Annotated in this window: 48 protein-coding genes, 9 tRNA genes, 2 pseudogenes and 1 CRISPR repeat array (2 of these 60 cut by a window edge); of the genes and pseudogenes, 40 read left to right on the plus strand and 19 right to left on the minus strand. The window is 62.0% G+C overall.

Features of this window, described 5'->3' with window-relative positions; all coding sequences use genetic code 11:
* Nucleotides 1–431, plus strand: partial view of a putative bifunctional diguanylate cyclase/phosphodiesterase gene (locus ACDK93_RS08485; protein WP_458072158.1) — the final stretch only. 2,275 nt of this gene lie to the left of the window's left edge; only the last 431 of its 2,706 coding nucleotides appear in the window; the start codon falls outside the window, past its left edge; it ends in the stop codon at nt 429–431.
* An 8-nt stretch (nt 432–439) separates the two neighbouring features.
* On the opposite strand, the gene ACDK93_RS08490 is transcribed toward ACDK93_RS08485, so the two are convergent.
* Nucleotides 440–2,284: an aminopeptidase P family protein gene (locus ACDK93_RS08490; protein ID WP_458072159.1), complete on the minus strand. Its 1,845-nt coding sequence runs from the start codon at nt 2,282–2,284 to the stop codon at nt 440–442.
* A 144-nt stretch (nt 2,285–2,428) separates the two neighbouring features.
* Between ACDK93_RS08490 and ACDK93_RS08495 the strand changes: the two genes are divergently transcribed.
* The 14 genes from ACDK93_RS08495 (at nt 2,429) to cas2 (ending at nt 16,717) form a co-directional block, all read left to right on the plus strand.
* A complete protein-coding gene (locus tag ACDK93_RS08495) occupies nt 2,429–4,102 on the plus strand; it encodes a CTP synthase (protein WP_458072160.1) in 1,674 nt (557 codons plus the stop codon).
* Entirely contained in the window at nt 4,099–4,932 is an 834-nt protein-coding gene (gene kdsA, locus ACDK93_RS08500) for a 3-deoxy-8-phosphooctulonate synthase (protein ID WP_458072161.1), read from the plus strand. Before ACDK93_RS08495 ends, kdsA begins: the two co-directional genes overlap by 4 nt.
* 63 nt (nt 4,933–4,995) lie before the next feature.
* Nucleotides 4,996–6,294 (plus strand): phosphopyruvate hydratase, encoded by a 1,299-nt coding sequence (gene eno / locus ACDK93_RS08505; protein WP_458072162.1) that lies wholly within the window; start codon nt 4,996–4,998, stop codon nt 6,292–6,294.
* Between the two features lie 19 nt (nt 6,295–6,313).
* Nucleotides 6,314–6,652 carry a cell division protein FtsB gene (gene ftsB, locus ACDK93_RS08510; RefSeq protein ID WP_458072163.1) on the plus strand — a complete coding sequence of 113 codons (339 nt, stop codon included), beginning with the start codon at nt 6,314–6,316 and terminating at the stop codon, nt 6,650–6,652.
* Nucleotides 6,653–6,657: 5 nt separating this feature from the next.
* Nucleotides 6,658–7,359 (plus strand): 2-C-methyl-D-erythritol 4-phosphate cytidylyltransferase, encoded by a 702-nt coding sequence (ispD, locus tag ACDK93_RS08515; RefSeq protein WP_458072164.1) that lies wholly within the window; start codon nt 6,658–6,660, stop codon nt 7,357–7,359.
* Complete coding sequence (gene ispF, locus ACDK93_RS08520) at nt 7,359–7,832, plus strand: 2-C-methyl-D-erythritol 2,4-cyclodiphosphate synthase (RefSeq protein ID WP_458072392.1); 474 nt, start codon at nt 7,359–7,361, stop codon at nt 7,830–7,832. Before ispD ends, ispF begins: the two co-directional genes overlap by 1 nt.
* A 78-nt stretch (nt 7,833–7,910) precedes the next feature.
* Nucleotides 7,911–8,951, plus strand: coding sequence for a tRNA pseudouridine(13) synthase TruD (gene truD / locus ACDK93_RS08525; RefSeq protein WP_458072393.1), 1,041 nt, complete (start codon nt 7,911–7,913; stop codon nt 8,949–8,951).
* A gap of 92 nt (nt 8,952–9,043) precedes the next feature.
* Nucleotides 9,044–11,329 carry a CRISPR-associated endonuclease Cas3'' gene (locus tag ACDK93_RS08530; protein ID WP_458072165.1) on the plus strand — a complete coding sequence of 762 codons (2,286 nt, stop codon included), beginning with the start codon at nt 9,044–9,046 and terminating at the stop codon, nt 11,327–11,329.
* A gap of 57 nt (nt 11,330–11,386) precedes the next feature.
* The gene (gene cas5c, locus ACDK93_RS08535; RefSeq protein ID WP_458072166.1) at nt 11,387–12,058 is read left to right on the plus strand and encodes a type I-C CRISPR-associated protein Cas5c; all 672 of its coding nucleotides are present in this window, start codon (nt 11,387–11,389) and stop codon (nt 12,056–12,058) included.
* On the plus strand, nt 12,055–13,851 hold the full coding sequence (gene cas8c / locus ACDK93_RS08540) for a type I-C CRISPR-associated protein Cas8c/Csd1 (RefSeq protein ID WP_458072167.1): 1,797 nt from the start codon (nt 12,055–12,057) through the stop codon (nt 13,849–13,851). The genes cas5c and cas8c overlap by 4 nt, the downstream gene beginning before the upstream one ends.
* The gene (gene cas7c, locus ACDK93_RS08545; RefSeq protein ID WP_458072168.1) at nt 13,848–14,729 is read left to right on the plus strand and encodes a type I-C CRISPR-associated protein Cas7/Csd2; all 882 of its coding nucleotides are present in this window, start codon (nt 13,848–13,850) and stop codon (nt 14,727–14,729) included. Before cas8c ends, cas7c begins: the two co-directional genes overlap by 4 nt.
* Before the next feature lie 14 nt (nt 14,730–14,743).
* Nucleotides 14,744–15,373, plus strand: a complete 630-nt coding sequence (gene cas4, locus ACDK93_RS08550; RefSeq protein WP_458072169.1) for a CRISPR-associated protein Cas4 — start codon at nt 14,744–14,746, stop codon at nt 15,371–15,373.
* 6 nt (nt 15,374–15,379) lie between these two features.
* On the plus strand, nt 15,380–16,420 hold the full coding sequence (cas1c, locus tag ACDK93_RS08555; protein ID WP_458072170.1) for a type I-C CRISPR-associated endonuclease Cas1c: 1,041 nt from the start codon (nt 15,380–15,382) through the stop codon (nt 16,418–16,420).
* Between the two features lie 6 nt (nt 16,421–16,426).
* Nucleotides 16,427–16,717, plus strand: coding sequence for a CRISPR-associated endonuclease Cas2 (cas2, locus tag ACDK93_RS08560; RefSeq protein ID WP_458072171.1), 291 nt, complete (start codon nt 16,427–16,429; stop codon nt 16,715–16,717).
* 183 nt (nt 16,718–16,900) lie between these two features.
* Nucleotides 16,901–20,563: direct repeats of the CRISPR family, unit length 32 nt; unit sequence GTCGCGCCTCACGCAGGCGCGTGGATAGAAAC.
* A 57-nt stretch (nt 20,564–20,620) separates the two neighbouring features.
* Here cas2 and ACDK93_RS08565 read toward each other — a convergent pair.
* Complete coding sequence (locus tag ACDK93_RS08565) at nt 20,621–21,166, minus strand: Smr/MutS family protein (RefSeq protein WP_458072172.1); 546 nt, start codon at nt 21,164–21,166, stop codon at nt 20,621–20,623.
* A 153-nt stretch (nt 21,167–21,319) separates the two neighbouring features.
* Between ACDK93_RS08565 and surE the strand changes: the two genes are divergently transcribed.
* The 4 genes from surE to ACDK93_RS08585 all read left to right on the plus strand — a co-directional run bounded on the left by surE (nt 21,320) and on the right by ACDK93_RS08585 (nt 24,541).
* The gene (gene surE / locus ACDK93_RS08570) at nt 21,320–22,117 is read left to right on the plus strand and encodes a 5'/3'-nucleotidase SurE (protein ID WP_458072173.1); all 798 of its coding nucleotides are present in this window, start codon (nt 21,320–21,322) and stop codon (nt 22,115–22,117) included.
* A gap of 3 nt (nt 22,118–22,120) precedes the next feature.
* Nucleotides 22,121–22,816, plus strand: coding sequence for a protein-L-isoaspartate(D-aspartate) O-methyltransferase (locus ACDK93_RS08575; protein WP_458072174.1), 696 nt, complete (start codon nt 22,121–22,123; stop codon nt 22,814–22,816).
* Complete coding sequence (locus tag ACDK93_RS08580; protein ID WP_458072175.1) at nt 22,816–23,424, plus strand: YqaA family protein; 609 nt, start codon at nt 22,816–22,818, stop codon at nt 23,422–23,424. The genes ACDK93_RS08575 and ACDK93_RS08580 overlap by 1 nt, the downstream gene beginning before the upstream one ends.
* A gap of 139 nt (nt 23,425–23,563) precedes the next feature.
* Nucleotides 23,564–24,541, plus strand: a complete 978-nt coding sequence (locus tag ACDK93_RS08585; RefSeq protein ID WP_458072395.1) for a peptidoglycan DD-metalloendopeptidase family protein — start codon at nt 23,564–23,566, stop codon at nt 24,539–24,541.
* A gap of 9 nt (nt 24,542–24,550) precedes the next feature.
* Here ACDK93_RS08585 and ACDK93_RS08590 read toward each other — a convergent pair whose 3' ends face one another.
* On the minus strand, nt 24,551–24,952 hold the full coding sequence (locus ACDK93_RS08590) for an Mth938-like domain-containing protein (RefSeq protein ID WP_458072176.1): 402 nt from the start codon (nt 24,950–24,952) through the stop codon (nt 24,551–24,553).
* A complete protein-coding gene (gene yhbY, locus ACDK93_RS08595) occupies nt 24,952–25,248 on the minus strand; it encodes a ribosome assembly RNA-binding protein YhbY (RefSeq protein ID WP_458072397.1) in 297 nt (98 codons plus the stop codon). The genes ACDK93_RS08590 and yhbY overlap by 1 nt, the downstream gene beginning before the upstream one ends.
* Before the next feature lie 177 nt (nt 25,249–25,425).
* Here yhbY and rlmE point away from each other — a divergent pair, with 177 nt between their 5' ends.
* The 16 genes from rlmE (at nt 25,426) to ACDK93_RS08675 (ending at nt 38,329) form a co-directional block, all read left to right on the plus strand.
* The gene (gene rlmE, locus ACDK93_RS08600; RefSeq protein ID WP_458072177.1) at nt 25,426–26,076 is read left to right on the plus strand and encodes a 23S rRNA (uridine(2552)-2'-O)-methyltransferase RlmE; all 651 of its coding nucleotides are present in this window, start codon (nt 25,426–25,428) and stop codon (nt 26,074–26,076) included.
* Nucleotides 26,073–28,031 (plus strand): ATP-dependent zinc metalloprotease FtsH, encoded by a 1,959-nt coding sequence (gene ftsH / locus ACDK93_RS08605; RefSeq protein ID WP_458072178.1) that lies wholly within the window; start codon nt 26,073–26,075, stop codon nt 28,029–28,031. Before rlmE ends, ftsH begins: the two co-directional genes overlap by 4 nt.
* A 294-nt stretch (nt 28,032–28,325) precedes the next feature.
* Nucleotides 28,326–28,402 (plus strand) — tRNA-Arg (locus ACDK93_RS08610).
* Between the two features lie 176 nt (nt 28,403–28,578).
* Nucleotides 28,579–28,655, plus strand: a tRNA-Pro gene (locus tag ACDK93_RS08615).
* A 25-nt stretch (nt 28,656–28,680) separates the two neighbouring features.
* A tRNA-Arg gene (locus tag ACDK93_RS08620) sits at nt 28,681–28,757 on the plus strand.
* Between the two features lie 15 nt (nt 28,758–28,772).
* Nucleotides 28,773–28,849: transfer RNA gene (locus ACDK93_RS08625), tRNA-His, on the plus strand.
* 21 nt (nt 28,850–28,870) lie between these two features.
* A tRNA-Lys gene (locus ACDK93_RS08630) sits at nt 28,871–28,946 on the plus strand.
* 268 nt (nt 28,947–29,214) lie between these two features.
* Nucleotides 29,215–29,300, plus strand: a tRNA-Leu gene (locus ACDK93_RS08635).
* Between the two features lie 90 nt (nt 29,301–29,390).
* Nucleotides 29,391–30,683 carry a trigger factor gene (tig, locus tag ACDK93_RS08640; RefSeq protein WP_458072179.1) on the plus strand — a complete coding sequence of 431 codons (1,293 nt, stop codon included), beginning with the start codon at nt 29,391–29,393 and terminating at the stop codon, nt 30,681–30,683.
* A 35-nt stretch (nt 30,684–30,718) separates the two neighbouring features.
* Complete coding sequence (gene clpP, locus ACDK93_RS08645; RefSeq protein WP_458072180.1) at nt 30,719–31,348, plus strand: ATP-dependent Clp endopeptidase proteolytic subunit ClpP; 630 nt, start codon at nt 30,719–30,721, stop codon at nt 31,346–31,348.
* Nucleotides 31,349–31,457: 109 nt separating this feature from the next.
* Nucleotides 31,458–32,750 (plus strand): ATP-dependent Clp protease ATP-binding subunit ClpX, encoded by a 1,293-nt coding sequence (clpX, locus tag ACDK93_RS08650; RefSeq protein ID WP_458072181.1) that lies wholly within the window; start codon nt 31,458–31,460, stop codon nt 32,748–32,750.
* Nucleotides 32,751–32,941: 191 nt separating this feature from the next.
* Complete coding sequence (lon, locus tag ACDK93_RS08655; protein ID WP_458072182.1) at nt 32,942–35,419, plus strand: endopeptidase La; 2,478 nt, start codon at nt 32,942–32,944, stop codon at nt 35,417–35,419.
* A 373-nt stretch (nt 35,420–35,792) separates the two neighbouring features.
* Nucleotides 35,793–36,065: an HU family DNA-binding protein gene (locus ACDK93_RS08660; RefSeq protein WP_179476897.1), complete on the plus strand. Its 273-nt coding sequence runs from the start codon at nt 35,793–35,795 to the stop codon at nt 36,063–36,065.
* A gap of 16 nt (nt 36,066–36,081) precedes the next feature.
* Nucleotides 36,082–36,156: transfer RNA gene (locus tag ACDK93_RS08665), tRNA-Val, on the plus strand.
* A 9-nt stretch (nt 36,157–36,165) separates the two neighbouring features.
* Nucleotides 36,166–36,242, plus strand: a tRNA-Asp gene (locus tag ACDK93_RS08670).
* Between the two features lie 155 nt (nt 36,243–36,397).
* On the plus strand, nt 36,398–38,329 hold the full coding sequence (locus ACDK93_RS08675) for a SurA N-terminal domain-containing protein (RefSeq protein ID WP_458072183.1): 1,932 nt from the start codon (nt 36,398–36,400) through the stop codon (nt 38,327–38,329).
* A gap of 81 nt (nt 38,330–38,410) precedes the next feature.
* Here the strand turns inward: ACDK93_RS08675 and ACDK93_RS08680 are convergent, their stop codons facing one another.
* Both ACDK93_RS08680 and gloB read right to left on the minus strand, forming a co-directional pair.
* On the minus strand, nt 38,411–39,622 hold the full coding sequence (locus ACDK93_RS08680) for a LysM peptidoglycan-binding domain-containing protein (RefSeq protein ID WP_458072184.1): 1,212 nt from the start codon (nt 39,620–39,622) through the stop codon (nt 38,411–38,413).
* Entirely contained in the window at nt 39,619–40,383 is a 765-nt protein-coding gene (gloB, locus tag ACDK93_RS08685; protein WP_458072398.1) for a hydroxyacylglutathione hydrolase, read from the minus strand. Before gloB ends, ACDK93_RS08680 begins: the two co-directional genes overlap by 4 nt.
* Before the next feature lie 333 nt (nt 40,384–40,716).
* Between gloB and ACDK93_RS08690 the strand changes: the two genes are divergently transcribed.
* Genes ACDK93_RS08690 through dnaQ form a run of 3 tightly spaced genes read left to right on the plus strand, consistent with a single transcriptional unit; the run spans nt 40,717 to nt 42,629 of the window.
* Nucleotides 40,717–41,406 carry a methyltransferase domain-containing protein gene (locus tag ACDK93_RS08690; RefSeq protein ID WP_458072185.1) on the plus strand — a complete coding sequence of 230 codons (690 nt, stop codon included), beginning with the start codon at nt 40,717–40,719 and terminating at the stop codon, nt 41,404–41,406.
* A 24-nt stretch (nt 41,407–41,430) separates the two neighbouring features.
* Complete coding sequence (gene rnhA, locus ACDK93_RS08695) at nt 41,431–41,925, plus strand: ribonuclease HI (protein ID WP_458072186.1); 495 nt, start codon at nt 41,431–41,433, stop codon at nt 41,923–41,925.
* On the plus strand, nt 41,922–42,629 hold the full coding sequence (dnaQ, locus tag ACDK93_RS08700; protein ID WP_458072187.1) for a DNA polymerase III subunit epsilon: 708 nt from the start codon (nt 41,922–41,924) through the stop codon (nt 42,627–42,629). The genes rnhA and dnaQ overlap by 4 nt, the downstream gene beginning before the upstream one ends.
* A 15-nt stretch (nt 42,630–42,644) precedes the next feature.
* Here the strand turns inward: dnaQ and ACDK93_RS08705 are convergent, their stop codons facing one another.
* Nucleotides 42,645–43,346 carry a PP2C family protein-serine/threonine phosphatase gene (locus tag ACDK93_RS08705; RefSeq protein ID WP_458072188.1) on the minus strand — a complete coding sequence of 234 codons (702 nt, stop codon included), beginning with the start codon at nt 43,344–43,346 and terminating at the stop codon, nt 42,645–42,647.
* A gap of 112 nt (nt 43,347–43,458) precedes the next feature.
* Between ACDK93_RS08705 and ACDK93_RS08710 the strand changes: the two genes are divergently transcribed.
* Both ACDK93_RS08710 and ACDK93_RS08715 read left to right on the plus strand, forming a co-directional pair.
* Nucleotides 43,459–43,548: transfer RNA gene (locus tag ACDK93_RS08710), tRNA-Ser, on the plus strand.
* Nucleotides 43,549–44,389: 841 nt separating this feature from the next.
* The gene (locus ACDK93_RS08715) at nt 44,390–44,992 is read left to right on the plus strand and encodes a hypothetical protein (protein WP_458072189.1); all 603 of its coding nucleotides are present in this window, start codon (nt 44,390–44,392) and stop codon (nt 44,990–44,992) included.
* Between the two features lie 105 nt (nt 44,993–45,097).
* Here the strand turns inward: ACDK93_RS08715 and ACDK93_RS08720 are convergent, their stop codons facing one another.
* The 12 genes and pseudogenes from ACDK93_RS08720 to ACDK93_RS08775 all read right to left on the minus strand — a co-directional run.
* A complete protein-coding gene (locus ACDK93_RS08720; RefSeq protein ID WP_458072190.1) occupies nt 45,098–47,488 on the minus strand; it encodes a glucose/quinate/shikimate family membrane-bound PQQ-dependent dehydrogenase in 2,391 nt (796 codons plus the stop codon).
* A gap of 745 nt (nt 47,489–48,233) precedes the next feature.
* Nucleotides 48,234–48,608, minus strand: coding sequence for a DUF1475 family protein (locus tag ACDK93_RS08725; RefSeq protein WP_458072191.1), 375 nt, complete (start codon nt 48,606–48,608; stop codon nt 48,234–48,236).
* A gap of 139 nt (nt 48,609–48,747) precedes the next feature.
* On the minus strand, nt 48,748–49,527 hold the full coding sequence (locus ACDK93_RS08730) for a DUF1295 domain-containing protein (protein WP_458072192.1): 780 nt from the start codon (nt 49,525–49,527) through the stop codon (nt 48,748–48,750).
* A gap of 405 nt (nt 49,528–49,932) precedes the next feature.
* Nucleotides 49,933–50,217, minus strand: coding sequence for a hypothetical protein (locus tag ACDK93_RS08735; protein ID WP_458072193.1), 285 nt, complete (start codon nt 50,215–50,217; stop codon nt 49,933–49,935).
* 21 nt (nt 50,218–50,238) lie between these two features.
* Nucleotides 50,239–50,628, minus strand: a pseudogene (locus ACDK93_RS08740) (efflux RND transporter permease subunit); the annotation flags it as partial.
* Between the two features lie 100 nt (nt 50,629–50,728).
* Nucleotides 50,729–51,700, minus strand: coding sequence for an IS481 family transposase (locus tag ACDK93_RS08745; protein ID WP_458072194.1), 972 nt, complete (start codon nt 51,698–51,700; stop codon nt 50,729–50,731).
* 31 nt (nt 51,701–51,731) lie between these two features.
* Nucleotides 51,732–52,247 (minus strand): cation-transporting P-type ATPase, encoded by a 516-nt coding sequence (locus ACDK93_RS08750; RefSeq protein WP_458072195.1) that lies wholly within the window; start codon nt 52,245–52,247, stop codon nt 51,732–51,734.
* Nucleotides 52,248–52,259: 12 nt separating this feature from the next.
* Complete coding sequence (gene cydX, locus ACDK93_RS08755) at nt 52,260–52,400, minus strand: cytochrome bd-I oxidase subunit CydX (protein ID WP_458072196.1); 141 nt, start codon at nt 52,398–52,400, stop codon at nt 52,260–52,262.
* 50 nt (nt 52,401–52,450) lie between these two features.
* Nucleotides 52,451–53,588: pseudogene (gene cydB / locus ACDK93_RS08760) on the minus strand (cytochrome d ubiquinol oxidase subunit II).
* A gap of 10 nt (nt 53,589–53,598) precedes the next feature.
* Nucleotides 53,599–55,161 (minus strand): cytochrome ubiquinol oxidase subunit I, encoded by a 1,563-nt coding sequence (locus tag ACDK93_RS08765; RefSeq protein ID WP_458072400.1) that lies wholly within the window; start codon nt 55,159–55,161, stop codon nt 53,599–53,601.
* Entirely contained in the window at nt 55,161–55,361 is a 201-nt protein-coding gene (gene cydP, locus ACDK93_RS08770) for a cytochrome oxidase putative small subunit CydP (protein WP_458072197.1), read from the minus strand. Before cydP ends, ACDK93_RS08765 begins: the two co-directional genes overlap by 1 nt.
* A gap of 286 nt (nt 55,362–55,647) precedes the next feature.
* A protein-coding gene (locus tag ACDK93_RS08775; protein WP_458072198.1) for a L,D-transpeptidase family protein crosses the window boundary here: on the minus strand, nt 55,648–56,543 show its 3' portion. It continues 817 nt past the right edge of the window; only the last 896 of its 1,713 coding nucleotides appear in the window; its start codon lies off the right edge, out of view; its stop codon occupies nt 55,648–55,650.

Raw genomic sequence — 56,543 nt, forward strand, 5'->3', positions numbered from 1 at the left:
TCACCGAGAGCGCGATGCTGCGCCTTGGTGAAGATACCGAGCGCACGATGCACATGTTGCATACCTTGGGCATCGACGTGGCGATCGACGATTTCGGCACCGGCTATTCCTCGATGTCCTACCTGAAGCTGCCCGCGGTTGCATTTCTGAAAATCGATCGCTCCTTTGTCACCGGTTTGCCGGACAACGCCGGTGACGTCGCGATTGCCGAAGCGATGCTGGCCATGTCGAAAGCCTTGGGCCTCACGACGATTGCCGAAGGCATCGAAACCGAGGCGCAGCATGATTTTCTGGTGCGCGCCGGATGCCTGGAAGGGCAGGGTTACCTGTATTCCTATCCCGTTGGCCCAAACAAGATCGAGCGCCTGTTGCGCCCGAGCGCGACGCTGGGAACCACCAAGCTTCGGCTCGTACCGCCGAAGCGAACGTAAATACAGTTTTACGCTGCAGCCGCGGCTTCCCGCGATGAAACCTGCAGCGGCGCACAGTGCCGGTTGAGCCATTCCAGATCGGCGTCTTCCAGCAGCGGGCTGAGCGCGGCGCGCACCTTGGCGTGATAGTCGTCGAGCCAGGCGCGCTCCTCCGGATTGAGGAGGGAAATTTCCAGCGCGTTGCGATCGAACGGGCACAGCGTCAGCGTTTCGAACGCATAGAACTCACCGAATTCGGTGGTATCCGCTTCGATCACCACGGCCAGGTTTTCGTGGCGTATGCCGTGGCGGCCGGGCTTGTACAAGCCTGGTTCGATCGAGCTGATCATGCCCGGCTCCAGCGCCACCAGCGCGCTGCCGGAAACCGGCGGACGGATGCCGTGCGGGCCCTCATGCACGTTGAGGAAGTAGCCCACGCCGTGGCCGGTGCCGTGGCCGTAATCCATGCCCGAGGCCCACAGCGGCGCCCGCGCCAGCGCATCGAGCTGCGGGCCGCTGGCGCCTTTGGGAAAGCGCGCGCGGCTCAGCGCGATCATGCCCTTCATCACCAGCGTCGCGTCGCGTCGCTGTTCGTCGGTGGTCGAGCCCAGCGCCAGCACGCGGGTGATATCGGTGGTACCGCCCTGGTACTGGCCGCCGGAGTCGATCAGCAGCAGGCCTTTGGCCTGCAGGCCGCTGTGCTGCTCGGGCGTGGCGCGATAGTGCGGCAGGGCGCCGTTGGCCTGATAGCCGGCGATGGTGTCGAAACTCTTGCCGACGTAGCCGGGCTGGATCGAGCGCTCCTCATATAAAAGCGTGTCGACATCCAGCTCGGTCAGCGCCATGCCGGCGGCGAGACGCTGTTCCAGCCGGCGGAAGGCGCAAACCAGCGCGGCGCCGTCGCGGCGCATCACTTCGCGCACGTGGTCGAGCTCGGCGCTGCTCTTGCGCGCCTTCATGGCGGTGCTGGGGTTGGCGGCCTCGATGCGCTTGACCGCCGCCGGAATGGCGGCGTCGATGGTGCTGACGATGCGGCCGCTGTCCAGCAAGAGACTGTCCTGCGCGCCCAGATCGGCGAGCGCGGAGGTGATCGTGGCGTAATCGGCGATCGCAATACCGTCGGCGGCCAGCGCGCCGACGAGTGCATCGCTGAGCTTGCCGCGGGCGACAAACAGGGTGCCGCGGCCGCTCGCATCGATCAGCATATGGGCCAGAAAGACCGGGTTGCACTCGACGTCGCTGCCGCGCAGGTTGGTCAGCCAGGCGATATCGTCGAGGCTGGATATCAGGTGATGCGTGGCGCCAAGCTTGCGCATGCTTTCGCGCACGCGGGCGAACTTTTCCGCGCGAGGGATCACCGCAAAGGCCGGGTCGTGAGCCACCACCGGTGCGGTGGGCAAGGCCGGGCGGTCGCTCCAGATCGCGCCCGGCAGATCCAGATCCGTGCGCAGGCTGGCGCCGCTTTCCTTCAACTTTTTCTCGATCTGTCGCTGCGTGCTCACGGCCACGCTGTCGCCGGCAATCGCCAGCACGTCGCCCTCGTGCAGATTTTTCTGCAGCCAGACGAGATGTTCGGCCGCGTGCGGCACCTGCAGCTTCATCAGCGAAATGCCGGTACCGGCCAGCTGCTGCTCGGCCTGCGAAAAATAGCGGGAGTCGGTCCACAGGCCGGCGTGGTCGGCCGTAACGATCAGCGTGCCTGCCGAACCGGTGAAACCGGACAGCCACGCGCGTGCCTGCCAGTGATCGGGCAGGTACTCGGAAAGATGCGGGTCGGCGCTGGGCACGAGCACGGCGGCCACACCGTGCTGCTGCATGGCGGCGCGCAGGGCGGCCAGACGGTCGGGAATCGAGGGGGAGGGTGGATTGGTCATCAGGTCATGCTAGCAGGCGATATGCCGCCTTTTCACGCGCGGCGACAGCGCCGTGGATGAATTAAATCGGTCGATTGTTGAATGCTCTCTCGCAGCGGGACGGTTCTGCCGCTAAAATGCCTATTTCCAGCACGGCTACTTTCCATGACCCCCCTGATTTTTGTCACCGGCGGTGTGGTGTCCTCGCTTGGCAAGGGCATTGCTGCGGCTTCACTGGCCTCGATTCTGGAAGCCCGCGGGCTTTCGGTCACCATGATGAAGCTCGACCCCTATATCAACGTGGACCCGGGCACCATGAGCCCGTTCCAGCACGGTGAGGTCTACGTCACCGACGACGGCGCCGAAACCGACCTCGACCTTGGCCACTACGAGCGTTTCGTCAACACCCGCCTCGCCGGCAAGAACTCCATCACCACCGGCAAGATCTACGAAAGCGTGATCCGCAAGGAGCGCCGCGGCGATTACCTTGGCGCCACCGTGCAGGTGATTCCGCACATCACCGACGAGATCAAGCACTGCATCCACGAGGCCACGCGCGGCTATGACGTGGCGCTGGTGGAAATCGGCGGCACCGTTGGCGATATCGAGTCGCTGCCGTTCCTCGAAGCCATTCGTCAGCTGCGCATCGAACACGGCCCGGAAAAGGTGGTGTTCATGCATCTCACCCTGGTGCCATATATCAAGGCCGCCGGCGAGATTAAGACCAAGCCGACGCAGCATTCGGTGAAGGAGCTGCGCTCGATCGGTATTCAGCCAGACATCCTGCTGTGCCGCAGCGAGCAGGCGCTGCCCGAGGGCGAGCGCCGCAAGATCGCCCTGTTCACCAACGTGCCGGAGCAGGCGGTGATCAGCGCCGTCGACGTCGACGTGATCTACAAGACGCCGCTGTGGCTGCACAGCCAGGGCCTGGACGACATCGTGGTGAAGCGCCTCGGCCTGAACGCCAAGCCGGCGGATCTGTCCGCGTGGCAGCGCACGGTCGACGCGGTGGTGAATCCGAAAGACGAGATCACCGTCGCCATTTGCGGCAAGTACGTCGAGCACAAGGATGCCTACAAATCGCTCGGCGAAGCCCTGCGCCACGGCGGCATCAAGCAGCAGACGCGGGTCAATCTGAAATGGATCGATTCGGAGCAGATCGAGGCCGACGGTGCCGCGGCGGTGCTTTCCGATGTCGATGCCATTCTGGTGCCGGGCGGCTTCGGCAAGCGCGGCTTCGAGGGCAAGATTCTGGCCGCCCGCTACGCGCGTGAGCACGGCGTGCCGTACTTCGGCATCTGCTACGGCATGCACGCGGCGGTGATCGACTTTGCCCGCCATGTGGCGAATCTGCCCGAGGCCGATTCCAGCGAGAACGACCGCAATACGCCCGATCCGGTGATCGCGTTGATCACCGAATGGACCACCGCCACGGGCGAAATCGAACAGCGCAGCGATCGCTCCGACCTCGGCGGCACCATGCGCCTGGGCTCGCAGGCGTGCCGCCTCAAGGCCGGCACGCTGGCACGCGAGCTTTACGGCCAGGATGTGATCGCCGAGCGCCATCGCCATCGTTACGAGTTCAACAACCGCTACCGCCAGGCGTTCGAGGACCTGGGTCTGGTGATTTCCGGCAAGTCGATGGACGACCTGCTGGTGGAAATCGTCGAGCTGTCGCCGCAGGCGCACCCGTGGTTCCTCGGCTGCCAGGCGCATCCGGAGTTCACCTCCACGCCGCGCGACGGCCATCCGCTGTTTATCGGTTTTGTCCGCGCCGCGCGTGAGTACAAGGCCGTGCGCGACGGTCATCGTCTGGCCCAGCAGGAGTCCGTGGCATGAAATTATGCGGTTTCGAGATCGGCCTGAACCATCCGCTGTTTTTGATCGCCGGCCCGTGCGTGGTCGAGTCCGAACAGCTGCAGCTGGACGTGGCGGGCAAGCTGAAGGAGATCACCGGTAAGCTCGGCGTCAACTTCATCTTCAAGTCCAGCTTCGACAAGGCGAACCGTTCGTCCAGCGAGAGCTTTCGCGGCCCGGGGCTGGAAGAAGGCCTGCGCATTCTCGGCGAAGTGCGCCGCCAGATCGGCGTGCCGGTACTCACCGACGTGCACGAGTACACGCCGATGGACGAGGTCGCCTCGGTCGTCGACGTGCTGCAGACGCCGGCCTTTCTGTGCCGCCAGACCGACTTCATCCAGAAGGTGGCGCGCGCCGGCAAGCCGGTGAATATCAAGAAGGGCCAGTTTCTGGCGCCGTGGGACATGAAGCATGTAGTCGCCAAGGCCAAGGCCGTGGGCAACGACGACATCATGGTGTGCGAGCGCGGCGCGAGCTTCGGTTACAACAACCTGGTGTCGGACATGCGCTCGCTCAGCGTGATGCGCGAAACCCAGTGCCCGGTGGTTTTCGATGCGACCCACTCGGTGCAGCTGCCGGGCGGCCAGGGCGCCAGCTCCGGCGGTCAGCGCGAGTTCGTGCCGGTACTGGCGCGCGCGGCGGTGGCAGTCGGCATTGCCGGGCTGTTCGCCGAGACGCATCCAGATCCGAGCAAGGCGCTTTCCGACGGTCCGAACGCCTGGCCGCTGGGCAAGATGGAAGCGCTGCTGGAAACGCTGATGGCGCTCGATGCCGTCACCAAGCGGCACGCCTTTCTCGAAGATTCGCTCTAAGCGCTGTCGCAAGTTTTTTGCGCGCGCGACACCTTTCGTTAGCACCGTCCAGATAGGAACTCCATGACTACCGATATCACCCGCATTCACGCCCGCGAAATCCTCGATTCACGCGGCAATCCCACGCTGGAAGCCGAAGTCACCCTGAGCGACGGCAGCTTTGGCCGCGCCGCGGTGCCGAGCGGCGCATCGACCGGATCGCGCGAGGCGGTCGAGCTGCGCGACGGCGACAAAGCCCGCTACGGCGGCAAGGGTGTGAAGAACGCGGTGGCCAACGTCAACACGACGATTGCCGATGCGCTGAAGGGTTTCGATGCACTCGACCAGAAAGGCCTCGACGCCAAGCTGATTGCGCTCGACGGTACGCCGAACAAGGGCAAGCTCGGCGCCAACGCGCTGCTCGGCGTGTCGATGGCGGCCGCGCATGCGGTGGCCGCGTCGCGCCGTGAACCGCTGTGGAAATACCTGTCCAATGGCAAGCCGGGCGCGCTTCCGGTGCCGATGATGAACATCATCAACGGCGGCGAGCATGCCGACAACAATATCGACGTGCAGGAGTTCATGGTGCTGCCGGTCGGCCTGCCGACCTTCGCCGAGGCGCTGCGCGCCGGCGCGGAGATTTTCCATGCGCTGAAGAGCGTGCTGCACGGCCGCGGCCTGAGCACGTCGGTGGGCGACGAAGGCGGTTTCGCGCCAAACCTGCGTTCCAATGTCGAGGCGCTCGACACCATCCTCGAAGCGATCGGCAAGACCGGTTACAAGGTCGGTAGCGAGATCCTGCTCGGGCTCGATGCCGCCAGCTCGGAGTTCTACAAGAACGGTAAATACGATCTGGCCGGCGAAGGCAAGCAGTACACCTCCGAACAGTTCGTCGACCTGCTGGCCGGCTGGGCCAAGCAGTATCCGATCGTCACCATCGAAGACGGCATGGCCGAAGGCGACTGGGACGGCTGGAAGCTGTTGACCGACGCCATCGGCGACCGTATCCAGGTGGTTGGCGACGATCTGTTCGTGACCAACCCGGCGATCTTCCGCGAAGGCATCGACAAGCACATCGCCAATTCGATCCTGATCAAGGTCAACCAGATCGGCACGCTGTCCGAAACGTTGGAAGCCATCGCGATGGCCGATGCAGCCAGGTATTCGGCGGTGATCTCGCACCGTTCCGGCGAAACTGAAGACACCACGATCGCCGACATCGCCGTGGCCACCACGGCAACCCAGATCAAGACCGGTTCGCTCTGCCGCAGCGATCGCGTGGCCAAGTACAACCAGCTGCTGCGCATCGAAGAGCAGCTGGGCGCCGCCGCGCGCTACGCCGGTCGCGACGCGTTCCCGAATCTCAGCAAGCTGCCCGGCTGAGCGGGGCGTTTGACTGCCGATGCTGCGCTGGGTCGCCCTGGTTTTGCTCCTGATTCTGGTCGGACTGCAGCTGAAGCTGTGGTCCGGCGCGGGCAGCATGCGCGACGTCGACAGTCTGCGCATCGCGGTCAAGAAACAGACCGATGAAAACGATCGTCTGACCCAGCGCAATCAGGCGCTGGGTGCCGACGTGCAGGATCTCAAGCACGGCGACCAGGCGGTCGAGGCGCGCGCGCGTACTGAGCTTGGCCTGATCAAGCCGGGCGAAACGTTTTATCAGGTTGTCGAGGCGCCGGCTGCGGCCTCGTCGGCGCAGCCCGCAGCGGCGTCTACGGCGGCGCAAGCCGGCCAGCCGTGAGCGCGATGTCGCTCTCTACCGATTCTTTTTGGTGCGTGGTGCCGGCCGCCGGTCGCGGCACGCGGGTCGGTGGCGACTGTCCCAAGCAATATCTGCCGCTGGCCGGGCGCGCGCTGATTCTGCACACGCTCGAACGCCTCGCCGCGCATCCGCGCATCGCCGGACTGCTGGTGACGCTCGGCTCGTCGGATGCGCAATGGCCTGGGATCGATTCCATGCAAGGCAAGCCGGTGCTCACCGCTGTGGGCGGTGCCGAGCGCAGCGATTCGGTGCTGGCCGGACTTGAAGCTTTGCCATCGGACGTGGGCGCCGATGATTTCGTACTGGTCCACGATGCGGCCCGGCCGTGCGTGCGGCAGGCCGATATCAGCCGGTTGATCGATCTTTGCACGGCGGTCGACGGCGGCCTGCTCGGTGCGCCGCTGCGCGATACGCTCAAGCGCGCCAACGACGCCTCGCGCAGCATGGCCACCGAGCCGCGCGACGAGCGCTGGCGTGCGTTTACGCCGCAGATGTTTCGTCGCGGCCAGCTCATCGCGGCCTTGCGCGATGTCGCCGCACGCGGCGCCAGGATCAGCGACGAGGCGATGGCGATGGAGCAGGCCGGCTTCGCGCCGTTGCTGGTCGAAGGTGCCGAGGACAATATCAAGGTGACCACGGCGGCGGATTTTGCGCTGGCCGAGTTTCTACTGGCGAGAACCGCATGATGCGTATCGGTAACGGTTTCGACGTGCACGCGTTCGGCGAGGGTGACCACGTGACCCTCGGCGGCGTACGCGTGCCACACACCCATGGCGTGATCGCGCATTCGGACGGCGACGTGGTGATCCACGCGCTGTGCGACGCGATTTTCGGCGCGCTGGCGCTGGGCGATATCGGCGTGCATTTTCCGCCGAGCGACGAGCGCTGGCGCAACGCGGACAGCCGCCAGTTTCTTCGTCATGCGGCCACGCTGATGGCGCAGCATGGTTATGCCCTGGGCAATGCCGATATCACCGTGATCGGCGAGAGACCGAAAATTTCGCCACACGCGCTGGCGATGCGCGAATGCCTGGCGGCGGATCTGGATAGCGACGTGGGCCGCATCAGCGTCAAGGCCACCACGACCGAGAAGCTCGGCTTTACCGGCCGCAGCGAAGGCATTGCCGCGCAGGCCACCGTTCTGCTCGAGCGCCGCTGAGCGCTCGTTGACATCATTAAATACCGGCGTGGCCGGTGGAGCGTCATGTCCGAATTTGAAGAGACTCCCGTTGAAGCAATGCCGCGCGATTCCGCCGACAGCGCATCGATCAACGCGCCGCTGCCGTGGGCTTACGGCGCACCGCCGCTGAAGGCACAACTGCGCAGCACGCCCGACGATTTCCGGGTCGAGGAAGTGCTCGGTTACGACGCCGACGGCCAGGGCGAACATGCGCTGCTGTGGGTGGAAAAACGCGGGGCAAACACCGACTGGGTGGCCAGAGAGCTGGCGAAATTCGCCGGCGTATCGCAGGTCGCTGTGGGCTACGCCGGCATGAAGGATCGGCACGCGGTGACGCGGCAGACGTTTTCCGTGCAGCTGGCGGGCAAGCCCGATCCGGACTGGTCGACTTTCCCGCATGTCGAGGTGAAAGTGCTGGCCGCCACGCGGCATTCGCGCAAGCTCAAGCGCGGCGCGCTGCGCGGCAACAGGTTTGTGCTGGTTCTGCGCCAGGTGCAGGGCGACCGCGAGGCCGCCGAGCGCGTATTGCAGCAGATCGCCAAGCGCGGCGTGCCTAATTATTACGGCGAGCAGCGCTTCGGTCGCGAAGGCGGCAATGTGGCGCAGGCGCGCGCGATGTTCGCCGGGCGCCGCGTGGAGCGCGACAAGCGCTCGTTCCTGCTTTCCGCCGCCCGTTCGCAGATATTCAACAGCGTGCTGGCCGCGCGCGTCGAAAAACAGGCGTGGGATACGCCGCTCGATGGCGAGATCTGGGCGCTGGCCGGTTCGCGCTCCTGGTTCGGGCCGGAGCCCTTCAATGATGTGCTGGCCGAACGGCTGGCGCGTTTGGACATCCATCCGTCCGGACCGCTGTGGGGACAGGGCGAGCTGCCTAGCAAGGATGTCGCCGGCGCACTGGAGCAATCCATCGCCGAAAGTTACCGCGATCTGGCCGCCGGTCTGGTCGCCGCTCGCATGGATCAGGAGCGCCGCCCACTGCGGCTGGTACCGACGGATCTGAAATGGCGCTGGCTCGATGACGAGGCACTGGAGCTTTCCTTCGAGCTGCCGGCCGGCGCGTACGCCACCGTGGTGATGCGCGAACTGGCACAGAGCTGACTGCTATCAAGTAAAGGTGCAGTCTCGGCTGGTGAGATTAGCCTGAGTTAGCATGGCCCGTCCGCATAGAGAAATGCGTAATGGGGGCCGAAATGGACGATAAGGGTTCTATAGCCGATTCGTGTTCGGGCGAATCGCTTGCGGCGGCGCAGTTCTTTGCTCACTCCACCGAGCGCGAGGACAAGGGCGACTGGCAATCGCTTCAGGAACATTTGCTATCTGTCGGGGAACTTGCCGCCAGTCGCGCGGCTTGGTTTGGGGCTGGGCCGCTCGCGCGTATCGCAGGGTTGTTGCACGACCTTGGCAAGTACACCCGTGAATTTCAAATGCGGCTTTGCGGTCAGTTTTCGCGCCTGGATCACGCCACCTGGGGCGCGCGCATCGCTTGCCAGCGTTACGGCGCGCTTGGGCGTCTGTTGGCGTACGGGATCGCAGGGCATCATGCCGGACTGGCCGACGGCGCTTTTACGGATTCGCTCAAGCGCAGCCCCCTCAAGCAGCGCCTGGAGACCAGTCCAGAGTATGAGCTGTTGCCGCAGTGGGAACGCGAGATCGCTCTGCCTGCCATGAGCGAGCTGTCGCCACCGGCGGGCTTTACCAGGCTGCCCGATCGCTGGGGTTTCCAGCAGGCCATGCTGGGCCGCATGCTTTTTTCCTGCCTTGTCGACAGCGATTTCATTGATACGGAAAACTTCTATCGCGCGTTACAGGGCAAGCGTTCGGCGCGCACCGCCAAACGCCCCACGCTGGAGGCGCTGCGTGCGCAGCTCGATCGCCACCTTGCTGGTTTTTCCCGCGAGGGCACGGTCAACGTGCTGCGCGGAAAAATACTGGGCCATGTGCGCGAACAAGCCGCGCTGGACCCGGGGCTGTTTTCACTTACCGTACCGACTGGCGGGGGCAAGACACTGGCCTCGTTGGCTTTTGCCCTGGATCACGCCATCAGCCACGGCCTGCGCCGGGTGATCTTTGTGATCCCGTTTACCAGCATCGTCGAGCAGAACGCCGCCGTGTTTCGCCAGGCGTTTGGCGATCTGGGCGACGAGGCTGTGCTGGAGCATCACAGCGCGTTTGTGGACAACCCGGATCGTGCGCCGCAGTCAAAGGAAAAGTTGCGCCTGGCGATGGAGAACTGGGATGCGCCGGTCATTGTCACCACGGCGGTGCAGTTTTTCGAAAGCCTGTTCGCCGACCGTCCCGCGCGTTGCCGCAAGCTGCACAATATAGCCGGCAGCGTGGTGATCCTTGACGAAGCGCAAACCCTGCCGCTGAAGCTGCTGCGGCCAACCGTGGCGATGATCGGCGAGCTGGCCCTGAACTATCGCACCAGCATCTTGCTGTGCACCGCCACCCAGCCCGCGTTGACGGCGGGCGATGGCTTTCGCGAAGGCCTCAGCGGCGTGCGCGAGCTGGCGCCCGATCCGCATGGGTTGTACGAGTCGTTCCGGCGTGTTTCCGTACGTCACGCCGGTGTGCTCGACGACGCGGCCCTTACCGATCAGCTGCGCCGGCGCGAGCAGGTGCTGTGCATCGTCAATAACCGACGCCATGCACGCGCCTTGTACGAGTCGATTGCCGATCAGACCGGTGCGCGTCATCTGACCACCTTGATGTGCGCCAGACATCGCAGTGAAGTGCTAGAGGAGATACGCGAAGACCTTAAGGTGGGCGTTCCTTGCCGGCTCGTTTCCACGTCCTTGATCGAGGCTGGCGTCGATGTCGATTTCCCGGCTGTACTGCGCGCGGAGGCCGGGCTGGATTCCATCGCCCAGGCTGCCGGCCGCTGCAATCGGGAAGGGCGCCGCTCGCGCGCATCCAGCGAGGTGCTGGTATTCGCCCAGCAAGGCGACGATTGGGCGCCGCCACCGGAATTGAAACAGTTTGCCCAAGTGTTCCGCGAGGTGCAGCGCAAACACCCGGGCGATCTGCTAGCGCTGGCGGCCATCGCCGATTACTTCAAGCTGCTGTACTGGCAGAAGGGGCCACAGGAACTCGATGCGCCGAATCTGATGGGCTTGCTTCGCGAGAGCCGGCCGGAAAGCCTCCCGTTCGAAACGCTGGCCAGCAAGTACCGAATCATGGACGCCGCCCAGCTGCCCGTGATCGTGCCTTTCGACCAGGAGGCGAAAACTGCCTTGCGCGAGCTGGCGTTTGCAGAGGGCTGCGGCGCGATTGCGCGTCGCCTGCAGCCCTATCTGGTGCAGCTGCCGCGGCAAGGCTATCAGGCGTTGCTGGCAGCAGGGGCCATTGTTGCGATACGACCGGATCGCTACGGGGATCAATTCATGCAGTTGGCCAACCCCGATCTCTACCATCCCAAATTCGGTTTGCATTGGGATGATCCGGCGTTTCTGTCCGCCGAGCGCCTGATCGTATGAGACACGGTAGCGCTCAATTTTTTCCCATCAGGAAAGCGAGTAGAGGGGGATGCTTCAATGGCATACGGCATAAAACTGCATATCTGGGGCGAGCGGGCCTGCTTCACTCGGCCCGAGATGAAAGTGGAGCGCGTTTCCTACGATGTGATCACGCCATCGGCCGCGCGCGGCATCCTGGAGGCCATTTACTGGAAGCCGGCGATCCGTTGGGTGGTGGACTCGATCCAGGTCTTGAAGCCGATCCGTTTCGAGTCGGTCCGTCGCAACGAGGTGGGTGGCAAGCTTTCTGCTGCGAGTGTGGCCAAGGCGATCAAGGCCGGTCGCACGGATGGCCTGCACGCCATCGTCGAGGAGGATCGCCAGCAACGCGCGGCCACTGTCCTTCGCGAGGTGGGCTATGTGATTGGCGCGCACTTCGAGCTGACCGACAGGGCGGGTGCGGAGGGTTCGGTCGGCAAGCATCTGGATATCTTCAATCGCCGTGCACGCAAGGGGCAGTGTTTTCAGGCGCCTTGCCTGGGCACGCGCGAGTTTCCCGCGCATTTCCAATTGCTGGAGAACGACCAGCATTTGTCGTCGCATGAGGCGCTGGCGGGCACGCGCGATCTCGGCTGGATGCTGCACGACTTCGATTTCGCCGATGACATGAGCCCCCGCTTCTTCCGCGCGCACATGGTCGATGGCCTGATCGCCGTTCCATCGCTGGTAGGCGAGCAGGTCAAGTCATGATCCTGCAAGCGCTCAACGATTATTACCAGCGATTGCTGGAACAGCGGGTGGAAGGTGTTGCCTTGCCTGGCTACAGCTCGCAGAACATTGCCTACGAGATTCTTCTGGCACCGGACGGTAGCGTGGTGCAGGTCAACGATATCCGTGATACCTCGGGCAAGAAGCCGCTTCCGCGTGTGCTGAGCGTGCCGCAGCCAGAGAAACGCACCGTCGGCATCAAGTCCAATTTCTTGTGGGACAAGACCAGTTATGTGCTGGGCATCAGCGCCACCAGCAAGCGTGCAGATAAGGAGCATGAGGCTTTTCAGGCTCTGCACCGGGAATTATTAGCCGACAACGGCGATGAAGGGTTGCAGGCCTTGCGGGCGTTCCTGCAGCACTGGACGCCGGAGCATTTCGTCGCCCCGCATTTCCTGCCGAAAATGCTGGACACCAATATTGTTTTTCGTCTTGATGGCGAACACGCCTACCTGCATGAGCGGCCCGCGGCGCAACGACTGTGGTCAAAGCAGCAAGCCGGCAACGATGCAAAAGTAGGGCTATGCCTGGTGACTGGAGAATCGTTGCCTCTGGCGCGGCTGCATCCAGCGATCAAGGGCGTCAATGGCGCGCAAAGTGCTGGTGCGTCGATCGTTTCGTTCAATCTGGACGCCTTCGCCTCTTATGGCAAAAGCCAGGGCGAGAACGCTCCGGTGTCCGAGCAGGCCGCTTTTGCCTACACCACGGCACTGAACCATCTGCTCCGGCGCAGCGAGCACAATCGTCAGCGCTTGCAGATTGGCGACGCCAGCGTGGTGTTCTGGGCGCAGGCCAGCGATGCCCGACAGGCCAAGGCTGCGGAAAACTTGATGGAGCATTTTTTCAATCCGCCGCCGGATGATGATGCGCAGGAAACCGGCAAGCTGCGTCTTGCCTTGGAGGCGGCAAGCCAGGGACTGCCATTGCAGCAAGTGGGCGAGGATATTGACGACGCAACACAAATCTTTGTGCTGGGGCTCGCGCCCAATGCCTCGCGTCTTTCGATACGTTTCTGGGAAGTGCAGTCGTTGGGCCTGTTTGCCCGGCATATGGCGCAGCATTTCACCGATCTGCGTATCGAGCCATCGCCTTGGCGCACGCCGCCACCGGTGTGGCGACTGCTGCTTGCCACCGCGCCCACGCGCGATGGCAAGTCCAAGAGCGAGGACGTGCCGCCGCAGTTGGCTGGCGAACTGACCCGCGCCATTCTGACGGGGCGCCGCTATCCGCGCAGCCTGCTCGGCAACATCATCATGCGCATGCGTGCCGACGGAGATATTTCCGGGACACGCGTGGCGCTGTGCAAGGGAATCCTGGCGCGCGAACGCCGCCTGGGTGTCATGGGAACTACGGAGGACATGCCTGTGAGTCTGGAAAAAACCAATACTGACCCAGGGTATCTGCTGGGGCGTTTGTTTTCATCGCTGGAGAATATACAGCGCGCTGCGCTGGGCAAGCAGATCAACGCCACCATCCGCGACCGCTATTACGGTGCGGCATCGGCGACGCCGGCCAGTGTATTTCCGGTGCTGGTGCGTCATGCGCAGCATCACCTGAGCCGTCTGCGCAAAGACAAACCAGGCCTTGCGGTGAACTTGGAGAAGGAGATCGGCGAGATCATCGACCTGCTTGGCACCAGCTTTCCGCGCAGCCTTCGCATCGAAGCCCAGGGCCATTTCGCCATCGGCTATTACCACCAGTCCCAGGCGCGCTACGGCCGCAACGACGGACCGGACACTACTGAAATTGCATCCGAGCAAGGAGAAGCTGCATGAGCGTCATCGCCAACCGCTACGAATTCGTCTATCTGTTCGACGTTACCAATGGCAATCCCAACGGCGATCCCGATGCCGGCAACTTGCCCCGGCTCGATCCGGAAACCAATCAGGGCCTAGTCACCGATGTCTGCCTCAAGCGCAAGCTGCGCAATTATGTGTCGCTGGAGAAAGAGGGCGCACCAGGGCACGCCATCTACATGCAGGAAAAGTCGGTGCTCAACCAGCAACACGAGAAAGCGTGGAAGGCATTGGATATTCCCGCCGATGCCAAGGATGCGTACAAAAAGCTTCCCAAGGATGAAGCCAAGGCACGTGAGCTGACGGCCTGGATGTGCCAGAACTTCTTCGACGTGCGTTCGTTCGGTGCGGTGATGACGACCGAGGTTAATGCGGGCCAGGTGCGCGGTCCGATCCAGATTGCCTTCGCCACTTCGATTGATCCTGTCGTGCCGATGGAAGTCTCTATCACACGCATGGCGGTGACCAACGAAAAGGACCTGGAAAAGGAGCGCACCATGGGCCGCAAACACATTGTGCCTTACGGTCTTTACCGGGCGCACGGTTTCGTTTCGGCCAAGCTGGCGGAAAAAACCGGGTTTTCCGAAGACGATCTGGAACTGTTGTGGCGCGGGCTGACCAATATGTTCGAACATGACCGCTCGGCCGCGCGCGGCGAAATGTCGGCACGCAAGCTGATCGTGTTCAAGCATGACAGTGCCTTGGGCAATGCTCCGGCGCATCAGCTCTTCGATCTGGTTAATGTCACGCGCAAAGACGGCGAGGTGGCGTCGCCGGCACGGCAGTATGCCGATTACCGGATCGATGTGGCGCGCGACCGGTTGCCGGTCGGTGTGACCTTGCAAGAGCTGCTCTAGCGTCACGTTATCTGATGCACGACGAAGCAGCCATCCCGATCTCGGCATTGCAGCACTATTTGTTCTGCCCGCGGCAGTGCGCCCTGATCCATCTCGAGCAGATATGGGCGGAGAATGTCTACACTGCCGAAGGACGGCTGCTGCATGAACGCAGTGATCGGCCTGCCAGTGACAAGCGTCGCGGCGTTCATACCGCTACGGCGCTGCCGATTTCAAGCGATCAGCTTGGCATAACCGGTATTGCCGATGTGGTCGAATTTCGCGTCGATGGCGATGTGAGGCGGCCCTACCCGGTGGAGTATAAGCGAGGTCGCCCCAAGGCGCATCGGGCCGACGAGGTGCAGCTCTGCGCCCAGGCACTTTGTCTGGAAGAAATGTTGGGTGTGAGCGTACCGGAAGGCGCGCTGTTCTATGGCAAAACGCGTCGCCGCCAATTGGTGCCGTTCGATGCAGGCCTGCGTGAACTCGCGTTGCAGGTGATCGATGCCGTACGCGACATGCTGGGAAAACGCCTTACACCTGCGGCGCAGTACCTTCCGGCGCGGTGCGATACCTGCTCGCTGCTGGAGCTGTGCCGCCCAAGGGTGTTGCCGGCAGGCCGTCAGGTTCGGAACTGGTTGCAACGCCAGCTCGACAAGGAGTGAATTGCGATGCGCCGACTTCTGAACACGCTTTATGTCACCACCGAGGGAGCGTGGCTACGCAAGGATGGCGAGAACGTGGTGCTGGAGGTGGAAAAAAACGAGCGGGCGCGACTGCCTATCCACATGCTGGGCGGTATCGTCTGCTTTGGTCACGCAGTCATGACGCCCGCCCTGATGGGGCACTGCGCCGCCAGTGGCATCAGCATCAGTTTTCTCAGCATGCACGGCCGCTTTCTGGCGAGGGTGGAAGGACCGGTAGCCGGCAACGTACTTTTGCGACGCGAACAATACCGGCGCAGCGATGATCCCACCGCCTGCGCGCTGCTGGTGCGCCATTTGCTCGCAGGAAAAATTCACAACCAGCGGGCGGTGCTGCGGCGTGCGTTGCGGGATCATGGCGAGAGTTACACTCCGCTGGTCACGCAGCAATTGAAGGAGGCACAGCAAAGTCTTGGTCATATCCTCGACCGGCTGCTGCGGGAGCAAAGTGTCGATGTATTGCGCGGTCTGGAAGGCGATGCGGCACGCCGTTATTTCGAAGTGTTTGATCGGCTTATCCGGGTGAGTGAATCGGATCTTCGTTTTTGCGGGCGGAATCGTCGGCCCCCACGCGACCGCGTCAATGCATTGCTTTCTTTTCTCTATACGCTAGTGACCCACGATTGCCGCTCGGCGCTCGAAACCACCGGTTTGGACCCAGCGGTCGGCTTTCTACATCGCGATCGGCCTGGACGGCCAAGTCTGGCGCTTGACCTCGCCGAAGAGTTTAGGCCGGTGGTTGCCGATCGGCTTGCATTGTCGCTGATCAATCGGCGTCAACTGACCGCTCGCGATTTTATCGTTGGCGAAACTGGCGCAGTTACCCTTAAAGACGATGCGCGCAAGACCTTACTGACGGCATATCAAGAGCGTAAACGCGAAAGCCTGCGTCACCCATTCATCGAGGAAAACGCCGACATGGGTTTGTTTCCTTGGCTGCAGGCCCAGCTCCTTGCACGACATCTGCGCGGCGATCTGGATGCTTATCCGCCTTTTCTGTGGAAGTGACAGGTAATGATGATACTCGTCACCTACGATGTCAGTACGATGGACGCCGGTAGCCAGCGGCGTTTGCGCCGGGTAGCGAAGGCTTGTCGAGACTATGGCCAGCGCGTGCAGTTTTCGGTATTCGAAATCGAAATCGAGTCGGGGAGCTGGGTGATGCTGAAGCAACGTCTGATCGATGTCATCAATCCTCAAATAGACAGTCTGCGCTTCTACTACCTGGGCACACACTGGGAGCGCAAGGTGGAACATATCGGCGCCAAGCCTGCGCTAGACCTGAAAGGCCCCTTGGTTTTCTGACTTTCCGCGAACCTAAAGCGACCGAAAAAAGCCCGGCAGGTTCGCGCATGTGGTAAGTCATTGTTTTTTTATCGACCCTTGTTCATTCACTGCCATCCAAATGCACTCAATCGCGCGTAACTAGAGATGGTTCGCGCAAACAAGCTTTTCGTTCATTGAAATTCCGTAGGTTATGCTAGGGCGGTCGCGCCTCACGCAGGCGCGTGGATAGAAACACCAACGCCGGCGACGCCTCGGGCAACGTCGAGATCGTCGCGCCTCACGCAGGCGCGTGGATAGAAACATCGACTCAGCGAACAAGCAGTATGGAAAAAACGTCGCGCCTCACGCAGGCGCGTGGATAGAAACAACGTAGCAAACAGCGGTGCTACTGTCGTGGCCGGTCGCGCCTCACGCAGGCGCGTGGATAGAAACGATGCTACCGGGGCGCTGATCATCGAAAAGCTCGAGTCGCGCCTCACGCAGGCGCGTGGATAGAAACGAATCGCACCACAGGATCAGGCGGGCGAACGCACGTCGCGCCTCACGCAGGCGCGTGGATAGAAACTCAGACATGTCAGCTACCCGAAATGGCAGCCAGCGGTCGCGCCTCACGCAGGCGCGTGGATAGAAACCCGGCGTTGGCCACTGCGCTCCGGAATGCGTGCGGTGTCGCGCCTCACGCAGGCGCGTGGATAGAAACGAGTGAGGCAAACATCACGCATGCTCCGCGTTGTGTCGCGCCTCACGCAGGCGCGTGGATAGAAACCTGCATATACGGCGTGACAAAATGCACGTAGTCGGGGAGTCGCGCCTCACGCAGGCGCGTGGATAGAAACGCCGGCAGCACGAGCGGCATCAGCTTATCTAGCAGTCGCGCCTCACGCAGGCGCGTGGATAGAAACTCGACAACCTGGCCCTGATCCATCGCGCGCAGCTGGTCGCGCCTCACGCAGGCGCGTGGATAGAAACACCATGCTCGCCACGGATTCGATCAGTCTAGCGAGTCGCGCCTCACGCAGGCGCGTGGATAGAAACTCCAGCAGCTTGCCGCTGTAGGTGTGCATGGTGGTCGCGCCTCACGCAGGCGCGTGGATAGAAACTCCTCGTCGAGCGACGTCGCGAACAGCTTGTACGGTCGCGCCTCACGCAGGCGCGTGGATAGAAACTCCTCGGTCGACCTGATCATCGGCGGCCAGGCCGGCAGTCGCGCCTCACGCAGGCGCGTGGATAGAAACCTGAGCACGACGGACGGCACGCCCTGGAACACCGTCGCGCCTCACGCAGGCGCGTGGATAGAAACTCGTGATCTGGTTCGAACTGAATACCCGGCGTGGGTCGCGCCTCACGCAGGCGCGTGGATAGAAACCTCGAGTCGATGCCGGAGGCGTTCGACCTCGACGTCGCGCCTCACGCAGGCGCGTGGATAGAAACCGCCGCTCTGCGTGTTTTCGATCACATGGATGCGTCGCGCCTCACGCAGGCGCGTGGATAGAAACCACCACCAGCATCCGCAACAGTAGCAAGATCAAGTCGCGCCTCACGCAGGCGCGTGGATAGAAACACCTAGACCCCGATAACGCCCGTGACCGCATGGCGTCGCGCCTCACGCAGGCGCGTGGATAGAAACTGCACCCGGCTCGATCGATCTGCAACCTGACTCGTCGCGCCTCACGCAGGCGCGTGGATAGAAACCATGTCAAGTTGAACGAGGTCGACCCAATCAAAAGTCGCGCCTCACGCAGGCGCGTGGATAGAAACCATTCCACGTAGCCGACTGGTGTCCAGCCGAGAAGTCGCGCCTCACGCAGGCGCGTGGATAGAAACTACGCGCACAAATACACCGATGCGCCGCAAGCGATGTCGCGCCTCACGCAGGCGCGTGGATAGAAACCTGCTCAGGCTCCTGTATAGGCATAGCCTTAGCGAGTCGCGCCTCACGCAGGCGCGTGGATAGAAACCATGCCGAGCGATGGGACACGTACACTGATCTCGAGTCGCGCCTCACGCAGGCGCGTGGAGAGAAACGCAACTACCCTGTCAATACCCTAATTGCAGATTGTCGCGCCTCACGCAGGCGCGTGGATAGAAACCCGATGGTACTAGCCAGACTGGCCGCGCCATCAAGTCGCGCCTCACGCAGGCGCGTGGATAGAAACAAATATCTGATTAGCGCGATTGATATTTTGACAGGTCGCGCCTCACGCAGGCGCGTGGATAGAAACACTGTTGCCGCGTCGGGGCTGCCCGCAATCTCGATGTCGCGCCTCACGCAGGCGCGTGGATAGAAACCATGTCAGCGTGTACAAGGTCGATCCAAGGATCGAGTCGCGCCTCACGCAGGCGCGTGGATAGAAACACGCCGCGCATGGAGAAGCATGGCGACGAGAACGTGGTCGCGCCTCACGCAGGCGCGTGGATAGAAACCAGATCAAGGCGTACATGCGCGACGCCACCACCCTTGTCGCGCCTCACGCAGGCGCGTGGATAGAAACTTCCCACCGCACACGGTCTACGTCGAGCCGTTTGGTCGCGCCTCACGCAGGCGCGTGGATAGAAACGCCTGACCTGCAATTTCAACCAGGACGGCCGCACGTCGCGCCTCACGCAGGCGCGTGGATAGAAACTACGCGTTGGGTGCGCCGTTGCGCATGTTGCGGCGTGTCGCGCCTCACGCAGGCGCGTGGATAGAAACGGTGCATGAACAGGCCCGCTTTGCAGTAATAGCAAGTCGCGCCTCACGCAGGCGCGTGGATAGAAACTGGTGCACTCCAACACAACCAAGATTATCCCTCGGGTCGCGCCTCACGCAGGCGCGTGGATAGAAACGCTGAATCGCTGCCGGCGACCTTGTTACCACTCGCCGTCGCGCCTCACGCAGGCGCGTGGATAGAAACGTGGTGAATCCGGGCAGATATGCAAACTGGCGGAGTCGCGCCTCACGCAGGCGCGTGGATAGAAACAACCCGGATCCGAACGCCAACACAACCTTCGTGTTGTCGCGCCTCACGCAGGCGCGTGGATAGAAACATATTGGGGATGATCGCCCTATGTGCAGCCGATCAAGGTCGCGCCTCACGCAGGCGCGTGGATAGAAACATCGGTGATGCCGACCAGAAACCAGTTATGGAAGCGTCGCGCCTCACGCAGGCGCGTGGATAGAAACAACACCGGGCATTTATTTACGTCACAGGATGGCTGTCGCGCCTCACGCAGGCGCGTGGATAGAAACATGGCGCGCGGCGGTGTGGCTGCCCAGGGTCTGAGTCGCGCCTCACGCAGGCGCGTGGATAGAAACAGTTCCAAATCCTCCACACCACCACCCGTACACGTCGCGCCTCACGCAGGCGCGTGGATAGAAACCCTGATACGTGACCGTGATGGAATATCGTCCATGTCGCGCCTCACGCAGGCGCGTGGATAGAAACAGTGCGGTGAGGGTCAGTAATGCCGATTCGCGCGCGTCGCGCCTCACGCAGGCGCGTGGATAGAAACAGTTAGAGTCGAACTGGGGTTAACGAGTGCCATGGTCGCGCCTCACGCAGGCGCGTGGATAGAAACAGATCAAACAGGAGGAGGCGCGCGCCGAGCAGGGTCGCGCCTCACGCAGGCGCGTGGATAGAAACATCGTTAGTGAGGGATGAAGGTCACGGTCGGGGGTCGCGCCTCACGCAGGCGCGTGGATAGAAACATTATCTGATCCGATGAAATAGGTATGTGTGTGGATAGAAACGAGTTCAGTCTAGTCTCGCGAGGTATTGCGACAGGTCGCGCCTCACGCAGGCGCGTGGTATAGAAACAAGATCCGCAAAGAGGACCCCACCGGCCTTATCACGTCGCGCCTCAGGCAAGCGCGTGGATAGAAACCCTGCCACTCGGTGAGCCGAGCTTCGAGGTCGGGCGCGCCTCACGCATCGGAGGCGCTCAGCCTTTCAGCAGCACAACGACTGCACCGGTGCCGCCCTGCGCGGGACGCGCCGAGGCGAAGGCGATTACATCGTCGCGCCGGCGCAGCATGCGATCGGTCAGCCCTTTCAATACCGGCCCGGCGGCGCGCGAGCGCAGGCCCTTGCCGTGCACGATGCGCACGCAGCGCAGCCCGTTCTGTTTGGCTTCGGCGAGAAACATGATGATGGTGGACTGCGCCGCGGCGACGTTCATCTGATGCAGATCGATGTCGTCCTGCACGCTGAACTGGCCGCGCTTGAGCTGGCGCAGCAGCTTGGGCGAATAGCCATCGCGCAGAAAGCTGAGCTCTTCCCCAACTTCGAGCACGGCCGGGTCGAAGGCCATGTCGAGCAGCTCGCCGGGCACCGCCGCCTCGTCCGCTTCGAACATGTGCGGATGCGGCTCGGGTTTGGGAGCAGTCGGTGGCGCAGCGACCGAGTTGAGCTTGCGCACCTCACCGATCGACTCGCGAAACAGTCGGCTGTCGTCGTCATTGATCGGTGTGGATGCGCGGCGCTTCATGTTCCCATGCTAACCAAAGCGCGTGCGATGGTGCGAATGCTCATGGTCGCAGCCGAAGGCGTGTGAATCCCGGCACTCGCTCCGGTAGACTTCAACGGTTGAGGCATATCGCGGTCATCGCGCCACGCCCCGCCCAGCTTTCAACGGAGCAGCATGCGAGTTCTGGTCAGTAACGATGATGGTGTGGATGCCCCCGGCATCCACGTGCTTGCCGAGCGCCTGCGCGAGGTCGGCGAAGTAACCGTGGTGGCGCCCGATCGCGACCGCTCCGGCGCCAGCAATTCGCTGACGCTGGATTCGCCGCTGCGCGTGCTGCCGATGGGCAACGGCTATTTCCGCGTAGCCGGCACGCCGACCGACTGCGTGCATCTGGCGCTGGCCGGCCTGCTCGATGAAGAGCCCGATATCGTCGTCTCCGGCATCAACAACTCGGCCAATCTCGGCGACGACGTGATCTACTCCGGCACGGTGTCCGCCGCAATGGAAGGCCGTTTCCTCGGGCTGCCCGCCATTGCGGTGTCGCTGGTGAGCAAGGATCACAACGGCCAGCACTATGACTCCGCGGCGCAGGCCGTGCTGCTGCTGATGCAGCGCCTGCTGGTCGATCCGCTGCCGGCGGACACGATACTCAACGTCAACGTGCCGGATCGGCCGTGGGCGGAAATCAAGGGTTTTGAAGTGACCCGTCTTGGCCGCCGCCATCGTGCCGCGCCGTCGGTAGCGCAGACCGATCCACGCGGTCGGCCGATCTGGTGGATCGGCCCGGCAGGCGAGGTGGATGACGACAGTCCCGGCACCGATTTCAACGCGGTGCAGCGCGGTTTTATCTCGGTCACGCCGATCCACGTCGACCTCACCCGTTTTCAGGCGCTGGAAAAAGTCAGCAGCTGGATCGAGGACTTGAGCGACAGCGTGAAGCGCGATCGCACCGCCACGCACGAGGTGGTCTAAGCGATGACCGTTTATCGACTGCCGGCGTCGGAGTTGAAAGGCGAGGGCATGACATCGCAGCGCGCGCGCGATCGCCTGGCCGTGAGCCTGAAAGAGAGCGGCATTCGCGACTCGCGGGTGATCCAGGTAATTCGCGACCTGCCGCGTCATCACTTCATCGATCAGGCGCTGCACTCGCGCGCCTACGAAAACACCGCGCTCCCGATTGGCCATGGGCAGACCATTTCGCAGCCGTGGGTCGTGGCACGCATGACCGAGGTGCTGCTGGAACATTTCGACGCCAAGCAGGGCATGCCGAAGAAGGTGCTGGAGATCGGTACCGGCTCGGGTTACCAGGCCGCCGTGCTCGCGGCGCTGGTGCCGGAGCTTTTCACGGTCGAGCGGATCGAGGAGCTGCTGCGCCAGGCGCGCCGGCGCTTTCGCCAGCTGGGCATCACCAATCTGCGTTCCAAGCACGACGACGGCAAGCTCGGCTGGCCGGATGAGGCGCCGTTCGACGCCATCATCCTCACCGCGGCAGGCGATACGATTCCCACGCGCATCCTCGACCAGCTCACGCCCACCGGGGTGCTGGTGGCGCCCGTCGGTTCGGCCAGCAGTCAGACGCTGATCCGCATGCGCGGCGATGGCGCAGGCGATTTCATCCAGGAAGAACTGGGCCCGGTGAGCTTCGTACCCTTATTAGGCGGGATCGGCTGATGCGTCTGTTTGGAAAACTCTACGCTCAGGCGCTGGTCTGGGCGCGCAGCCCGAAAGCGATTTACTACCTTTGCGGATTGAGCTTCGTCGAAGCCTTCATCTTCCCGATTCCGCCGGAGGTGATGCTGGCGCCGATGATGCTGGGCAAGCGGCACAAGGCTTTTCACTTCGCCAACCTGAGCCTGCTGTTTTCGCTGCTTGGTGCACTGGTCGGATACTCGCTCGGTCACTGGGCGTTTCAGGCCTTGCGACCGGTGCTCGATTCGCTGCATTTTCTGGCGCCGATCGAGCAGGGCGTGGCCGTGCTGCGCCAGCAGATGGCGCAGCACCAGTGGGGTCTGTTCGGCGTGCTTATTCTGGCGGCGCTGCAGCCGGTTGTGCCGATGAAGTTCGTGACCTGGGCCTGCGGCATCATCGGCGTACCGGTGCTGCCGTTCCTCGCCTGCATCGGACTCGGGCGCGGCAAGCGGGTGTGGCTGCTGGCGCTGCTGATTCGCCTTTTCGGCGAGCGTGCCGAACGCATCTTGCACAAATATATCGAGTGGATCGGCTGGACCGCGCTGGTGCTGCTCGCCCTGCTGCTGGTCTGGTGGGTGTGGCTGCGTTGAGCGACGTTTGCTGATGTCGCGAGCTGGTATGAAAAAAGGATGGTGCCTCGGTATGCTGCCCACCATGAATGGAACGACCTTGAATCGACCGTTTTTGCGCCGACGTTGGCCCTTGCTGGCGCTGGCGATCATATCCTCGATGCTGGCTGCCTGCGGCACCATGCACAGCTCGGTCGTGGTCGAGCCGGCGTCCGGCAGCGGTCATTACGGCAGCGGAAACGTCGTAGCGCCAGCGACCCACACTTCGGTTCCCGGCGGCAGCTATCAGGTGGTCAAGGGCGACACGCTGTACTCGATTGCCTTTCGCAACAAGGTGGACTTTCGCGATCTGGCGCAGTGGAATGGCGTCGCTCCTCCGTACACGATTCATCCGGGGCAGCGGCTGAAGCTGTCTCCGGCAACAACGGCAGGAGCCGTCGCCGTCAATCGCCCGAGCGGACCGGTTTTGCCGTCGCCGCCGTCGGCAACCGCCAACGCGGTGGCACCCGTTCATGCCGCATCGGCTCCGCCGGCTGCATCGGCGCCGATGTTCGAGCCGGTGGCTTCGTCGTCAACCACCAAGCCGCCAAGCGCAAAGGCCGTAGTGGCCGCGCCGGCGGTTCCTGGGCAGCCGAAAACGACCGCGCCCGCGCCGTCAGCCAGCACCAGCGTGGTACCGGTGGCGGGAGTAAAGACGCCATCGCCCGCCGTATTGCCGCCGCCAGCGCCCGCACAGGTCGTTTCCAACGGACCTTCACGCGCCGTGAGCGGCGTGACCTGGCGCTGGCCGGCGCAGGGCACCTTGATCAAGCGCTTTCAGCCGGGCGATGCGATCCCGGGTATCGAGATCGGCGGCAACGCCGGAGACGCCGTGCACGCGGCAGCCGATGGCGTGGTGGTTTACAGCGGCAACGGTCTCGTGGGTTACGGCGAGCTGGTCATCATCAAGCACAGTGACAGCTTTCTGTCGGCCTACGGCCACAACAGCAAGCGCCTGGTGAAGGAAGGGCAGCGCGTCACGGCCGGCCAGCAGATCGCCGAAATGGGCTCGACCGGCGCCACGCGCGACGAACTCGAATTCCAGATTCGCAAGGACGGCAACCCGGTCGATCCGCTCGGCTACCTGCCGCCGCATTGACTCGCGGGGTCAGCTCGACGGCGGTGACGTGTGCGCCGGTGCGGCCAGGATGAATCCGGCAATCACCCGCCGCCCCTCGCCGGCAAGCAGGTTGTAAGTGCGCGCGGCGGCGGCGTTGTCCATCACTTCGATGCCGATGTTCCGACGCAGGAACCCGGCCATGAAGGCCGCCGAAGGAAACGTCTGACGCGAGCCTGTGCCCAGAATCACCAGCTCCGGCTGCAAAGCGAGCATGGCCTCGACATGGTCGCCGTCCAGCGCACTGGCGGCATCGACGGCCCAGTTCTCGATGGCCTGGTCCGGCGCCAGCAGGAAGCTGCGGCTCAATTCGCGATCAAGCAATGTGATGCTGTGCGCGCCAACGCGGCGCACCAGCAGATAGCCATCGGTTTGTTCGAGGGACAGATCCATCAGCGCGGCAGGGCGATCTTCGGTTCGTCGATATTGCGCCGGAAAAGCACCACGACGTGGCCGATCTTGTGGATGATTTCTGCCTCGGTGCCCGCGGTTAAGGTGCCGATCTGGGCCTCGCGCTCCTCCTTGTCGCCGCCAGACAGCTTGACCTTGACCAGCTCGTGCTGGCTCAGCGCCAGGCCGAGCTCCTTGACGACCGCATCGCTGGCGCCCTTGTTGCCGAGCAGGATGACCGGGCTTAGATCGTGGGCGAGGCTGCGCAGGTAACGGATCTGCGAGGAGGAAAGGGCCATGTCGTACGTACTCGATTCGCTGTCATTCGACATCTAAGGGTATCATGCGTCTACAAGCCGCACGTCGAAAAACATTCGGCCGTCACAGGCGATGGGCGATCTTCTGTACTGTCTCTACCGTCAGCGCGTGTTTTCTCGGCGTTTCAGCAATTCCTCTTTTTCTGGCTGTCTCCGATCATGACCCGCAGCAAAAGCAGTGCCGTATGGCTGCGCGAACACTTCAATGACGTTTACGTCAAAAAGGCCCAGGCCGAAGGGCTGCGCTCGCGCGCGGTCTACAAGCTGGAAGAGCTGATCGAGCGCGATCGTCTGCTCAAGCCGGGCATCCATGTCGTCGACCTTGGCGCGGCGCCGGGCAGTTGGTCCCAGCTGGTGCGAAATCGCATGGGCGACACCGGTACCGTGGTGGCGCTGGATATCCTGCCGATGCAGAGCATTGCCGGCGTGGACTTTCTGCAGGGCGACTTCCGCGAGGAGTCGGTGCTGCGCGAGCTGGAAGGCCGATTGAGCGGGCAGAAGCTGGATCTTGTGCTGTCCGATATGGCCCCCAATATGAGTGGTGTGGCGCTTGCCGACCAGATCCGTGCGATGGATCTGGCCGAGTTGGCGCTGGACTTCAGTCGACAGTGGCTCAAACCCGGCGGTTCGTTCCTGATCAAGTTGTTTCAGGGGGCCGGTTTTGACAATTACTTGCGCAGCTTGCGCGCGGACTTCACCCGCGTGACTATGCGTAAACCAAAGGCCTCACGCGCACGTTCGCGTGAGGTGTACGCACTGGCAACAGGCAGAAAGCCTTCTTCGGTGCAACCGGGCGAGAATCGCGCATGAATGAGACAGCTAAAAACGTATTGCTCTGGGTCATCATCGCGGCAGTTTTGTTCGCGGTGTTCCAGAGCTTCAATCCGCATGGATCATCCTCGTCCGATCTGCCGTACAGCGGATTCGTGCAGAGCGTCGACAATGGCAACGTGTCGACAGCCGTGATCAGCGCCGATCAACCGGCCACCATCAGCGGCAAGCTGAAGGATGGCAGCACCTTCCATACGGTCGCTCCCGTGCTCGGCATCTCCACCAACGAGGTGGTGAAGAAGATGCAGGACAAGGGCGTGGAAGTTCGCCAGGATCCCTCCGAAGGCTTCTCGCTGATCGGTTTGCTGATCAGCTGGCTGCCGGTGCTGCTGATCGTCGGCGTGTTCATCTGGTTCATGCGCCAGATGCAGTCCGGCGGCGGCGGTCGTGGCGCCATGAGCTTCGGCCGCTCGCGTGCCAAGCTGCAGGGCGAAGATCAAATCAAGGTCAATTTCAGCGACGTCGCCGGCTGCGACGAAGCCAAGGAAGAAGTGGGTGAGCTGGTCGAATTCCTGCGTGACCCGGGTCGTTTCCAGAAGCTTGGCGGCAAAATTCCGCGCGGCGTGCTGATGGTCGGCCCGCCCGGTACCGGCAAGACACTGCTGGCCAAGGCAATCGCCGGCGAGGCCAAGGTGCCGTTTTTCGCGATCTCCGGTTCGGACTTTGTCGAGATGTTCGTTGGCGTGGGCGCCAGCCGCGTGCGTGACATGTTCGAGCAGGCGAAAAAGCACGCGCCCTGCATCATCTTCATCGACGAAATCGACGCCGTCGGTCGCCATCGCGGCGCCGGGCTCGGTGGTGGTCATGACGAGCGCGAGCAGACGCTGAACCAGCTGCTGGTCGAGATGGACGGTTTCGAAGGCACGGAAGGCATCATCGTGATTGCCGCCACCAACCGGCCCGACGTGCTCGATCCGGCGCTGCTTCGTCCGGGCCGTTTCGATCGCCAGGTGGTGGTCGGTCTGCCTGACGTGCGCGGTCGTGAGCAGATTCTGAAAGTGCACATGCGCAAGGTGCCGACAGCCAGTGACGTCAATGCCATGACGATTGCGCGCGGCACGCCGGGTTTTTCCGGCGCGGACCTGGCCAACTTGGTCAACGAAGCGGCGCTGTTTGCCGCGCGTGAGAACGCCCGCGAAGTGCGCATGATTCATCTGGACAAGGCGCGCGACAAGATTCTGATGGGCTCGGAGCGCCGCTCGATGGCGATGAGCGAGGACGAGCGCAAGCTCACCGCTTATCACGAGTCGGGTCACGCCATCATCGGCCGCCTGGTGCCGGAGCACGATCCGGTCTACAAGGTGACCATCATCCCGCGCGGTCGCGCGCTGGGCGTCACGATGTATCTGCCGGAGGGCGACAAGTACAGCATCAACCGCGTCGCCATCCAGTCGCAGCTGTGCTCGCTGTACGGCGGGCGTGTGGCCGAGGAGCTGATCTTCGGTGCCGACAAGGTCACCACCGGTGCGTCCAACGACATCGAGCGGGCCACCAAGATGGCGCGCAACATGGCGACCAAGTGGGGCTTGTCCGACGAGCTCGGTCCGGTCACTTACGGTGAAGACGAAGATGAAGTGTTCCTTGGTCGCTCGGTGACTCAGCACAAGAGCATCTCCAACGAAACCGCCAGCAAGATCGACGATGTCGTGCGGGGCATTCTCGATCGCGCCTACGCGCGCACCAAGGAGTTGTTGACGGCAAACATGGATAAACTGCACATCATGGCCGAATTGCTGTTGCAGTACGAAACCATCGATGCGCATCAGATCAACGACATCATGGCCGGGCGCGAGCCCGGCCCGCCGGCCGACTGGACCAAGAATCCGCCGACCAGCAGCACGCCACCGCCGCCGCCGCCGAAGAGCGACGCTGGCCAGCCCATCGGCAAGGTGGGTGACCCGGCCGCGCAAAACCGCTCCGGCTATCAGGGCTGAGCAATTCAGAAGGTTTCTTGCTGGGTTACTGCTCTTCGCGTGAATGTGGGGAGTTCTATAGAAAGGCGGCCCTCGGGTCGCCTTTCGTTTTTTGATGAACGGTCATCGTCGAAGTATGTAACCACGCACTCGCAAAAACTCAGTCACAGCGAGGCATCAGCCTCCGACGTTGTCGCTGAAGTGAAATTCTTTCACGAAAAGTGTTGACGCATGCGTGCGGAGTCTGAATAATTCCGCTCCTCGGTTCGACGCATCGATGCCCAAACATTGGTGTAGCGGACAGACGCTTTCAGTGCGCCCGTAGCTCAGTTGGATAGAGTACCTGGCTACGAACTAGGTGGTCGGGAGTTCGAATCTCTCCGGGCGCACCATTTACACAGCGAGGCGGGGTGCTTGCACCCCGTTTCGTTTTTACGGGAGGCAGTTTTTTCCGTAGAAAATTGGAAATCAGATATAAGGTGTGTGCTTCGATAACGGATTGACGGATCGCAGTGTCGCCCGTAACATTTGAAGGCTTCGATGACTTGAAACCTTCGAGCAATCGTTGCGGGGTATAGCTCAGTCTGGTAGAGCGTTGCGTTTGGGACGCAAAAGTCGGGGGTTCGAATCCCTCTGCCCCGACCAGCGACGCGTTCTTCTGGTAGCGACTGCGCCTGTAGCTCAACCGGATAGAGCATCGGCCTTCTAAGCCGACGGTTGCAGGTTCGAGTCCTGTCGGGCGCACCAGTTTCAAGATTTATGGTGGGTGTAGCTCAGCTGGTTAGAGTCCCGGATTGTGATTCCGGTTGTCGTGGGTTCGAATCCCATCATCCACCCCAGTTTCAAAGCCCAGTTTCATCGGGCCGTTAGCTCAGTTGGTAGAGCAGTTGACTCTTAATCAATTGGTCGAAGGTTCGAATCCTTCACGGCCCACCAATTCGAAAGGGACTTGCGCGAGCGCAGGTCCCTTTTTTCTTGGCACGAATTCATGGGCGCAAAGCGAAGCTGCACGACAGGGCATTGGCCTTGAATGATCAGCTTGTGCTGCAACCTCGTGGAACCGTAAAATGGAGCGCTTTCGTATAAGGGAATCATCGACTTAGACGAGCGCGGCAAAGACGGGGCGGGACTGGTTCTCTGCAGTGGTTGGTGGAGGAATAGGCTTGTCATTCCTGTGGTTGCGCGAGTTTTCCGTGGTTGGCGCGCGAGAGTGGCGGAATTGGTAGACGCACCAGATTTAGGTTCTGGCGACTAATCATCGTGGGGGTTCGAGTCCCCCCTTTCGCACCAAACCGGGTGATTTTTCTTTTTTTGTCGGCGGCGGTTGCTGCCATGGTGCCTGTTGCAGGCCCACAACATCAGGTTGTACCAGGAGACGTCATGCAGGTTTCGGTTGAAAACATCGGCACGCTCGAGCGCAAGCTCACGGTGAAGTTTCCCGCAGAGCGGTTCGAGACGCAGGTGACTGCACGTATTGCGGAAATGGGCCGCACGGTGCGTCTGAAGGGCTTTCGTCCGGGCAAGGTGCCCACCACGGTCATCAAGCAGCGCTTCGGCGCGCAGGTGCGTGGCGAGGTGCTCTCCGACCTGATCGGCAGCACGCTGCGTGAGGCGGTGGAGCAGGAAAAGCTGCAGCCCATTGCCAACCCTTCGATCAACACGACCGGCCAGCCGGAAGATGGTGAAATTGCCTACACCGCCACCTTCGAAATACTGCCGGAGTTCCCGCCGATCGACGTATCGAGTCTGGAAATCACCCGCCCGGTCGCCGTCGTGACCGATGCTGACATCGACAAGATGCTCGAGACCCTGCGCCAGCAGCGCCGTAGCTTCGACGAAGTGGAGCGCGCGTCTGTGGAAGGTGACTTCGTGATGTTCGAATACTCCGCCGAAGCCGGCGAGTACCGTTTTCCGGCCGAAGGCCTGGAGCGCGCAGGCAGTGTGCTGGGTTCGGGCAACCTGTTCAAAGCGCTGGACGATGCGCTGGTCGGTCATACGGCCGGCGACAGCTTCGACACCGATATCGCTTTTCCGGAAGACTTCCGCAACGAGGAGCTGGCCGGCAAGACCGCCAAGGTCAGCTTCAAGATCATCAAGGTGCAGGAGCCCAAGCTGCCTGAAATCGACGGTGAATTCGCCAAACTCTTCGGTATCGAGGACGGCGACCTGGAAGTGTTCCGCAAGGAAGTGCGCGCCAATCTCGAGCGTGAGCTGAAGGCGGCGCTGATGGCTCGCCTGAAGTCCGAAGTGGCGGAAAAGCTCGCCAATCTGCACGGCGATCTGGAAGTCCCCAAGCTGATGGTGCAGTCTGAAGCCCATAACTTGGCCGCGGGCAATGTTCCGCGCGGCCAGCAGGCTCCACCGCAGTTGATCGAAGCGGCACTGCCGATTGCGCAAAAGCGCGTGGTCGCCGGGCTGCTGATGGGCGAGATTGCACGCAAGCAGTCGCTGGTGATCGATCGCAAGCGCGTCGCCGAGCAGCTGGCGGCGATTGCCTCCACCTACGAAGAGCCGGAGAAAGTCATTGAACTCTACAACGGCGATCCCCAGTTGATGTCTGGGCTGCAAAATCGTGTGATGGAAGACCAAGTCGCGGAGTGGGTGGCAGAACATGCTAAAACTACGCAGCAAGATCTGAGTTTCGATGACGTGATGCGTCCGGCTAACGCCTGAGCCTTACCAGGTCCATTCAACGGAGAGCTGCAACCATGGCTATGGACCAAATCCAGAATCTCAATTTGATACCGATGGTCGTCGAGCAGACGGCCCGCGGTGAGCGTTCCTACGACATCTATTCGCGGCTGTTGAAGGAGCGCGTGATCTTCCTGGTCGGTGAAGTCAACGACCAGGTAGCCAATCTGCTGGTCGCCCAGATGCTGTTTCTGGAATCGGAAAACCCGGACAAGGACATCCAGTTCTACATCAATAGCCCTGGCGGCGCGGTCACGGCCGGTTTGGCGATCTACGACACCATGCAGTTCATCAAGCCGAACGTCAGCACGATGTGCATCGGCCAGGCGTGCAGCATGGGCTCGTTTCTGCTGATGGCTGGCGCCAAGGGCAAGCGCTACGCGTTGCCGAATTCCCGCATCATGATCCACCAGCCCTCCGGTGGCGCACAGGGGCAGGCGACCGACATCGAGATTCAGGCACGCGAGATTCTCTATATCCGCGAGCGCCTGAACCGGCTCTACGTCGAGCATACCGGCCAGCCGATCGAGAAGATCGAGCTGGACATGGAGCGCGATCGCTTCATGAACGCCGTCGATGCCAAGGCCTACGGCCTGATCGACGAAGTGCTCGGCAAACGCGCTGGCGAAACGGTCAAATCGGCCTGATCCCCTCGCTACACACGCGTGTCCCGACCAGCGTTTCGCTCCTGCATGCAGAGGCGGAACGCTGTGTTATTCTCGGGACGTACTCAGATTTACCAGCGGGATCGAAAGTATGAGTGACGATCGGCAGGGCCGTTCTAGCGATAGTGGCAAGATTCTCTATTGCTCTTTCTGTGGCAAAAGTCAGCACGAAGTACGCAAGCTGATCGCGGGTCCCTCCGTGTTCATCTGCGACGAGTGCGTGGAGCTGTGCAACGACATCATCCGCGAGGAGCTGGAGGAAAAGGCCGCATCGGGCCGTACCCAGCTGCCCAAACCGCGCGAAATTCGCGAATCGCTCGATCAGTACGTGGTGGGCCAGACGCGCGCCAAAAAGGCGCTCGCCGTTGCCGTCTACAACCACTACAAGCGCATTGAATCGCGTCAGAAAAGTGACGACATCGAGCTTGGCAAGTCCAACATCCTGCTGATCGGTCCAACCGGTTCAGGCAAGACGCTGCTGGCCGAGACGTTGGCGCGGCTGCTCAATGTGCCGTTCACCATCGCCGATGCCACCACGCTGACTGAAGCGGGTTATGTCGGCGAAGACGTCGAAAACATTATCCAGAAGCTGCTGCAGAAGTGCGATTACGACGTCGAAAAGGCGCAGTCGGGCATCGTCTACATCGATGAAATCGACAAGATCTCGCGCAAGAGCGAAAACCCGTCGATCACCCGCGATGTTTCCGGCGAAGGCGTGCAGCAGGCCCTGCTCAAGCTCATCGAAGGCACGCTGGCCTCGGTGCCGCCGCAGGGCGGCCGCAAGCACCCCCAGCAGGAATTCCTGCAGGTCGACACGAAGAACATCCTGTTTATCTGCGGCGGCGCGTTCGCCGGCTTGGAAAAAGTTATCCAGCAGCGCTCCGAGAACACCGGCATCGGCTTTTCGGCCGAAGTGCGCAGCAAGGAGCGTACGGAGAATCTCGGCAAGACGTTGTCCGACGTCGAGCCGGCGGACTTAGTTCGTTTCGGGCTGATCCCCGAATTCGTTGGTCGTTTGCCCGTCGTGGCGACGCTCGATGAACTGGACGAGCCGGCCCTGGTCAAGATTCTTACCGAGCCCAAGAACGCCGTGACCAAGCAGTTCAAGAAACTGTTCGAGATGGAAGAGGTGGAGCTGGAATTCCGCCCGGAAGCGCTTCAGGCGATTGCCCGCAAGGCGCTCAAGCGCAAGACGGGTGCGCGTGGCCTGCGCACCATTCTTGAGCAGGTCTTACTGGACACGATGTACGAACTGCCGTCGCTGGAGCACGTCAGCAAGGTCGTCGTCGATGACGCAGTGATCAATGGTCAGGCCGAGCCGTACCTGATCTATCGTGGCAACCTTCAGCAGCGCGTGGCGGGAGATGGCGGCGACGCCGCCTGATTCATTCAATAGCCACGTGCTGCGCAGGCTGGCATCAACAGCGGCTCCGGTGCATTCCGGGGCCGTTTTTGTTTTACGCAGCAACGACACCTTGAGTGGAAGCCAAGCGACCTCCACTTGAGTTGCAGATGCAGCCGACGCCGTGTCGGTGCGACGACCCCTATATCCGATTTCCGAGGAAACCTTCTTCGATGGCCAAGAACATCTCACCTCCCGTGCTGATCGACGCGCTGCCGGTACTGCCATTGCGAGATGTCGTGGTTTACCCGCACATGGTCATCCCGCTGTTTGTTGGACGTGACAAATCGATGCGCGCACTCGAGCGCGCGATGGAGGGCGAGCGGCAGATACTGCTCGTCGCACAGAAATCACCGGATATCGACGATCCGGAAATTTCTGACCTCCATCAAATCGGTACGCTTGCTGGTGTGCTGCAGCTGCTGAAACTGCCCGACGGCACGGTCAAGGTGCTGGTCGAAGGCCAGTCGCGGGTGGCAGTCGAGGATTTTCGCGAGGAGGGCGGCATGCTCACCGCGCGTTCGCGCGTGATCGAGCCGGTCTACAACGCCAAAGAGCGCGAGCTCGACGTGGTGTCGCGTACCCTGATTTCGCTGTTCGAGCAGCTAGTTAAACAAAGTCGTAAGCTGCCGCCGGAGGTGTTGGCCAGCCTTTCCGGTATCGATGATCCATCGCGCGTTGCCGACTCCATCGCAGCGCATCTTTCGGTGCGTATGGCCGATAAGCAGAAGGTGCTGGAAACCACCGACGTGGGCGAGCGCCTGGAGCTGCTGATCGGGCTGGTCGACGGCGAGATGGATTTGCAGCAGGTCGAAAAGCGCATCCGCGGCCGGGTCAAGTCGCAGATGGAAAAGAGCCAGCGCGAGTACTACCTCAACGAGCAGATGAAGGCGATCCAGAAGGAGCTCGGCGACAGCGAAGACGGTACCAACGAAGTCGAAGATCTGCAGAAAAAAATCGAGGCGGCCGGCATGCCCAAGGCAGTGTTGACCAAGGCCAGGCAGGAGTTCAACAAACTCAAGCAGATGTCGCCGATGTCGGCCGAAGCCACGGTGGTACGCAACTATCTGGACTGGCTGGTCGGCGTGCCGTGGAAAAAGCGCAGCAAGGTCCGCAAGGATCTGCAGATGGCCCAGGAAGTTCTCGATGCCGATCACTTCGGTCTGGAGAAGGTCAAGGATCGCATTCTCGAATATCTCGCCGTGCAGCAGCGTGTGAGCGTCATGAAAGGACCGATTCTCTGCCTGGTTGGCCCACCCGGCGTGGGCAAGACGTCGCTGGGACAATCAATCGCCAAGGCGACCAACCGCAAATTTGTCCGCATGAGTCTGGGCGGTGTGCGCGATGAGGCGGAAATCCGCGGTCATCGCCGTACCTACATCGGTTCGATGCCGGGCCGCATCGTGCAGAACATCAACAAGGTGGGCGCGAAAAACCCGTTGTTCGTGCTGGACGAGATCGACAAGATGTCGATGGACTTCCGTGGCGATCCGTCGTCGGCGCTGCTCGAAGTGCTCGATCCGGAGCAGAACCACGCGTTCAATGATCACTACCTCGAGGTCGATCTCGATCTGTCCGAAGTGATGTGGATCGCGACGGCCAACTCGCTGAACATTCCCGGTCCCTTGCTGGACCGCATGGAGGTCATCCGCATTCCCGGCTACACCGAGGATGAGAAGATCGGCATCGCGCAGAAGTATCTGTTGCCCAAGCAGCTCAAGGCGAACGGGCTGAAGCTGGAAGAGCTGAGCGTCAACGAGGAGGCCGTGCGCGACATCGTGCGTTATTACACGCGCGAGTCCGGCGTGCGCAATCTCGAGCGTGAGATCTCCAAGATATGCCGCAAGGTGGTCAAGGAATTGACGCTTGGCGAGGTGAAGAAGACCAAGGCCGGAGCCGCTGCATCGGTGAAGTCGACCAAGGCCAAAGCCAAGGCGAACGCCGGCAAGGTCAAGGTCACGTCCGACAATCTCGAGCATTATCTTGGCGTGCGCCGCTTCGACTTCGGCCGCAAGGAGCTGCAGAACGAAGTCGGTCTGGTCACCGGCCTAGCATGGACTCAGGTCGGCGGCGAATTGTTGAGCATCGAAGCGTCGGTCGTGCCAGGCAAAGGCCGCCTGGTGCATACCGGTCAGCTCGGTGACGTCATGAAAGAGTCGATTCAGGCGGCCCTTTCCGTAGTACGTGCGCGCGCCGATCAGCTGGGCATCGATCCGGATTTCCATCAGAAGCTGGACATCCATATCCACGTTCCGGAAGGCGCCACGCCGAAGGATGGGCCGAGTGCCGGTATCGCGATGTGCACGGCGCTGGTGTCCGTCTTGACCAAGGTGCCGGTACGTTCCGAAGTGGCGATGACGGGCGAGATCACCCTGCGTGGCCGCGTGCTGCCGATCGGTGGACTCAAGGAAAAACTGCTGGCCGCGCATCGCGGCGGGATCACCACGGTGATCATTCCTGAAGACAACAAGAAGGATCTGGCCGACATGCCGGCCAACATCACCTCATCGCTGGAGATTCATCCGGTGCGCTGGATCGACGAGGTGCTGGATATCGCACTGGAGCGTCCGCTGCAGCCGAATCAGGCCAAGGAAGAGACCCCGACGGCAGCCGTCGGTGAGCCACCGGAAGTGCACTCGCGCACGCACTGATGAGCTGTAGATTAAGGGCGTGGATATAGCGACGACGGTTTGAAGAAATGCTCCGCTGTGGCGGAGCATTTTTTGTGGATCGCGATCATTGCAACGCAATGTTCAGTCGTGACGCTTCCACTTTTGTTTCGCAACCGATTTTGTCAAGTGTGTACAGGCCGAAAACGTTGGTGCAGCTTGTGTTGCGGAGTCTGGCAACGCACTGGTATAAAGGCGTTATCGCAATCCAGGCGCTACATGTGAGCGCAGTCATGCGGGATTGCGTAACGGCGCTTAGCAAGAGTAAGAGCAAAGATTTAACCATCCGTGTCGGCGCCTTTTCCTCCATTTCCGATAGACGCCGGCCCGTAAACCGAATCAAGGGAGTTTCTCAATGAATAAAACTGATCTGATCAATGCCATCGCCGAATCCGCCGAGCTGACCAAGGCCGATGCCGGCCGTGCGCTGGAGGCGTTCTTCGCCACCGTGCAGAAGTCGTTGAAGGCGGGCGAGGACGTTTCGGTGGTCGGTTTCGGCACCTTCACCGTGCGCAAGCGCGCAGCACGCACCGGCCGCAACCCGCGCACGAACGAAGCGATCAAGATCAAGGCTTCGAAAGTACCGGCTTTCAAGGCTGGCAAGACTCTCAAGGATGCCCTAAACTAAGCGGCTGCTTGGTTTCGGGTGCTTAGCTCAGCGGTAGAGCGTCGCCCTTACAAGGCGGTGGTCGTAGGTTCGATCCCTACAGCACCCACCAGAAAAATGTGGAGCGGTAGTTCAGTTGGTTAGAATGCTGGCCTGTCACGCCGGAGGTCGCGGGTTCGAGTCCCGTCCGCTCCGCCACAGTTCGCAAGGGCGCCCCTGTGGCGCCTTTGTTTTTTCGGCAGTGCGCGTTTGTTGGGGTGCAGTAAACAGGTAGCGGCCGCTCGCGGCGATTTTTGCGCTACTGAACCGGTGCCCGTTTTGCGCGCCATCAATCACGTTGCGGGAAGATTTCAATGCTGCAGGCAATACGTAACAAGATGCATGGGTGGCCCTCGGTCATTCTTCTGGGTATTTGCGTTTTGGCGATGTCGCTGTTCGGTATGGAAAGCTATTTCACTTCGCACAACGACACGTTCGTCGCCAAAGTCGGCAAACACGAAATCAGCCAGAATGATTTCCAGACGCGCATGAACCAGCGGCGCCAGCAACTCAGCGAGCAGGAGGGCGACCAGTTCGACTCCGCCGCGTTCGAAAAGCCCGAGGTCAAACAGCAGATTCTCGATGCGATGGTCGACCAGCAGCTTCTGCTGCAGGCCAACGATGACTGGGGCATGCGCGTCTCCGATCAGGCCGTGCGCGATTACATCGCGACGATCCCGGCCTTTCAGCTCAACAACCAGTTCGATCCGACCACCTACCGTACCTACCTCGAAAGCCAGCGGCAGACCCCCGAGAGCTTCGAAAACGAAATACGCTCCTCGCTGGCCACTCAGCTGATTCCCGACGCGGTCAACGACAGCACGATCATCACCGATGCCACCACGGACCGTTTTCTCAGCCTGATCACCCAGCGGCGCGACCTGCGTTACTTCGTGCTGCCGCGGCCCAAGCTTGCCGATGCGCAGGTCACCGACGCCCAGATCGATGCCTACTACAAGGCCCATCAGGCCGATTACATGAATCCCGAGCAGGTCTCGGTGAAGTATCTGGAAGTCAATGGCGCCGACCTCAAGCCCGATGCTGCGCCCAGCGACGACGATTTGAAGAAGCGTTACGAAGACGAAAAGCAGCGTTTCGTGCAGCCCGAGCAGCGGCTGGTATCCCACATCCTGATCAACGTGCCGGCCAACGCCACGCCGGACCAGCAGAAGGCTGCGTTGGCCAAGGCAGAGAAAATTGCATCCCAGGCGACTCCCGGCAACTTCGCCACTCTCGCCAAGCAGGATTCTGACGATCTGGGTTCCAAGATCCAGGGCGGCGACCTGGGCTGGTTGCAGAAGGGGGTGACCAACGCACCCTTCGAAGCGGCGATGTTCGCGCTGCAGAAGGGCCAGATTTCCAAGCCGGTGCTGTCGCCCGACGGTTATCACATTATCTTTTTGCGCGATCTGCGCAGTGGCGAGGCCAAGCCGTTCGACCAAGTGCGCGACCAGCTGGTCAAGGAGCTGTCCAGCGGCGGCAAGGATCGCAAGTACAACGAAGTGGCCGGCAAGCTTTCCGACAATACCTACCAGAATCCGTCGTCGCTGGAGCCTGCGGCGACGGCGCTGAATCTGCCGATCAAGACCACGGCCCTGTTTTCGCGCAAGGGTGGCAGCGACCCGCTGACCTCGAATCCCAAGTTCGTCGCGGCCGCCTTTGGTGACGATGTGCTGGTTCAGGGCAATAATTCGGCGCTGGTCGATCTGGGCAACGATCACTCGGTGGTGCTGCATATCGACAAGCACGTGCCGGCGGCGCTGCGTCCGCTAGCCGAGGTCAAAGCCGACGTCGAGAAAAAGATTCTGGACGATCGCACGGTGGCCGCGACAAAGAAGCAGGCTGACGACATGGTGGCTGCCTTGGACAAGGGCGAGGCTATGCAGGCGGTCGCCGCATCGGTCAATGCGTCACTGAAGACCGTGGCTGATGCGGTTCGCAGCCAGGCACCTCAGGCTTCTGCAACGACCACACCGACACCGGCGCCGCTGCTGAAGCAGGCGTTTCTGATGCCGCATCCAGCGGCCGGCAAGTCGCAGTTTGCGGCGGTGGATATGGGTGACGGCACGTTCGCCCTGCTGGCCGTGGACAAGGTGCAAGACGGTGATCTTTCCAAGGTTCCACCGGAAGAGCGCAATGCCTTGCGTCAGCAGATGGCGCAGGCCTACGGTGCCGAGGCGACCAGCGAGTTGATCGACCAGCTGCGCGCGAAAACCAAAATCCAGATCAACAAGGCGCAGATGTAGCTTTCAAAGTGTCTGCGGCGCATACGCCGACAAAAAGGGCAGCCTTCCAGGCTGCCCTTTTTGTTGGTCTCAGTCGGCGTATCAGTCGCCGCTCAACTTCAGCACTTGTCCCGGCTTCAGAGCCAGACCATGCAGATGGTTCCACTGCTGCAGTTTTCTGATGCTGATCGCGTAGCGGTGCGCGATCTGCCACAGGCTCTCACCGCTTTTTACGGTGTGGGTCTTTGCGTGCGTCGCCGGTTTCGGCGATGTCGTGTCAGCCGAGTCGTCGGCGCCCGATGCGGCTGCTTCGGCAGCTTGTCCGGCGCTGTCCGTCTCTGCCGACTGCAGCAGGGAGTCGCGAAACTGCTGGGCATGGTTAGCCGGCAGCAGCACGTATGACACGGCGCCGGCATCCATCGTGCCGCCGCGGAACGCCGCGTTCAGATCCTTCATCTTGCTCACCGATATGCCTGCCTGATCGGCAGCCTTGGCCATCGGCATGGATTGCGAGATGCCGACCTGCACCAGATGCTGGTCGTCGGAAATGCTTGGCAAGCTGACCCCGAAGCGCTCGGGTTCGCGTACCACGCAGGCCATCGCCAGCAGTCGGGTCAGGTGCTCTTTGGCTCCGCTTTTGACGGGCAGGCGCGGGATGACCGGGTTTGCCGGCGGCGTGCCGTATTTGTTCGCCAGCTTTTCGATCTTGAATTCGCCGGTGTTGTACGCGTAATCGACGAGGCGCCAGTCGTCGAACTTCTCGTGATAGCGGCTGAGCAGTTTCATGACGGCGTTGGCAGAAGCGTCCACGTCGAGCCTGGCATCGAAGCGGCCGTCCACACGCAGGCCCATCTTGTTGGCTGTCATCGGCATGATTTGCCACATGCCGGCGGGTCGATTGCGCCGTCCCGGCAGCGATTGAAAGCCGCTCTCGATCCACGGCAGCAGGGCAAACTCGCCGGCGACGCCGTAGCGCACGGCCACCTCATGCACGTAGACCAGCTGCGGCATCGCCTGGCGCATCTGGTCCTCGAAATGGTCGGGGTTCTTCGTGTAACGCTGAGCCCACGCCAGAACGCCGGGATCCGCGTCGCAGTCGCTCATCGCGAAAGTGCTGCGCATCTGCGGCCAGAAGTCGGCTGTCTGTGGCACGGCGATGGTGGGCGGCGTCAACGGCGGGACAGTCACGTGCCCGATAACGATGGCCGGTTTCTTGATGACTGCCCGGCGTGGACCCTGGGAAGGCGTGCCTACGCAGGCGGCCAGCAGCATCGATAGAGCCGGCAGCAGCGGTCGCCAGCGCCGGACGATCAACGGAAGGCATCCTTGGCACTGCGCAGCGCGGCGAAGCGCGCAACGCGATCGTTGCCGGTCGTGCCGTGTTGCTGACACCACTGCGCGACGTTCGCGCTGTCCGTGCGCAGGAACGGATTGGTGGCGCGTTCGACAGCAAGCGGCACGGGCAGCGTTGGCTTTCCTTGCGCGCGCAGGGCGGCCACTTCGTTCATGCGCTCGTGCAGCCGGAGGTTGTCCGGCTCGATGGTGCTGGCAAATCGCCCGTTCGTCTGGGTGTACTCGTGGCCGCCGCAGACTTCGGTGGCATCGGGCAACGCGAACAGGCGGTCCAGCGAAGCCAGCATCTGCTGCGGCGTGCCTTCAAAGAGTCGTCCGCATCCCATGCTGAACAAGGTGTCGCCGCAGAACAGCACGCCGCCACCGACGTAGGCCACGTGGCTGAGGGTATGCCCGGGAACCGCGATGACCTCGAACTCGATGGGCGGCGATGCGAGGGTGATGCGCTCGCCGTCATGCACGCACACCGTGGCCTCGCTGATTCGGTCATCAACCGGCGCATACACGGGCACATTGTGGTGGCGACACAGTTCGGCCACGCCACCGATATGATCGGGATGATGATGCGTCAGCAGGATCGCCTGCAGTGACAGATGTCGCGTCGCCAGTGCCTGCTGCACCACGGCGGCGTCGCCCGGATCGACGACGATCGCCATCCCCTTGTCGTCATGCATGAGCCAGATGTAGTTATCGGCAAGCGCCGGCAAAGGTACGAGGTGCACAAGGATCTCCGAACTCTGTGGATCGACAATCTGAGGATGCAGCCGCCGAAACGGGTTGGCTGTCACGGCCATCGGCCGATGCATGACGCGACTCGCGCATGCGGGGCCAGCGGTAGATCGTGTGTTCGACAATCCCCTTGTGTGAATGCCTCGTCGGGCGCGCGCCAGCCCGGCGACTATAAACAGCTCCGTCCGGCGGGTCGTTATCAAGGCGTTAACCACGGCAGGAATGGTTCAGTTCACCATCCGCGTTACGCCCGCGATCGAAGGGCCGGGGGCACCGTCGCGCCGTGAGACGCTACACTCGCACGGTAGTTCAAGCCGGAAGCACCCATGTCCCGACGCGATGAAGATATCTACGCCAGTGCGCCGGTACGCCGCCTGCAGGACGAACAGACGCGGGCCATGACGCCCGCCCTGCAGCGCTGCGTGGGCGACTACGCGCTGCTGATCGGAACATCGCCCGACGAGGCTGCTGCCCCGGCGCTGCCCATGCTTGGATGCTGGATCCGCATGCAGCTGCAGGGCGGTCGTTATCGCGGCGATCTGCTGGCAGCGGGCGACGAGTCGCTGCCGTTCATTGATGACGCGTTCGAGCTGGTGCTTTTGCAGCACGCGCTGGAAGCCAGCGCCGTGCCGGGTCCGCTGCTGGACGAAGCCGTTCGCGTGCTGGCACCTGGCGGCGTGCTGGCGATCACCGGCGTGCACCCGATGAGCGCGTGGGCGCCGTGGTTCCGCTGGCGGTCGCCCGGCGTGCCCCCCAAGCTCAGCATGCCGCTGCGTCTGATGACGGATCTGCAGCGCGAAGGTTTCGAGATCGAGCAGGCGCAACGCGTTGGTTGCGTGCTGCCGGGCAGTGCCGTCGCAAACGCCATGAGCGCCAAGGTATTGGGCGGCGGCTTCGTCCTTATTGCGCGCAAGCGCCGACGCGTAGTGACGCCGCTGCGGATTCAAGCGATGCCGGTGGCAGTGCCGGCAACCGGTCGACTGTCGCCAAGCACGCGGCGCAGCGCAACCCTTTAGAACTGACCAGAAAGACGAGTAACGATGAGCGAAGTGGAAGCATTCACCGACGGCGCCTGCCTCGGCAATCCGGGTCCCGGCGGCTGGGCCGCGCTGCTGCGCGCCAAGGGCAGCGAGCGCGTAGTCGCTGGCGGCGATCCCGACACCACCAACAATCGTATGGAGCTTATGGCCGCGATCGGCGCGCTGGAGGCTCTTACGCGCCCTTGTCGGGTCAAGCTGACCACCGACTCGCGCTACGTAATGCAGGGTATCGAGCAGTGGGTGCCAAAATGGCGCGCCAACGGCTGGCGCACGGCCGACAAAAAGCCGGTGAAAAATCAGGATCTCTGGCAGCGGCTTTCCGAGGCGGTAAGCACGCACCAGGTTCGCTGGGAGTGGGTGAAAGGGCATAACGGTCACGCCGAGAACGAACGCGTCGATCAGGCGGCTCGCGAGCAGGCCGAACGGATGAAGTCTGCTCCGGCTCCGGCCACGTCCGCGGCCGCACAGCCTACTCAAACGCGGAGCCCGGCATGAGGCAGGTCGTCCTCGATACTGAAACCACCGGCCTTGAGGTACGCCAGGGCCATCGCCTAGTCGAGATCGCTTGCGTCGAACTGGTCGAGCGTCGGCTAACCGGACGCTACTACCAGACCTACCTCAACCCCGGTCGGCCTATGGACGAAGGCGCGCGGCAGGTCACCGGTATCGAGGATGAGTTTCTGCTCGACAAGCCGCTGTTCGCCGACGTGGTGCAGGAGTTTCTGACGTTTATCGATGGCGCCGAGCTGATCATCCACAACGCCAGCTTCGACGTGGGCTTTCTCGACGCCGAACTCGCTGCGCTGGAGCAAGGTCTGGGTTGCATCACCGACCGCTGCAGCGTGCTGGATACGTTGAAGATGGCGCGCGATCGCTATCCAGGCCAGCGCAACAGCCTCGATGCGCTGTGCAAGCGATTGGGCGTGGATAATTCGCGGCGCGATCTGCACGGCGGCCTCATCGATGCGCAGCTGCTGGCCGACGTCTATCTGGCCATGACATCCGGGCAGGTCGCCTTCGATCTCGGCTTCGAAACCGCTGGCGAAGAAAAACACACGGTCACGCTGACGCCGATTACGCTGCGCGCGCGCCCACGGATCCTGCGCGCGGCTGCCGACGAATTGCTGCTGCACGAGCAGCGGCTGGATGCGCTGGATAAAAGTGCCGGTGGCAAAAGCCTCTGGCGTCAGCTGAACTGACCAAAAGCCCCTCTGTCAGGTGTAGCGCGCCATGACGACCGTGATGTTGTCATTGCCGCCGCCGTCAAGCGCAGCCAGCAGCAGCTGATCGACGCATTCCTGCGAAGCCAGATCCGCGCGCGCCACGGTGCGGGCAATCGCTGCGTCGTTGATGCTCTCGGTCAGGCCGTCGGTACACAGCACGAACGCCATGCCGGCCTCGAGCCGCCCGCGCGCCATGCCGATATGCAGCTGCTCCGCCGCGGTGACGCCCAGCGCCTGTGTCAGCACGTTGCGCTGCGGATGTTTCGACGCCTGCGCGGCATCGAGCTGGCCGGATTCCACCAGCTCCTGTACCAGCGAATGGTCGTGGCTGATTTGCTGCAGCTCCGCTTTCCAGCGGTAAATGCGGCTGTCGCCGACCCAGGCGACTTCGTAGCCGTCGCCAGTTACGCGCAGGGCGGCAATCGTCGTTCCCATCGGCAGCATTTCGCGGCTTTCGCGAGCGTGCGCCAGCAGGCGCTCGCCCGCACCTTGCACCGCCTCGACCAGGCCGTGACCGCGCGTCACCAGATCCACCACGGTGTCGCGCACCATCGCCGAGGCCACCTCGCCGTGCTGGTGGCCGCCCATGCCATCGGCGACCAGAAAAAGGCCCAGCGATGCGTCGGCGTAATAGGTGTCTTCGTTGCGCAGGCGGCGCATGCCAACGTGCGTTCCGTGTCCGAATTCGATCATGACTTGTCTGGTGCGGCGAGTGGGTGGAGCATGCCGGATGTCATGGTTGTTGTCACGAAAGGCCTCTGCGCGTATCATTCCCGGCTCGCATGAACCACCATGCAAAGCCTTTGGAGAGGTGGCAGAGTGGTCGAATGTACCTGACTCGAAATCAGGCGTGCGTGTAAGCGCACCGAGGGTTCGAATCCCTCCCTCTCCGCCAGAAAAGCAAAGCGCCCCGAAAGGGGCGTTTTGCTTTTCTGGCGGAAGACGGCAGGGTGAGAACCCAGTGGTTCGACGAATTCGTCCGGAACGAATTCGGACAGCCGCAGGCTGGCCCCGCAGCGCGCAGCGCGAAGGGGTGAGGCTCAGGACGAGCCGAACAATCCCTCTCTCTGCCAAGTAAACGATTAAGCCCCCTGATCTCAGCGGCCTTTTTGTGGGCGTTTGTTTTTTATCCGCAGCCCTACTCATAGTTGGAGCCAAACGCCCATCATGAGCTCGAACGTGATCGCCGCGAATAGAAATACGCTAAAAAACATAGTGCTATCGCAGCCATCTTTTCGCGCCTTTTTCTCCCCCTCGATCGCCCTCGAACGTCATGACAGTGACCATGGCCGAAAAGACGCAGAGCACGATTATGTACGTCGGCATGATGGACTTCCTAGCAGTCCATCATGAAGCAGCACCCCGTGAGACAGTTGTCCTTATCCTTGTTGCTACGACCTCGCGAATTGGTAGCATCGAATTTGTGGGGCCAATTGTTGAGCTTAGTCATTCGGTGAATATTTGTGGACAAGGACAATCCTGGCTATCGGCTTCACCTATCCTGCAGCCATGCCCTGACAGCCAAAACGCGCAAAATCCTTTTCGTTTGATCTGTTGGCTGACTGGTCAGCGGTTGTCGGGCCGCCAGACGCGGAGGACGGCCACCGCGTTTGGGGGTTGGACTCCAAGCCAGGGTGCTACTCAAAACTGGGGGCGTCGGTAACCTACAGATCTTTCAGTGATAATTTTTCAAGGCAGTCGGTCTTGCTACTGATTAACGGAATGGGGGTGTTTCAATGCATATTGATGTGCCGGCGCAAGTCTTAGCCGCGATTGCAACGCTTGTCGCTGCGCTGATCGCAGGTGCCGTTGCTTTCGTTAATCTCACCCTTACCAAGGAATTAAAGACATCAGAGTTCAGGCAGGCGTGGATCGATAGCCTCAGAGAAGAGTTGGCGATGTTCTTCGGTGCCGCGCGGGCTTTTGCTAGGGCGGTGGATATGGTTCACATATTCGGCGCGGATTACAAAGCAAAGGTTCTGCTCCCGATTAGCGACGAAAAGATCGGAGATTTGCGGTACCAAGCTGCCGAAATGCTCAGCAAAATAAAGTTGCGCCTCAATCCAGATGAGGCGGAACACGAAGAACTGTTGCGATTATTGGTAAAGGCTGTGAGCACTCAGAACGATATGCTCGCAAACAGAGGTTCTGTCACCACTACACTTTCTTCCATTGAGGAAGGTAATGAATACGCGAGAAGAGTGCTCAAGAAAGAATGGAATCGCGTCAAGAAAGGTGAGCTTCCTTTTCGAATCGTCCGAAACTGGCTGGCACCGCTACTCTTCTTTGCATCAATCGGATTTTTGATTCTCATGTGGAATGGCACTTTCAAGAACTAACCTTTTGCTCATTCTTTTATTTAGCGTGGCCTACCAGTAAAAACCCATAGCCACCGAGTCTCCGGCGGCGAACTATGGGTCTTCATGAATGCCTCAGCTCAGTACTTAGTCCGACAACTTGTAAGCAATCACATAGTCGCCAATCTTCGTGCCGAACGATCCATGTCCACCGGCCGCGGTAACCACATACTGCTGTCCGTCGATGGCGTAGGTCATCGGCGTGGACTGGCCGCCGGCCGGCAGGCGGTCCTGCCAGAGCTGCTCGCCCGTCGTGACGTCGTAGGCGCGGATGTAATAGTCCAGCGTCGAGGTGAGGAAGGTGACGCCACCGGCGGTGGTCATCGGGCCGCCCAGGGTCGGCACGCCGAGCTTGAACGGCAGCGGGATCGGGGAGCTGTCGCGGATCGTCCCGTTCTTGTGCATCCAGACGATTTTCTTGGTCGTCAGATCGATGCCGGCCATGTAACCCCACGGTGGGCGCATGCACGGAATGCCGACTGGCGAGAGCAGCGCGTGCAGGTCGACGCCGTACGGCGTGCCGTACATCGGCTGCACGCCGTTTTCGGTGCCCGACGGATGCGCGTCGTTCGGCGCGGACGGGTTGTTCGGCCCGCGCGGGATCAGCGTCGACACGAACGGGATCGCCATCGGATTGGCGATGGCGATGTTGCGGGTCGGGTCCACCGCGATGCCGCCCCACTCGAACATGCCCAGGTTGCCGGGGAATACCAGCGTGCCCTGCAAGGACGGCGGGGTGAACGTGCCCTCATAGCGCAGCCGATGGAAGGTGATGCGGCAGGCCAGCTGGTCGAAGATCGTGGCGCCCCACATGTCGGCGCCGGTGAGCTTGGCTTCGGGGCGGAAGGTCAGTTCGGAGAATGGCTGCGTGGGCGAGGTGCGATCGCCGGGGGCCGCGCCCTGCGGTACTGGACGCTCCGGCGCCGGCACGATCGGCACGCCGGTGCGCCGGTCGAGCACGAACAGGTTGCCGGTCTTGGCCGGCTGCAGAATCGCCGGCACCACGCCGTTGGCGGTGGGCAGATCGGCCAGCGTCGGCTGCGAGGGCAGGTCCATGTCCCAAAGGTCGTGGTGCACGGTCTGGTACGACCACACGCGCTTGCCGGTGTTGATGTCGAGCGCGACCAAGGCGCTGGAATAGCGCTCGGCCAGCGGCGTGCGGTTGCCGGCCCAGATGTCCGGCGTCTGCACGCCCATCGGCATATAGACCAGACCGAGCTTGGGATCGTACGACGCCGTCATCCAGGAGTTGGGCGAGTTGTTGGTATAGGTATGCGTGGCCGAGGGCAGGGCGTTCTCGTCCTGCGCGCCCGAATCCCAGGCCCAGACCAACTTGCCGGTATGGATATCGAAACCGCGAATGACGCCGGACGGCTCACGCGTGGAGTAGTTGTCGATCACCGCACCGGCGACCACCAGAATCTTGTCGCTGACGATCGGCGGCGAGGTGGGTTCGTAGAAGCCGGGCGTGTGCTCGCCCATGCCGACCTGCAGGTTGAGCGTGCCGTGCTCGCCGAAGCTCTGGCACGGTTTGCCGCTGTCGGCATCGAGCGCAATCATGCGGCCGTCGTTGACCGGCAGAAAGATCGTGCGCGGGCAGTCGGTCGGCGCCGGTGAGCCGTCGGCATTGAGCGCGCCGGCCACGGTCTCGTGATACGACACGCCGCGGCAGGTCAGATGCTGGAACGTCGGGTTGTCCTGCACCTTGGGGTCGTACGACCAGCGCAGCGCGCCAGTCTTGGCGTCGAGCGCGAACAGGCGCTGATGCTGCGAGCACAGGTACAGCGTGTCGTTGACCTTGATTGGGGTGACCTCGAAGGTGGTCTCCACCGGATCGTTCTTGCCCGGCAGGTCGCCGGTGCGGAAGGTCCAGGCGACCTTCAGTTTTTTGACGTTGGCCGGGGTGATCTGTTTCAACGGCGAATAACGCTGGCCAAACTGGGTACGGCCATAGTCGCGCCAGTCCGCGTCCGGCTGCTTGTCGTCATTGGGCGGCAGCGACGCGGCGGCGGCCACCGCGGCCGGCAGGCTGCCGTTGATGTCGTGATAGTCGGAGCAAAGGCCAACGCCGAGCACAACCACGCTCAGCAGCGAGGCGGCCCACAAGGGCAACGTCGACGCGCGCGACGATGCGCCGACGTCGCTCAATCCGCGCGTGACCCAGGGCGTCAGCAGCCATAGTCCCAGCGGAAAGATCACGTCCAGACGTGCAGCCAGCGGCCACCAGTCGAAGCGGATATCGCTGATCGACCACAGCACGGAGCCGACCACGACGAGGGCATACAGCCACAGCGCCGCGCGGCGCCGCGCGATCAGCAGGGCACCGGTAAGCGCGATGCCGAGGCCTGCGATGGCATAGAACAGCGAGCCGCCCAGCGCGATGAGCCAGGCACCGCCGCCGGTCAGCGCCAGGCCCATGAGGAGGAAGACGATGCCGGTGACGACGGGCGTTTTTCGCGATCGATACGAAGGGGGCATTAGGATCTCCTGCCTGTGCGGAATAAATAAAGCCAAAGATCACCAGAACGATGAATCTTCGAGCGCCAATCGATGGCGGTCCGTGAACGGCGTAGCGATGGATTCGTGGAAAGCTCGGTTGGCGCGCTCGTGAGGCGCTATGACATGGGAGGCTCAATCAGGCGAACGCTGCTCCTGTCAGCGCCCATCATTGATGCAAAGCGATGACGGTGGAGACCGTCGGCCTCGGCTGAAGGGCCGAGGTTTTTTGCCGGATAAGAGAATACAGCCATGTCATGGCGCGGCGCATCATGTAATACCCGACTTTGCATCCATTGCCTGTGATTCGAACTGCACCGTCAGCGTTCTGCCGGAGCACGGGCCCATAAGTCGGGTACGTCGTTTCCGGGGCTGCCGGCCACGCGATGGTTTGCCTGGTGTTTCGCCCTCAGCCTGTTGGGCTTCAAGCCGTTTCAGCAGCGGCTCAACCTGCGTTACACCATTCTCGATGACGTCCGTCCAATCTTGGGCTGCTTAAGCTGCGGCATGGAGCGCGCCTGGGTCAAGCCGACCGCGCGTTTCGTCGCATGGATCAAGTCGCGCTCTGGCACAACCACCGCGCACACCGCAACGCCGCATTTCAGCCAGGTCGCCTCGCCTGTCCACAAACCCGCTGCGCATCGCTAGCCGTAGGGTCAAGGCAAAAGCCAGATCACTCGCCGGTCGCTGTTGATTCGCCGCAGGCATCGACGGGAAAACTTGCAGGTTATCCCCGGGCAGGGTGCTTGTGCCGCTGATGGGCGGTGGGAAAAAGAATGGAAGAAACATGTTGGTCGGGCCGCAGCCGCAGCAACTGCAGCAGCACATAGGCCGAAATCGCCATATTGCCGAGCAGCATGATCGCGACGAACCAGCCGATGCGCGGCAGCCAGCGGGCTTCCTTGAAACACACCCAGACGTAGAAGGTGATGAAGCCGAAATAAGCGTCGAGCATGGTTGCGATCGTCCAGTAGCGATCGGGCCCCGCGGTCATCCCCTGCCACTGCATCACCGGTTGCTGAAAGCTGGCCCAGCTGGTGTAGACCAGCATGGTAAGAAAGATGGCCGAAAAAATGACCTTCAGCAGGGTTCGGTTGGTCATGGCATGTCCTTGGTCGTCGGTGACTAGATTGTCGGTAAAACGGTGGGTGCATACCTGGCGTTTCTTGCGCTCGGCTTGCTCGCGTCGGTCACAATACGCGGCAATAACGCTTGGGAAATGAAAACACTTGGCGCACGCCTCAGCGCTTGGACGGTCCCGGAAAAAACGCGTTGGTGCGGCGAATGTAGTCAGCGTATTGGGGGCGGCGTTCGCCGATATCCTTTTCCAGCAGGGTGACTCCGGACACACGCAACAGCAGCACCGACATCAGCAGCGGTCCGGGAATGCTCCACCAGGCGCCGGCTGACAGCGCGATGGCGTAGAAGCCCCACCACACGCAGAAGTCGCCGAAGTAGTTGGGGTGGCGAGTCCAGCGCCACAGCCCGCGATCCATTACCTTGCCGCGATTGGCGGGGTCCGCCTTGAAACGGCTGAGCTGCCAGTCGCCTCCGGCCTCGAACACAAAGCCAACCAGCCACAGGCTCGCGCCGACTGCATCCAGTAGCCCCAGCCCGACGTCACCCATGGCGGCACCGAGCAGTGGCAGCGAGATGATCCACGCCAGCACCGCCTGCAGGACAAACACCAGATACAGGCTCTTGAACGCAAAGCCGGGTTCGTTGCGAGCGCGAATGGCCTGGTAGCGTCGGTCCTCGCCGTGACCCCAGCTTCGTACGGTGATGTGAAGTGCCAGGCGCAATCCCCAGACGCTTACCAGGGCCAATACCAGCAGGCCTCGAGGGCTCGGCGCAGGTGTGCCGAGTGAATAAACGCAGGCTTCGAGGATGAACATCAGTGACCACACGCTGTCGACAATCGCGACATTGCGTTTGATCACGCTGACGATCCAGGTCAAAAAAGCCACCGCAAGCACCGCGACCAGGCCGCAGGCATAGAGAAAGACGTTGTTCGACGCCATGAGAATGACCTGCTTGTTGAGACGATGGGTTGAAATCGCGTCAGACCGACGGTTGGCTGAGTCCGCAGGAAAGACAAAAAATCACTCGGTTAGTCGTCGAGATTACCTTCGCTGCGGCGAAAGAGACACTTTCTGCAGCGCGCCCATCAAAAGGCACTTTGGCTGATCGTGTTGGGTAACACGCTGTATCTGGCGTCGATCATCAACGTCTACCTTGCCCCGATGGGCCGAATTAAATTGACGCCCACTTCCGGAATCAGCGCACTGCCGGGCAGGTAGACAGGTATTTTTTCAAGGAGCCAATCTCCTCGACCGATCGCCGTGACATGTGTTTTGAAAACACGAAACGTTTCATGAAGCCGCCGATCACGGTGAGCGCTTCGGGATTCAATACGGTCCGAGACCTCACGAAAACATGGGCGCGGTTTCCCAACCGGGCACTGCATGATTCTGGATGTCGTGTCCGATCTGCATGCGTTCGAAAAGTCCCAGGTCGCGAACCGGAAGGCTTCCGACGGCGATGCCGACGCGACCCCGGCGCCATGCCAGCGCGCCGGTCACTCCTTCAAGCGTCACAGTCCCGTGGTATGTCCAGATGCTCCCTGGCTCGGGCGCGTCAGCAAGGCCATGCCAATGGCCGAGTAGATCGTAGGAAAAGGTTTCCGCCGGTTCAAATTTTTCGGGTGCCATATTCAGTACTCACCATGGTGGTCAAGCAATATTCGGTAACGCGTCTTCGGCAGGCTGGTCCGTTGTCCTATGTACGGCTGCCACGGTGATATAGACGGCGGGCAGAACGAAAAGGGTAAAAAGTGTGCCTATCGACAGACCGCTGGCAATCACCAGGCCCATGTTGAATCGGGATGCGGCACCTGCGCCGCCGGCGAAGATCAGCGGCAACACGCCCATCACCATCGCCGATGTCGTCATCAGGATCGGACGCAGGCGGATGCCAGCCGCGTAGATCACTGCTTCCAGCTTCGATTTGCCGGTGGCCTGGGCCTCGTTCGCCACTTCGACGATCAGGATGCCGTGCTTGCTGATCAGGCCCATCAGCGTGACCAGCCCCACTTCCGTGTAGATATTCAGCATGGCGCCGCGCGCCGTTCGGGCCCGCCGTCAGGCAAGTAGCGATGTAACCAAGCCGTCATCGCTTGCTTCGCAGGTCAGAGGGTTGCGGTGCCCTGACATGAACAGTCACCTAGGTGTCCAGTCCCGACTGGTTCTTTGATTTGCTATTGAATAGCTCCGGCCTCTCGGTCTGCCAGGTCCGTATCGCTTGAAGCGGTGTCTTGTGGCCGAGTGCGCGTTGCGGAAGATGGTCGTTGTAAAGCTTCTCGTAGCGTTCCAACGTGGTCTGTAGATCATCGCGTGAACGAAAGCGGGTGGTGGCCAGCACTTCAGTGATGCGACCATTGAAACGCTCAACCATGCCGTTGGTCTGCGGGTGACGCGGTTTGATCAAGCGATGCTCGATGCCCAGTTTGACGCACTCACGATCAAACGCGTGCTCGCCGGAGGGCATCTTGGTCTTTCTGGTGAAACGGTCGGTGAACTGACTGCCGTTATCGGTGAGCAGCTTGACGATCTTCATCGGCGCGGCGGCCTGGAGGCGACGCAGAAAGTCCGTGCTGCTGATCTCGCTCTGATCGGCATAGATGCGTAAGAAAACCCAGCGCGTGGCGCGATCGATGGCAACGAACAGATAGCGCCGCGCCGTTTCATCGGCCATCTGCGGCAGGTATTTGATGTCCATATGAAGGAAGCCGGGTGCATAGTCCTTGAAGGATTTAGCCGGTGCCGGCGCGTCCTTGTCTTCCACAGGGCGCCGGTTCAAACCGTGGCGAGTCAAACATCGGGCCAGTCCCGATCGAGACACCTTGGCGTTCAAGAACTCGCGCACGACCACCAACAAGTCATCCAGCGGTAGCCACAGCGTGCGGCGGATTTCCATGGCCACCGCTTCCTGCGCCGGGTTCAATGTGCAGTGCAGTGTGTCCGGCCGGTGCGAGCGGTCCTGCGTCGACTCGCGTTCGCGCCACTTGCGCACGGTCGGTGCGGTCACGCCGTACTTCCGTGCCAGGGCTGCATCACTGAGCGAGTGATCCTCGGCCCGCAGCTCAGCGCGTGTACGTGGCGTGGTGCGGGCCAAAGGATGGAGCGTCAGGGCCATCGTTCGGTTCTCAGTTCGGTGATCAGTTGCCTCATCGCATCACGGGCAGCGGCAAAACGCCAGAGACGCAGCTTGATAGGATCACACGGGACGTGACAACTACGCTGCCCAGCGACAGCTTTACCACGTCGCCCGGTACGAGCTTGACGGCCGGTACGGTTTTCCACGCGCCGTCGCGTTTCACCGTCGCGTTCATCGCCAGCCGCGATCGCAACGCGGCCAGCGTGTTCTGCGCACGGCTCTCCTGGAACAGGCCCAGCGCGGCGTTGAAAATCAACAGCCCGGTGATGATCGCGGCCTCCACGTAGCTGTGCATGAGCAGTTCGAGCAGCGCCGCCGCTTCCAGCATCCATGGCACGGGTGACCAGAACTTGGTCAACGCCATCTTCCACGGGTGGATTGCCGGATCGGGCATAGCATTGGCACCGATGCGGGCCAGTCGCCGCGCCGCTTCATCGCTGGACAGGCCACTGTTGCGATCATCGGCAACAGCAGCCGGGGTAGGGGTCGGCGGTTTGTCCAAGGGGCGCGGCGGCGCGGTATTCAAGCGTCAGATGCCTCAGGTCAGCTCATCGGGCAACTGGGAATCATCGCGCGAGCGATTGGCTTCGTCGTTGGCGTGCACCTCGAACCACATCGCGTTGAGGATGGCGAAGGCGCAGGCCAGGCCGAGGCCGAGTATCCAGGCGAAATACCACATGGTGTTCGATCTCCGTCGAGTGAATCGGTGGTTGAACGAAGCCGCGGCGTTCAATAGCCGCCGTGCGCCGCACGGATCTGCGCCAGCGTCACGCGACCGCGCATCACCCGATACACCCAGCTGGTGTAGACGATGATGATCGGCAGAAACAGCGCGGTCGCAAACACCATCAGCGACAGCGTGCCGCGACTGGACGAGGCGTCCCACACGGTGAGGCTGGAGCGCGGATCGAGGCTGGAGGCTGGAGGGCAGCAGAAACGGAAACAGCGCGAAGCCGGCCGACGCAATGGTGCTGCCCACCATCAGGCTGCTGGCGATAAAGCCGGCCACGCTGCGCCGCCCGACTAGCAGCTGCACGCCGATGGCCGATACAAACGCCAGCGCCGGTGCGATCCAGAACAGCGGGTGCTGCAGATAGCCGGCGAACCACGTGCCGCCGAGCGCCACCTGCTTGAACAGCGGATTGGACACGCCGTCGGTGACGGCGGCGCCGCTGATCGCGTAACCCGGAATGCGGTAGCCCAGCCAGATGCCCGCTGCGACATACAGCGCCGCGTAAACCAGCGTCAGCCAGCGCGCCATTTTCACTGCGCGCGCCGCGATCACTTCATCGGCTTTCAGCGCCGCCCAGCAGGCGCCGTGGGCCAGCAGCATGCTCAGCGAGACCAGCCCGGTGAGCAGGGCGAACGGATGCAGCAGATCGAACAGGCCGCCCTGCCAGGTCATGCGCAGGTCGTCGTCGAAACGGAACGGCAGGCCGAGAAACAGATTGCCGAAGGCGACGCCGGAAATCAGCATCACCACCACGCCCGATGCCACCAGCACCCAGTCCCACAGGCTGACCCAGCGCGGGTCGTGCACCTTGCCGCGAAAGTTGAAGCCGACCGGCCGCAGGATAAAAGCCAGCAGCACCAAAAAGATCGCCAGATACATGCCGGAAAACGACACCGCGTACAGCATCGGCCACGCGGCAAAGGTGGCGCCGCCGGCGAGGATGAACCAGGTCTGGTTGCCTTCCCAGGTGGGCTCGATGCTTTCGATCAGCACCGAGCGCTCCTCGTTGCTGCGGCCTAGCACTTTCAGCAGGCCGGCCACGCCGAAATCGAAGCCGTCCATGATGGCGAAGCCGATGAACAGCGTGCCGAGCAGCGCCCACCAGATCAGTCGTAACGTGGCGTAATCGAACATGGCGTGATCCTCAGTGACCGCTGTTGGCAAGGGCGGGGTTATGCGGCCAGATGTCCAGGCCATCGGGCCCCTTGCGGGTGAATTTCAGCATCAGCCACACGTCGACGATGGCCAGCGCGGTGTAGAACAGCACGAAGCCGCCGATCGAGGTCAGCACCTGGCCTGAACTGACCGACGACACGCCCAGCGCGGTAGGCAGCACGCCTTCGATCGCCCACGGCTGGCGGCCGTACTCGGCCACGATCCAGCCCGCTTCGATGGCGATCCACGGCAGCGGCAGGCTCCACAGCGCGAGCCGGAGAAACCAGCGCTGCGTGGTCAGCTCGCGCTTGCTTGCCTTCCAGAACGCGAAGGCAAACAGAACAATGAAGTAGATGCCGCACGCGACCATGATGCGGAAGGCCCAGAACAGCACCGGCACATTCGGGATCGTGCTGTCGGCCGCTTTCTGGATATCGGCCGGCGTGGCTTGGCGCGGGTCGTCGACGTAGCGCTTGAGCAGCAGGGCGTAGCCCAGATCCTGATCGTGCGCGGCCAGCGTGGCCTGCGCCTGCACGTTGGTCTTGTCCTGGCGCAGTAGCAGCATCGCGTCATAGGCCTTCACGCCTTCGCCGATGCGGCCCTTGGCGGTGTCCACCAGTTCGGCAATGCCGGGCATGGTTTCGTCGGTGGAGTGCGTGCCGATCAGACCCATCACCCAGGGAATTTTTACCGCCATGTGCGTGGTGCGCTCGCGCACGTCGGGCAGGCCGAACAGGGTGAAGGGTGCGGGTGCCGGCTCGGTATGCCACATCGCCTCGATCGCGGCGAGCTTCATCTTCTGGTTCTGCGACACGGTGTAGCCGGAGGTGTCGCCCAGCACGACCACCGACAGCGCGGCGGCGAGGCCGAAGCTGGCCGCCACCGTCATCGAGCGCTTGGCGAAATCCACGTTGCGCCCGCGCAGCAGGTACCAGGCGCTGATCGACAGCACGAACATCGCGCCCAGCACGTAGCCACCGCTGACCGTATGCACGAACTTCGCCTGCGCCACTGGGTTGAACACCACCTCGCTGAACGAAGTGACTTCCATACGCATGGTTTGCGGATTGAACGCGGCGCCCACCGGATGCTGCATCCAGGCGTTGGCGATAAGAATCCACACCGCCGACAGGCTGGTAGCAAGCGCGAGAAAGCAGGTCACCAGCAGATGCTTGACCCGCGAGATGCGATCCCAGCCCATGAAGAACACGCCGACGAGTGTGGCTTCGAGGAAGAACGCCATCATGCCCTCGATCGCCAGCGGCGCGCCGAAGATATCCCCGACGTAATGCGAGTAGTACGCCCAGTTCATGCCGAACTGGAACTCCATGGTGACGCCGGTGGCCACGCCCATGGCGAAGTTGATGCCGAACAGCACGCCCCAGAACTGCACCATGCGCTTCCACACCTCGCGCCCGGTCATCACGTAGACCGCTTCCATCACGGCCAGCATCCAGACCAGCCCGAGCGTCAGCGGCACGAACAGAAAGTGGTACAACGCGGTCATCGCAAACTGCAGGCGCGACAGCGTGACGACGTCGGTGTCGATGATCATGGATGCGCTTCCGTTGGATTCGTTGAAGGTGCCAGTCGGCGTGCGATGGCATCGGCGCTGGCATCGGGTTTGGGATGAGGCGCAAAAATCAGCCACCAGATCAGCATCAGAAAGGCGAGCTTGGCGAAAATGACCAGAGCCAGCTCCACGGTCAGCCGGCGCAGCGGGCGACGAGCAAAGGCAGCAGCGAACGTCATCGCCCGCGGCACCGGCATAGCGGTGGGCCGATTTGCGCTGCGCTCTGTGCGCTGAACCATCGGCGCGATGCCACGTGCCGTTGCGTGTCGGAGAACATCAGCGGCTCCCGCCAGGAAAGTGAAAGACGCAACTGTTCGGCTGTGCCAGACGCAGCCTCGATGCTCTATGCCGCGTGATGCCTCCGGCGAATCCGGTTCGTTCCACACTAACCACACACGAGGCATGGTGGCAGCCTCGGAAACTACTCAGGCCGAGCGACAATCCCGGTAAGTGCGGATCAGACCGTCATTGCACGGCTGTCGTTGTGGGCACGAACGCGAGTACCGCTGCATCCAGCGCCTGCAACAGCGCGGCATCGTGGCCGTAGACGTCGGTTTTGAAGGTGATACGGCCGTCGTCGGTCAGGTCAACGGTCCAGTAGGCCAGCAGCAGCGGCACCCTGGTGGGCAGGGTGACGTTCTCGGTTGTGGTGGTCTGCAGCTTGGCCGCGATGGCCGAGGCGCTCCATTTCACCGGATCGTCGAAAAGCAGCTGCACCAGCTGCAGCGGGTTCTCGACGCGGATGCAGCCGGAGCTGGTGGCGCGCTGCTCGCTGCTGAAGAGATCCTTGTGCGGCGTGTCGTGCAGATAGACCGCGTACGGATTGGGAAAGCGGATCACCACCCGACCCAGCGAATTGTCCGGCCCCGAATCCTGCCGCAGGGTGATGCCGCGCGGTGACTTCCAGTCGACGCTGGACGCCGATATCACATCGCCCCTGGCATTGAGCACGCGAATGCGATTGGCGGCGAGATAGCCCGGGGTCTTGCGGATCTTCGGCAGGATGTCCTTCGTCAGAATCGTTGGCGGCACGGTCCAGGTCGGGTTGAAGGTGATGGAGGTGATCTGCGCCTGAAAAATCGGCGTGCTGCGAAACGGCTTGCCCACCTGTACGCGCGAGCGCCACAGCCGCTGCCCGTCGCGGTAGTAGCTCACCTTGTAACCGGCGATGTCCACGACGACGAACGTGCCCTGCAGCGCATGCAGCAGCCAGCGCGCGCGCTCGAGATTCACGCGCACCTGATCGATTCGCGCCGCCACCGGCACGTTCAGCGCCGCAAGCGTGGCCTTGCCGATGTTCCCGTCGACGGGCAGATACTGCTCGGTCTGGAATTGTTTCACCGCGGCCTGCAGCGCACTGT

The sequence above is a fragment of the Rhodanobacter sp. BL-MT-08 genome, from assembly GCF_054161255.1.

What these genes read in the sequence shown, in the direction of transcription:
- ACDK93_RS08490 (WP_458072159.1), bottom strand. Translation starts at nt 2,284, where the DNA reads ATGACCAATCCACCCTCCCCCTCGATTCCCGACCGTCTGGCCGCCCTG.
- ACDK93_RS08495 (WP_458072160.1), top strand. Translation starts at nt 2,429, where the DNA reads ATGACCCCCCTGATTTTTGTCACCGGCGGTGTGGTGTCCTCGCTTGGC.
- kdsA (WP_458072161.1), top strand. Translation starts at nt 4,099, where the DNA reads ATGAAATTATGCGGTTTCGAGATCGGCCTGAACCATCCGCTGTTTTTG.
- eno (WP_458072162.1), top strand. Translation starts at nt 4,996, where the DNA reads ATGACTACCGATATCACCCGCATTCACGCCCGCGAAATCCTCGATTCA.
- ftsB (WP_458072163.1), top strand. Translation starts at nt 6,314, where the DNA reads ATGCTGCGCTGGGTCGCCCTGGTTTTGCTCCTGATTCTGGTCGGACTG.
- ispD (WP_458072164.1), top strand. Translation starts at nt 6,658, where the DNA reads ATGTCGCTCTCTACCGATTCTTTTTGGTGCGTGGTGCCGGCCGCCGGT.
- ispF (WP_458072392.1), top strand. Translation starts at nt 7,359, where the DNA reads ATGCGTATCGGTAACGGTTTCGACGTGCACGCGTTCGGCGAGGGTGAC.
- truD (WP_458072393.1), top strand. Translation starts at nt 7,911, where the DNA reads ATGCCGCGCGATTCCGCCGACAGCGCATCGATCAACGCGCCGCTGCCG.
- ACDK93_RS08530 (WP_458072165.1), top strand. Translation starts at nt 9,044, where the DNA reads ATGGACGATAAGGGTTCTATAGCCGATTCGTGTTCGGGCGAATCGCTT.
- cas5c (WP_458072166.1), top strand. Translation starts at nt 11,387, where the DNA reads ATGGCATACGGCATAAAACTGCATATCTGGGGCGAGCGGGCCTGCTTC.
- cas8c (WP_458072167.1), top strand. Translation starts at nt 12,055, where the DNA reads ATGATCCTGCAAGCGCTCAACGATTATTACCAGCGATTGCTGGAACAG.
- cas7c (WP_458072168.1), top strand. Translation starts at nt 13,848, where the DNA reads ATGAGCGTCATCGCCAACCGCTACGAATTCGTCTATCTGTTCGACGTT.
- cas4 (WP_458072169.1), top strand. Translation starts at nt 14,744, where the DNA reads ATGCACGACGAAGCAGCCATCCCGATCTCGGCATTGCAGCACTATTTG.
- cas1c (WP_458072170.1), top strand. Translation starts at nt 15,380, where the DNA reads ATGCGCCGACTTCTGAACACGCTTTATGTCACCACCGAGGGAGCGTGG.
- cas2 (WP_458072171.1), top strand. Translation starts at nt 16,427, where the DNA reads ATGATGATACTCGTCACCTACGATGTCAGTACGATGGACGCCGGTAGC.
- ACDK93_RS08565 (WP_458072172.1), bottom strand. Translation starts at nt 21,166, where the DNA reads ATGAAGCGCCGCGCATCCACACCGATCAATGACGACGACAGCCGACTG.
- surE (WP_458072173.1), top strand. Translation starts at nt 21,320, where the DNA reads ATGCGAGTTCTGGTCAGTAACGATGATGGTGTGGATGCCCCCGGCATC.
- ACDK93_RS08575 (WP_458072174.1), top strand. Translation starts at nt 22,121, where the DNA reads ATGACCGTTTATCGACTGCCGGCGTCGGAGTTGAAAGGCGAGGGCATG.
- ACDK93_RS08580 (WP_458072175.1), top strand. Translation starts at nt 22,816, where the DNA reads ATGCGTCTGTTTGGAAAACTCTACGCTCAGGCGCTGGTCTGGGCGCGC.
- ACDK93_RS08585 (WP_458072395.1), top strand. Translation starts at nt 23,564, where the DNA reads ATGCTGGCTGCCTGCGGCACCATGCACAGCTCGGTCGTGGTCGAGCCG.
- ACDK93_RS08590 (WP_458072176.1), bottom strand. Translation starts at nt 24,952, where the DNA reads ATGGATCTGTCCCTCGAACAAACCGATGGCTATCTGCTGGTGCGCCGC.
- yhbY (WP_458072397.1), bottom strand. Translation starts at nt 25,248, where the DNA reads ATGGCCCTTTCCTCCTCGCAGATCCGTTACCTGCGCAGCCTCGCCCAC.
- rlmE (WP_458072177.1), top strand. Translation starts at nt 25,426, where the DNA reads ATGACCCGCAGCAAAAGCAGTGCCGTATGGCTGCGCGAACACTTCAAT.
- ftsH (WP_458072178.1), top strand. Translation starts at nt 26,073, where the DNA reads ATGAATGAGACAGCTAAAAACGTATTGCTCTGGGTCATCATCGCGGCA.
- tig (WP_458072179.1), top strand. Translation starts at nt 29,391, where the DNA reads ATGCAGGTTTCGGTTGAAAACATCGGCACGCTCGAGCGCAAGCTCACG.
- clpP (WP_458072180.1), top strand. Translation starts at nt 30,719, where the DNA reads ATGGCTATGGACCAAATCCAGAATCTCAATTTGATACCGATGGTCGTC.
- clpX (WP_458072181.1), top strand. Translation starts at nt 31,458, where the DNA reads ATGAGTGACGATCGGCAGGGCCGTTCTAGCGATAGTGGCAAGATTCTC.
- lon (WP_458072182.1), top strand. Translation starts at nt 32,942, where the DNA reads ATGGCCAAGAACATCTCACCTCCCGTGCTGATCGACGCGCTGCCGGTA.
- ACDK93_RS08660 (WP_179476897.1), top strand. Translation starts at nt 35,793, where the DNA reads ATGAATAAAACTGATCTGATCAATGCCATCGCCGAATCCGCCGAGCTG.
- ACDK93_RS08675 (WP_458072183.1), top strand. Translation starts at nt 36,398, where the DNA reads ATGCTGCAGGCAATACGTAACAAGATGCATGGGTGGCCCTCGGTCATT.
- ACDK93_RS08690 (WP_458072185.1), top strand. Translation starts at nt 40,717, where the DNA reads ATGTCCCGACGCGATGAAGATATCTACGCCAGTGCGCCGGTACGCCGC.
- rnhA (WP_458072186.1), top strand. Translation starts at nt 41,431, where the DNA reads ATGAGCGAAGTGGAAGCATTCACCGACGGCGCCTGCCTCGGCAATCCG.
- dnaQ (WP_458072187.1), top strand. Translation starts at nt 41,922, where the DNA reads ATGAGGCAGGTCGTCCTCGATACTGAAACCACCGGCCTTGAGGTACGC.
- ACDK93_RS08705 (WP_458072188.1), bottom strand. Translation starts at nt 43,346, where the DNA reads ATGATCGAATTCGGACACGGAACGCACGTTGGCATGCGCCGCCTGCGC.
- ACDK93_RS08715 (WP_458072189.1), top strand. Translation starts at nt 44,390, where the DNA reads ATGCATATTGATGTGCCGGCGCAAGTCTTAGCCGCGATTGCAACGCTT.
- ACDK93_RS08720 (WP_458072190.1), bottom strand. Translation starts at nt 47,488, where the DNA reads ATGCCCCCTTCGTATCGATCGCGAAAAACGCCCGTCGTCACCGGCATC.
- ACDK93_RS08725 (WP_458072191.1), bottom strand. Translation starts at nt 48,608, where the DNA reads ATGACCAACCGAACCCTGCTGAAGGTCATTTTTTCGGCCATCTTTCTT.
- ACDK93_RS08730 (WP_458072192.1), bottom strand. Translation starts at nt 49,527, where the DNA reads ATGGCGTCGAACAACGTCTTTCTCTATGCCTGCGGCCTGGTCGCGGTG.
- ACDK93_RS08735 (WP_458072193.1), bottom strand. Translation starts at nt 50,217, where the DNA reads ATGGCACCCGAAAAATTTGAACCGGCGGAAACCTTTTCCTACGATCTA.
- ACDK93_RS08745 (WP_458072194.1), bottom strand. Translation starts at nt 51,700, where the DNA reads ATGGCCCTGACGCTCCATCCTTTGGCCCGCACCACGCCACGTACACGC.
- cydX (WP_458072196.1), bottom strand. Translation starts at nt 52,400, where the DNA reads ATGTGGTATTTCGCCTGGATACTCGGCCTCGGCCTGGCCTGCGCCTTC.
- cydP (WP_458072197.1), bottom strand. Translation starts at nt 55,361, where the DNA reads ATGACGTTCGCTGCTGCCTTTGCTCGTCGCCCGCTGCGCCGGCTGACC.